The sequence below is a fragment of the Aliihoeflea sp. 40Bstr573 genome (genome assembly GCF_024105655.1).
GTDB lineage: Bacteria > Pseudomonadota > Alphaproteobacteria > Rhizobiales > Rhizobiaceae > Aliihoeflea.
In genome coordinates this window covers 109,726-164,141 of the sequence record NZ_JAAAMH010000004.1, presented here as the reverse complement: position 1 = coordinate 164,141, position 54,416 = coordinate 109,726, and the positions used below count along the sequence as shown (strand labels likewise).

At 64.9% G+C, this 54,416-nt stretch carries 60 protein-coding genes (2 of these 60 only partly in view); 27 read left to right on the top strand and 33 right to left on the bottom strand.

Going from position 1 to position 54,416, the window contains the following annotated elements; genetic code table 11:
- The 5 genes from GTK01_RS07440 to GTK01_RS07420 all read right to left on the bottom strand — a co-directional run.
- Window positions 1-794, bottom strand: the 5' portion of a protein-coding gene (locus GTK01_RS07440) for a TRAP transporter substrate-binding protein (protein ID WP_252925242.1). It extends 196 nt beyond the left edge of the window; 794 of the gene's 990 nt are visible here — the first part of the coding sequence; it begins with the start codon at window positions 792-794; its stop codon lies beyond the left edge, outside the window.
- Window positions 795-949: 155 nt separating this feature from the next.
- A complete protein-coding gene (gene ilvD, locus GTK01_RS07435) occupies window positions 950-2,794 on the bottom strand; it encodes a dihydroxy-acid dehydratase (RefSeq protein ID WP_252925241.1) in 1,845 nt (614 codons plus the stop codon).
- Window positions 2,795-3,162: 368 nt separating this feature from the next.
- Window positions 3,163-4,500, bottom strand: a complete 1,338-nt coding sequence (locus tag GTK01_RS07430) for a TRAP transporter large permease (protein WP_252925240.1) — start codon at window positions 4,498-4,500, stop codon at window positions 3,163-3,165.
- The gene (locus GTK01_RS07425; protein WP_252925239.1) at window positions 4,493-4,978 is read right to left on the bottom strand and encodes a TRAP transporter small permease; all 486 of its coding nucleotides are present in this window, start codon (window positions 4,976-4,978) and stop codon (window positions 4,493-4,495) included. The genes GTK01_RS07430 and GTK01_RS07425 overlap by 8 nt, the downstream gene beginning before the upstream one ends.
- A gap of 111 nt (window positions 4,979-5,089) precedes the next feature.
- A complete protein-coding gene (locus GTK01_RS07420) occupies window positions 5,090-6,091 on the bottom strand; it encodes a DctP family TRAP transporter solute-binding subunit (protein ID WP_252925238.1) in 1,002 nt (333 codons plus the stop codon).
- A 237-nt stretch (window positions 6,092-6,328) separates the two neighbouring features.
- On the opposite strand from GTK01_RS07420, the gene GTK01_RS07415 reads away from it, so the two are divergent.
- The 8 genes from GTK01_RS07415 to GTK01_RS07380 all read left to right on the top strand — a co-directional run bounded on the left by GTK01_RS07415 (window position 6,329) and on the right by GTK01_RS07380 (window position 14,559).
- Window positions 6,329-7,144 carry an IclR family transcriptional regulator gene (locus GTK01_RS07415; RefSeq protein WP_252925237.1) on the top strand — a complete coding sequence of 272 codons (816 nt, stop codon included), beginning with the start codon at window positions 6,329-6,331 and terminating at the stop codon, window positions 7,142-7,144.
- 17 nt (window positions 7,145-7,161) lie between these two features.
- A complete protein-coding gene (locus GTK01_RS07410; protein WP_252925236.1) occupies window positions 7,162-8,760 on the top strand; it encodes an acyl-CoA synthetase in 1,599 nt (532 codons plus the stop codon).
- Window positions 8,760-9,491 carry an SDR family NAD(P)-dependent oxidoreductase gene (locus tag GTK01_RS07405; protein WP_252925235.1) on the top strand — a complete coding sequence of 244 codons (732 nt, stop codon included), beginning with the start codon at window positions 8,760-8,762 and terminating at the stop codon, window positions 9,489-9,491. Before GTK01_RS07410 ends, GTK01_RS07405 begins: the two co-directional genes overlap by 1 nt.
- Window positions 9,492-10,298, top strand: a complete 807-nt coding sequence (locus GTK01_RS07400) for a PCC domain-containing protein (protein WP_252925234.1) — start codon at window positions 9,492-9,494, stop codon at window positions 10,296-10,298.
- Window positions 10,299-10,459: 161 nt separating this feature from the next.
- A complete protein-coding gene (locus tag GTK01_RS07395; protein ID WP_371924290.1) occupies window positions 10,460-11,014 on the top strand; it encodes a 2Fe-2S iron-sulfur cluster-binding protein in 555 nt (184 codons plus the stop codon).
- Entirely contained in the window at window positions 11,011-12,000 is a 990-nt protein-coding gene (locus GTK01_RS07390) for a xanthine dehydrogenase family protein subunit M (RefSeq protein ID WP_252925232.1), read from the top strand. Before GTK01_RS07395 ends, GTK01_RS07390 begins: the two co-directional genes overlap by 4 nt.
- Complete coding sequence (locus GTK01_RS07385) at window positions 11,997-14,222, top strand: xanthine dehydrogenase family protein molybdopterin-binding subunit (protein ID WP_252925231.1); 2,226 nt, start codon at window positions 11,997-11,999, stop codon at window positions 14,220-14,222. The genes GTK01_RS07390 and GTK01_RS07385 overlap by 4 nt, the downstream gene beginning before the upstream one ends.
- Window positions 14,223-14,391: 169 nt before the next feature.
- Window positions 14,392-14,559: a hypothetical protein gene (locus tag GTK01_RS07380; protein WP_252925230.1), complete on the top strand. Its 168-nt coding sequence runs from the start codon at window positions 14,392-14,394 to the stop codon at window positions 14,557-14,559.
- A gap of 3 nt (window positions 14,560-14,562) precedes the next feature.
- On the opposite strand, the gene GTK01_RS07375 is transcribed toward GTK01_RS07380, so the two are convergent.
- The 7 genes from GTK01_RS07375 to GTK01_RS07345 form a co-directional block, all read right to left on the bottom strand.
- Window positions 14,563-14,970: a hypothetical protein gene (locus GTK01_RS07375; protein ID WP_252925229.1), complete on the bottom strand. Its 408-nt coding sequence runs from the start codon at window positions 14,968-14,970 to the stop codon at window positions 14,563-14,565.
- A 74-nt stretch (window positions 14,971-15,044) separates the two neighbouring features.
- Window positions 15,045-15,869 carry a ferredoxin--NADP reductase gene (locus tag GTK01_RS07370; RefSeq protein WP_252925228.1) on the bottom strand — a complete coding sequence of 275 codons (825 nt, stop codon included), beginning with the start codon at window positions 15,867-15,869 and terminating at the stop codon, window positions 15,045-15,047.
- 243 nt (window positions 15,870-16,112) lie between these two features.
- Window positions 16,113-17,219: a 3-isopropylmalate dehydrogenase gene (gene leuB / locus GTK01_RS07365; protein ID WP_252925227.1), complete on the bottom strand. Its 1,107-nt coding sequence runs from the start codon at window positions 17,217-17,219 to the stop codon at window positions 16,113-16,115.
- Window positions 17,220-17,360: 141 nt separating this feature from the next.
- Entirely contained in the window at window positions 17,361-18,410 is a 1,050-nt protein-coding gene (locus GTK01_RS07360) for a class 1 fructose-bisphosphatase (protein ID WP_252925226.1), read from the bottom strand.
- 94 nt (window positions 18,411-18,504) lie between these two features.
- A complete protein-coding gene (locus tag GTK01_RS07355) occupies window positions 18,505-18,744 on the bottom strand; it encodes a DUF2798 domain-containing protein (protein ID WP_252925225.1) in 240 nt (79 codons plus the stop codon).
- Between the two features lie 8 nt (window positions 18,745-18,752).
- Window positions 18,753-19,358 carry a 3-isopropylmalate dehydratase small subunit gene (gene leuD / locus GTK01_RS07350; RefSeq protein WP_252925224.1) on the bottom strand — a complete coding sequence of 202 codons (606 nt, stop codon included), beginning with the start codon at window positions 19,356-19,358 and terminating at the stop codon, window positions 18,753-18,755.
- A 70-nt stretch (window positions 19,359-19,428) separates the two neighbouring features.
- Window positions 19,429-20,595, bottom strand: a complete 1,167-nt coding sequence (locus tag GTK01_RS07345; protein WP_252925223.1) for an FAD-binding oxidoreductase — start codon at window positions 20,593-20,595, stop codon at window positions 19,429-19,431.
- An 89-nt stretch (window positions 20,596-20,684) separates the two neighbouring features.
- Here GTK01_RS07345 and GTK01_RS07340 point away from each other — a divergent pair, with 89 nt between their 5' ends.
- Both GTK01_RS07340 and GTK01_RS07335 read left to right on the top strand, forming a co-directional pair.
- Window positions 20,685-21,554 carry a CoA ester lyase gene (locus tag GTK01_RS07340; protein WP_252925222.1) on the top strand — a complete coding sequence of 290 codons (870 nt, stop codon included), beginning with the start codon at window positions 20,685-20,687 and terminating at the stop codon, window positions 21,552-21,554.
- A gap of 41 nt (window positions 21,555-21,595) precedes the next feature.
- Entirely contained in the window at window positions 21,596-21,802 is a 207-nt protein-coding gene (locus GTK01_RS07335; RefSeq protein ID WP_252925221.1) for a DUF1737 domain-containing protein, read from the top strand.
- 1 nt (window position 21,803) lies between these two features.
- On the opposite strand, the gene GTK01_RS07330 is transcribed toward GTK01_RS07335, so the two are convergent.
- The 6 genes from GTK01_RS07330 to GTK01_RS07305 form a co-directional block, all read right to left on the bottom strand.
- Window positions 21,804-22,487 carry an SDR family NAD(P)-dependent oxidoreductase gene (locus GTK01_RS07330; protein ID WP_252925220.1) on the bottom strand — a complete coding sequence of 228 codons (684 nt, stop codon included), beginning with the start codon at window positions 22,485-22,487 and terminating at the stop codon, window positions 21,804-21,806.
- Window positions 22,484-22,861 carry a DUF393 domain-containing protein gene (locus GTK01_RS07325; protein WP_252925219.1) on the bottom strand — a complete coding sequence of 126 codons (378 nt, stop codon included), beginning with the start codon at window positions 22,859-22,861 and terminating at the stop codon, window positions 22,484-22,486. The genes GTK01_RS07330 and GTK01_RS07325 overlap by 4 nt, the downstream gene beginning before the upstream one ends.
- A 31-nt stretch (window positions 22,862-22,892) precedes the next feature.
- The gene (locus GTK01_RS07320; RefSeq protein ID WP_371924289.1) at window positions 22,893-23,471 is read right to left on the bottom strand and encodes a hypothetical protein; all 579 of its coding nucleotides are present in this window, start codon (window positions 23,469-23,471) and stop codon (window positions 22,893-22,895) included.
- Between the two features lie 415 nt (window positions 23,472-23,886).
- Window positions 23,887-25,101: a YeeE/YedE family protein gene (locus GTK01_RS07315; protein ID WP_252925217.1), complete on the bottom strand. Its 1,215-nt coding sequence runs from the start codon at window positions 25,099-25,101 to the stop codon at window positions 23,887-23,889.
- Between the two features lie 110 nt (window positions 25,102-25,211).
- Window positions 25,212-26,132 (bottom strand): sulfurtransferase, encoded by a 921-nt coding sequence (locus GTK01_RS07310; RefSeq protein ID WP_252925216.1) that lies wholly within the window; start codon window positions 26,130-26,132, stop codon window positions 25,212-25,214.
- A 154-nt stretch (window positions 26,133-26,286) separates the two neighbouring features.
- Window positions 26,287-27,318 (bottom strand): LacI family DNA-binding transcriptional regulator, encoded by a 1,032-nt coding sequence (locus GTK01_RS07305; RefSeq protein WP_256483707.1) that lies wholly within the window; start codon window positions 27,316-27,318, stop codon window positions 26,287-26,289.
- A gap of 208 nt (window positions 27,319-27,526) precedes the next feature.
- Between GTK01_RS07305 and GTK01_RS07300 the strand changes: the two genes are divergently transcribed.
- From GTK01_RS07300 to GTK01_RS07280, 5 genes are all read left to right on the top strand, one after another.
- Window positions 27,527-28,582, top strand: coding sequence for a sugar phosphate isomerase/epimerase (locus GTK01_RS07300; RefSeq protein ID WP_252925214.1), 1,056 nt, complete (start codon window positions 27,527-27,529; stop codon window positions 28,580-28,582).
- Window positions 28,582-29,751: a Gfo/Idh/MocA family protein gene (locus GTK01_RS07295; protein WP_252925213.1), complete on the top strand. Its 1,170-nt coding sequence runs from the start codon at window positions 28,582-28,584 to the stop codon at window positions 29,749-29,751. Before GTK01_RS07300 ends, GTK01_RS07295 begins: the two co-directional genes overlap by 1 nt.
- Window positions 29,748-31,265 (top strand): ATP-binding cassette domain-containing protein, encoded by a 1,518-nt coding sequence (locus GTK01_RS07290; protein ID WP_252925212.1) that lies wholly within the window; start codon window positions 29,748-29,750, stop codon window positions 31,263-31,265. The genes GTK01_RS07295 and GTK01_RS07290 overlap by 4 nt, the downstream gene beginning before the upstream one ends.
- Entirely contained in the window at window positions 31,262-32,266 is a 1,005-nt protein-coding gene (locus GTK01_RS07285; protein ID WP_252925211.1) for an ABC transporter permease, read from the top strand. The genes GTK01_RS07290 and GTK01_RS07285 overlap by 4 nt, the downstream gene beginning before the upstream one ends.
- Before the next feature lie 93 nt (window positions 32,267-32,359).
- The gene (locus tag GTK01_RS07280; RefSeq protein WP_371924288.1) at window positions 32,360-33,313 is read left to right on the top strand and encodes an ABC transporter substrate-binding protein; all 954 of its coding nucleotides are present in this window, start codon (window positions 32,360-32,362) and stop codon (window positions 33,311-33,313) included.
- A 50-nt stretch (window positions 33,314-33,363) separates the two neighbouring features.
- Here the strand turns inward: GTK01_RS07280 and GTK01_RS07275 are convergent, their stop codons facing one another.
- Complete coding sequence (locus GTK01_RS07275) at window positions 33,364-33,849, bottom strand: DUF2306 domain-containing protein (RefSeq protein WP_252925210.1); 486 nt, start codon at window positions 33,847-33,849, stop codon at window positions 33,364-33,366.
- Between the two features lie 98 nt (window positions 33,850-33,947).
- Between GTK01_RS07275 and GTK01_RS07270 the strand changes: the two genes are divergently transcribed.
- Together GTK01_RS07270 and GTK01_RS07265 are read left to right on the top strand one after the other, a co-directional pair.
- Window positions 33,948-34,712: a LytTR family transcriptional regulator DNA-binding domain-containing protein gene (locus tag GTK01_RS07270; protein ID WP_252925209.1), complete on the top strand. Its 765-nt coding sequence runs from the start codon at window positions 33,948-33,950 to the stop codon at window positions 34,710-34,712.
- A 70-nt stretch (window positions 34,713-34,782) separates the two neighbouring features.
- Complete coding sequence (locus GTK01_RS07265; RefSeq protein WP_252925208.1) at window positions 34,783-36,279, top strand: DASS family sodium-coupled anion symporter; 1,497 nt, start codon at window positions 34,783-34,785, stop codon at window positions 36,277-36,279.
- A gap of 57 nt (window positions 36,280-36,336) precedes the next feature.
- On the opposite strand, the gene GTK01_RS07260 is transcribed toward GTK01_RS07265, so the two are convergent.
- On the bottom strand, window positions 36,337-37,542 hold the full coding sequence (locus tag GTK01_RS07260; RefSeq protein WP_252925207.1) for an acyl-CoA dehydrogenase family protein: 1,206 nt from the start codon (window positions 37,540-37,542) through the stop codon (window positions 36,337-36,339).
- A gap of 130 nt (window positions 37,543-37,672) precedes the next feature.
- Here GTK01_RS07260 and GTK01_RS07255 point away from each other — a divergent pair, with 130 nt between their 5' ends.
- Entirely contained in the window at window positions 37,673-38,362 is a 690-nt protein-coding gene (locus GTK01_RS07255) for a TetR family transcriptional regulator (RefSeq protein ID WP_252925206.1), read from the top strand.
- A gap of 38 nt (window positions 38,363-38,400) precedes the next feature.
- On the opposite strand, the gene GTK01_RS07250 is transcribed toward GTK01_RS07255, so the two are convergent.
- Entirely contained in the window at window positions 38,401-39,516 is a 1,116-nt protein-coding gene (locus GTK01_RS07250; protein WP_252925205.1) for an alkene reductase, read from the bottom strand.
- A gap of 27 nt (window positions 39,517-39,543) precedes the next feature.
- Window positions 39,544-39,837 carry a helix-turn-helix transcriptional regulator gene (locus tag GTK01_RS07245; RefSeq protein ID WP_252925204.1) on the bottom strand — a complete coding sequence of 98 codons (294 nt, stop codon included), beginning with the start codon at window positions 39,835-39,837 and terminating at the stop codon, window positions 39,544-39,546.
- A gap of 143 nt (window positions 39,838-39,980) precedes the next feature.
- On the opposite strand from GTK01_RS07245, the gene GTK01_RS07240 reads away from it, so the two are divergent.
- The 3 genes from GTK01_RS07240 to GTK01_RS07230 are packed head-to-tail and all read left to right on the top strand — an operon-like array spanning window position 39,981 to window position 41,493.
- Entirely contained in the window at window positions 39,981-40,727 is a 747-nt protein-coding gene (locus tag GTK01_RS07240; RefSeq protein ID WP_252925203.1) for a sulfite exporter TauE/SafE family protein, read from the top strand.
- A 57-nt stretch (window positions 40,728-40,784) separates the two neighbouring features.
- Window positions 40,785-40,949, top strand: a complete 165-nt coding sequence (locus tag GTK01_RS07235; protein WP_252925202.1) for a hypothetical protein — start codon at window positions 40,785-40,787, stop codon at window positions 40,947-40,949.
- Window positions 40,942-41,493 (top strand): DNA-3-methyladenine glycosylase, encoded by a 552-nt coding sequence (locus tag GTK01_RS07230; protein WP_252925201.1) that lies wholly within the window; start codon window positions 40,942-40,944, stop codon window positions 41,491-41,493. The genes GTK01_RS07235 and GTK01_RS07230 overlap by 8 nt, the downstream gene beginning before the upstream one ends.
- Here GTK01_RS07230 and GTK01_RS07225 read toward each other — a convergent pair.
- The 4 genes from GTK01_RS07225 to GTK01_RS07210 form a co-directional block, all read right to left on the bottom strand.
- Window positions 41,490-41,735 carry a DUF2188 domain-containing protein gene (locus tag GTK01_RS07225; protein ID WP_252925200.1) on the bottom strand — a complete coding sequence of 82 codons (246 nt, stop codon included), beginning with the start codon at window positions 41,733-41,735 and terminating at the stop codon, window positions 41,490-41,492. The genes GTK01_RS07230 and GTK01_RS07225 overlap by 4 nt on opposite strands.
- Window positions 41,732-41,890, bottom strand: a complete 159-nt coding sequence (locus tag GTK01_RS07220; protein ID WP_252925199.1) for a hypothetical protein — start codon at window positions 41,888-41,890, stop codon at window positions 41,732-41,734. Before GTK01_RS07220 ends, GTK01_RS07225 begins: the two co-directional genes overlap by 4 nt.
- Window positions 41,891-41,980: 90 nt before the next feature.
- Window positions 41,981-42,376 (bottom strand): hypothetical protein, encoded by a 396-nt coding sequence (locus GTK01_RS07215; RefSeq protein ID WP_252925198.1) that lies wholly within the window; start codon window positions 42,374-42,376, stop codon window positions 41,981-41,983.
- A gap of 7 nt (window positions 42,377-42,383) precedes the next feature.
- Entirely contained in the window at window positions 42,384-43,220 is an 837-nt protein-coding gene (locus GTK01_RS07210) for a TIGR02587 family membrane protein (RefSeq protein WP_252925197.1), read from the bottom strand.
- Window positions 43,221-43,393: 173 nt separating this feature from the next.
- Between GTK01_RS07210 and GTK01_RS07205 the strand changes: the two genes are divergently transcribed.
- Window positions 43,394-43,792 carry a septal ring lytic transglycosylase RlpA family protein gene (locus GTK01_RS07205; protein ID WP_252925196.1) on the top strand — a complete coding sequence of 133 codons (399 nt, stop codon included), beginning with the start codon at window positions 43,394-43,396 and terminating at the stop codon, window positions 43,790-43,792.
- 3 nt (window positions 43,793-43,795) lie between these two features.
- Here the strand turns inward: GTK01_RS07205 and GTK01_RS07200 are convergent, their stop codons facing one another.
- Together GTK01_RS07200 and GTK01_RS07195 are read right to left on the bottom strand one after the other, a co-directional pair.
- Window positions 43,796-44,155, bottom strand: a complete 360-nt coding sequence (locus GTK01_RS07200; RefSeq protein WP_252925195.1) for a hypothetical protein — start codon at window positions 44,153-44,155, stop codon at window positions 43,796-43,798.
- Between the two features lie 165 nt (window positions 44,156-44,320).
- The gene (locus GTK01_RS07195) at window positions 44,321-46,321 is read right to left on the bottom strand and encodes an acetoacetate--CoA ligase (protein WP_252925194.1); all 2,001 of its coding nucleotides are present in this window, start codon (window positions 46,319-46,321) and stop codon (window positions 44,321-44,323) included.
- A gap of 198 nt (window positions 46,322-46,519) precedes the next feature.
- Here GTK01_RS07195 and GTK01_RS07190 point away from each other — a divergent pair, with 198 nt between their 5' ends.
- On the top strand, window positions 46,520-47,119 hold the full coding sequence (locus GTK01_RS07190; protein ID WP_252925193.1) for a sigma-70 family RNA polymerase sigma factor: 600 nt from the start codon (window positions 46,520-46,522) through the stop codon (window positions 47,117-47,119).
- Here GTK01_RS07190 and GTK01_RS07185 read toward each other — a convergent pair whose 3' ends face one another.
- Entirely contained in the window at window positions 47,120-47,821 is a 702-nt protein-coding gene (locus GTK01_RS07185; RefSeq protein ID WP_252925192.1) for a Crp/Fnr family transcriptional regulator, read from the bottom strand. It lies immediately after the preceding gene.
- Between the two features lie 369 nt (window positions 47,822-48,190).
- Here GTK01_RS07185 and GTK01_RS07180 point away from each other — a divergent pair, with 369 nt between their 5' ends.
- Together GTK01_RS07180 and GTK01_RS07175 are read left to right on the top strand one after the other, a co-directional pair.
- Complete coding sequence (locus tag GTK01_RS07180; protein WP_252925191.1) at window positions 48,191-48,946, top strand: Crp/Fnr family transcriptional regulator; 756 nt, start codon at window positions 48,191-48,193, stop codon at window positions 48,944-48,946.
- Window positions 48,947-49,128: 182 nt separating this feature from the next.
- Window positions 49,129-50,031, top strand: coding sequence for a hypothetical protein (locus GTK01_RS07175; protein WP_252925190.1), 903 nt, complete (start codon window positions 49,129-49,131; stop codon window positions 50,029-50,031).
- A 60-nt stretch (window positions 50,032-50,091) separates the two neighbouring features.
- Here the strand turns inward: GTK01_RS07175 and GTK01_RS07170 are convergent, their stop codons facing one another.
- The 4 genes from GTK01_RS07170 to GTK01_RS07155 all read right to left on the bottom strand — a co-directional run bounded on the left by GTK01_RS07170 (window position 50,092) and on the right by GTK01_RS07155 (window position 52,340).
- Complete coding sequence (locus tag GTK01_RS07170) at window positions 50,092-50,691, bottom strand: permease (RefSeq protein ID WP_252925189.1); 600 nt, start codon at window positions 50,689-50,691, stop codon at window positions 50,092-50,094.
- A 69-nt stretch (window positions 50,692-50,760) separates the two neighbouring features.
- Window positions 50,761-51,447, bottom strand: coding sequence for a hypothetical protein (locus GTK01_RS07165; protein ID WP_252925188.1), 687 nt, complete (start codon window positions 51,445-51,447; stop codon window positions 50,761-50,763).
- Window positions 51,448-51,506: 59 nt separating this feature from the next.
- On the bottom strand, window positions 51,507-51,950 hold the full coding sequence (locus tag GTK01_RS07160) for a hypothetical protein (RefSeq protein WP_252925187.1): 444 nt from the start codon (window positions 51,948-51,950) through the stop codon (window positions 51,507-51,509).
- A 3-nt stretch (window positions 51,951-51,953) separates the two neighbouring features.
- Entirely contained in the window at window positions 51,954-52,340 is a 387-nt protein-coding gene (locus GTK01_RS07155; RefSeq protein WP_252925186.1) for a DUF6152 family protein, read from the bottom strand.
- 320 nt (window positions 52,341-52,660) lie between these two features.
- Between GTK01_RS07155 and ffh the strand changes: the two genes are divergently transcribed.
- Window positions 52,661-54,229, top strand: a complete 1,569-nt coding sequence (gene ffh, locus GTK01_RS07150; protein WP_252925185.1) for a signal recognition particle protein — start codon at window positions 52,661-52,663, stop codon at window positions 54,227-54,229.
- 10 nt (window positions 54,230-54,239) lie between these two features.
- Window positions 54,240-54,416: the 5' portion of a chorismate mutase gene (locus GTK01_RS07145; RefSeq protein WP_252925184.1), read on the top strand. It continues 138 nt past the right edge of the window; the window shows 177 of its 315 coding nt (coding positions 1-177); its start codon is at window positions 54,240-54,242; its stop codon lies beyond the right edge, outside the window.

Genomic DNA, 54,416 nt, shown 5'->3' with positions numbered 1-54,416 from the left:
GCCTCGGTCGCGCCCTTGGTGAACGCGGCCTTGTCCTCGTCCGACATGCTGTTCCACAGGTCGGGCGAGACCAGGAGCATGGCCGGCGAATAGACGTGGCCCGATAGCGTCAGGTGCTTTTGCACTTCGGAGAGCTTGGCTGAAGTGATGACCGAGAGCGGGTTCTCTTGCCCGTCGATCGTGCCCTGCTGCAGCGCGCCGATCACTTCGGGCCAGGCCATTGGCGTCGGGGCGGCGCCCAGCGTTTCGAAGGCGGTGATGTGGACTGGGTTTTCCATGGTGCGCAGCTTCAGGCCGGCCATGTCGTCCGGACCGTCGATGGCGCCGCGATTGTTGGTGATGTGGCGAAAGCCCTGTTCACCCCAGGCGAGTGCGATCATGCCGGCATCCTCGAACTTGGTCAAAAGCGCGTCGCCGACCTCGCCGTCCATCACTGCGCGGGCATGTTCGAGGTTGCGGAACAGGAAGGGGATGTCGAACACGCCGGCTTCCGGGACGAAATTCGACAGCGTGCCGGAGGAGACGATGGTTGCCTCGACCGTGCCGATCTGCAGGCCTTCGAGCACTTCGCGCTCGCCGCCGAGGCCGGAGGACGGGAAATGGGTGAAGGTGTAGCGGCCGTCGGTCTCGGCTTCCACCACCTCCTGCCACTTGTTGGCGGCGACGCCGTAATGCGAATCGACCGCGAGCGCGTAGCCCAGCTTCACTTCGGTCTGCGCCAGCGCCGAGCCGGCGAGAAGTGAGCCGGCGAGTAGCGCGGTCAGGCCCGCAAGGCGGGTTTTCGTCAGGTTCATGCTTTCATTCCTCCCGGTTTGGCGGCGCGGCCGCTGCGGCCACGCCATCGTCTTGAAACTTCTGCCGCGCGAACTCCTCCCGCGCGGGTCGAATGTCCGGTCCAGCCGTTGGCGAACGTCCTCACAAAAGGAAAGTCGCCCGCAGCTTGCCTTGGTCAGTCGATATCCGGCACCTGCCGCACCGCGCCCTTGGCCGCGCTCGTCGCAAAGGCGGCATATGCCTTCAGCGCGGGCGTCACGTTGCGCTTGCGCTTTTCGGCCGGCTTCCAGCCGGCCTCGGCCTGCGCCTTGCGGCGCGCCTCGAGTTCGGCGTCATCAACGGCCAGGTGAATGGTGCGGTTCGGGATGTCGATCTCGATCCGGTCGCCCTCGCGCACCAGCCCGATCGTCCCGCCCTCGGCCGCTTCCGGCGAGACGTGGCCGATCGAAAGGCCGGAGGTTCCGCCCGAAAAACGGCCGTCGGTGACGAGCGCGCAGGCCTTTCCGAGCCCCTTCGACTTCAGATAGCTCGTCGGGTAGAGCATTTCCTGCATCCCCGGCCCGCCGCGCGGCCCCTCATAGCGGATCACAACCACGTCGCCCGGATTGATCTTGTTGGTCAGGATCGCGTTGACCGTGTCGTCCTGGCTTTCGAAGACTCGGGCGGGGCCCGAGAACTTCAGGATCGACTCGTCGACGCCGGCGGTCTTCACGATGCAGCCGTCGAGCGCGACGTTGCCTTTCAGAACGGCCAGCCCGCCATCTTTCGAGAACGGGTGCTGCGCATCGCGGATCACGCCGTTCTCGCGGTCGAGGTCGAGTTCGTTCCAGCGCGCGCTCTGGCTGAAGGCGACCTGCGTCGGCACGCCGCCGGGTGCGGCGGAGAAGAGTTCGAGCGCGGCGGGATTGTCGGTAACGGCGATGTCCCAGCGATCGATCGCGTCGCCCAACGTGCGCTCGTGCACGGTCGGAAGCTCGCGATGGATCAGCCCCGCGCGGTCGAGTTCGCCGAGGATCGCCATGATGCCGCCGGCGCGGTGCACGTCTTCCATGTGCACGTCCGACTTCGCCGGCGCGACCTTCGACAGGCACGGCACCTTGCGCGACAGCCGGTCGATGTCGTCCATCGTGAAGTCGATCTCGCCCTCATGGGCGGCGGCGAGGATGTGCAGCACGGTGTTGGTCGAGCCGCCCATGGCGATGTCGAGCGCCATCGCGTTCTCAAACGCGCCTTTCGACGCGATGTTGCGTGGCAGGGCAGCGGCGTCGTCGTTCTCGTAATAGCGCTTGGCGAGCCCGACGATGCGCTGGCCGGCCTCGAGGAACAGGCGCTTGCGGTCGGCATGGGTGGCGAGCGTCGAGCCGTTGCCGGGCAGCGACAGGCCGAGCGCCTCGGTCAGGCAGTTCATGGAATTGGCCGTGAACATGCCCGAGCACGAGCCGCAGGTCGGGCAGGCGGAGCGTTCGATCACCGCCACGTCTTCGTCCGACATCGTGTCGTCGGCGGCAGCCACCATGGCGTCGACGAGATCGAGCGCGTGGATCTTGCCGTCCGAGAGCTTCACCTTGCCGGCCTCCATCGGCCCGCCCGAAACGAAGATGGTCGGGATGTTGAGGCGCAGCGAGGCCATCAGCATGCCGGGCGTGATCTTGTCGCAGTTGGAGATGCAGACCATCGCGTCGGCGCAATGCGCGTTGACCATGTACTCCACCGAGTCGGCGATGATCTCGCGGCTGGGCAACGAATAGAGCATGCCGTCATGGCCCATCGCGATGCCGTCGTCGACGGCGATCGTGTTGAACTCCTTTGCGACGCCACCGGACGCTTCGATCTCGCGCGCGACGAGCTGGCCGAGATCCTTCAGATGGACGTGACCCGGCACGAACTGCGTGAACGAGTTGACCACCGCGATGATCGGCTTGCCGAAATCGCCATCCTTCATGCCCGTCGCGCGCCACAGGCCGCGCGCACCGGCCATGTTGCGGCCATGGGTGGTGGTTCTGGAACGATAGGGGGGCATCAGCGTCTCCTCATCGCGCGGCCCGGCAACGAAACATCATCGTTGTGGCTGCGCACGGTCACAATCTTGCGTCGGCGCCGTTCATAAAGGCGAACGCGCGCGAGTGCCACCCCGAAGAACGGGCGGCGGCGACTGGAATCTGGGCAAAAAAGAAGGCCCGTCGGGGGAGGAGATCCGACGGGCCTGATTTCGTGCGGTGCGGGAGGAGGTGCACCGCAGTCATTGTCTCGGGCCAGGGAGGAGGTTGGCCGTTGACAATCCGAAGATAGGCAGCACCCCCGGATTGTGCAATGCAACAAATTGCATGGCAGCCATGCATTTGCGCCTGCGTCGTTTTGGCATGGCTTCCAACTCATTGGAAACACTCGCTACCGCAGGGCATCGACCAGGAACTGGGACATCTGCGGAACAGCCGCAATGATCGCCAGGCCGATCGCGCAGGTGATGAGGAACGGCAGTGCACCATAAGCGATCCGCTCCAGCGGCAGCTTGGTGATGTTGGCCGCGACATAAAGATTGATACCCACCGGCGGCGTGAAGAGGCCGATGGCAAGGTTGACCATCACGAGCACGCCGAACCAGACCGGATCCCAGCCGAGTTCGCGCGCCACGGGCAGGAAGATCGGCAATGCGATGAACATGATGGTGATCGCGTCCATGAACATGCCGGCGATCAGGAGGATCAGCATGATGACGGCGAGGATGACCCACGGATTGTCGGAAAGGCCGAGCAGGGCTTCCGAATACTGTCCGACGAGGTCGTCCACGGTCACCACCCAGCCGAAAAGGCTGGCATAGGCGACGACGAGCATGACGACGGCCGACGACGCGCTCGCCGCTACCGTCGCCTCGTAGAGCTTGGAGACGGTCAGCGTCCGGTAGGCGAAGCCGCCGACGAGGATTGCGTAGACGGTGGCGACGATCGCCGCTTCCGTCGGCGTGAAGGCGCCCGAATAGATGCCGCCGAGAATGACGACCGGCGTCACGAGACCCCAGAACGAATCGCGGAAGGAACGCCACAGCCGCTGGCCATAGCCGAGGCCGGCATCAGGCATGGGCATCAGCGCCTCGACGCTCGGGCTGCCGCCCGCCGGCGCCTGCCTTTTCGCGAAGGGCAGCGTGGCAAGCATCAGGAGGCCGAGGAACAGGCCGGGAATGATCGCTGCGATGAAGAGCTGCGAGATCGAGGTCTCGGCGATGACGCCATAGATGACGAGACCGATCGAGGGTGGGATGACGATCGAGAGCGCCGCGCCCGTGCACACGAGGCCGGCGGCAAAGGAGCGCGAGTAGCCGTCCTCGTTCATGCCCTTGATGATCAGGGGGCCGATGGCCGCAACGGAGGCGGGCCCGGAGCCCGAAACCGCACCCCAGAACAGGCACACGACGGTGCCGACGACGCCCATGCCGCCCGGCAGGCCGCCGATCAGCACGCGAAAGAAGCGGATCATGCGCTCGGCGATGCCGAGCGAGCCCATCAGCGTTCCGGCGAGGATGAAGAAGGGGATGGCGAGCAGCGAGAATTTGGCGATGCCGGTCGCGATGAGGTCGCCGACGAGGTCCAGGCCAAAGCCCAGCTCCCACATCGCATAGATCGAGGACAGGCCGAGCGCGAAGGCGACCGGCACCTTGAGGAACAGGAGCAGGAAGAAGACGAGCACCATCTGGGTGCCCGCCCCCATGTCGATGCCGATCATCTCAGCCATTTGCCGCCTCCGGTTCCCCGTGGCCGTACCAGGCGTCGCGCGCATATTGCAGGTAGCGGATCAGGATCAGCGCAAAGCCGAAGGGCAGGCCGACGCTGTAGTACCAGGCCGGGATCTGGAGCGCATAGGAGCGGATGCCGCTCGACATCTGGTTGGTCACGAGTTGCCAGCAGAACCAAGCGGACAGCGCCAGCAAAAGCGCGGCCAACAGCGTCGCCAGAGCGAGGATGGCCTTGCGGACGGGCGCGGGCAACAGGTCGTAGATGAGCGTGACGGCCAGATGGTCGCCGGTGCGCGCCGCGATCGCCGCGCCGAAGATCGTCAGAAGCAGGAAGCCGTTGGTCAGGAGTTCCTCGGACGCGGCCAGCGAATAGCTGGTCAAGTAGCGCACGACCACGTTGACGAAGCCGAGCGCGGTCATCGCTGCGAAAATTGCCACGCAGACGATCTTCTCGAAATCACGCAGGATGAATTTCATGCGCTCGCTCTCGGTTTGCAGGTCTGAAATGGCCGCAAGTTTCCAAGGTGCCCTGTGCCCGGCAGGGTGGAGGGAGCGCCACCAGGCGCCTCCCTCCGGGCGATGCCGGCATCAGTTCGCGGAGATCGCGTCCTGGAAGGTCTGCACCAGTTCCGGACCGACCTTATCGGCCCAGGTGTCGAAGGCGGGCTTGGTCGCTTCGCGGAAAGCCTGCAGTTCGTCGGCCGACGGCTCGTAGATCTCCATGCCCTCGGCGCGCAGCGTCTCGAGGCCCTTCTCGGTGTCCTCGCGGGTGATCTGCTTCTGGTAGGCCATCGCTTCCGTGGCCGCCGCCTGCATCTTCTCCTGCATCTCGGCATCCCAGGAATCCCAAAGCTGCTTGGAGACGCCAAGGAAGACCGGATCGTAGGAGTATTTCCAGGTTGTCAGGTACTTCTGCACTTCGTAGACGCGCTGCGGGATGATCACCGCGCCGATGGGGTTTTCCTGGCCGTCGACCACGCCCTGCTGCAGCGCCGTGAAGGTTTCGGTCCACTGCATCTGCTGCGGGTTTGCGCCGAGTGCGTTCATCACGTCGATATACATCGGGCCGGCGACGCGCATCTTCAGGCCCGCCAGATCGTCCGGCTTGGTGATCGGCCTCTTGCTGTTGGTCACTTCGCGAAAGCCGTTCTCGCCCCATGCCAGCACGACGATGTTGTGCTTGAGCATGATCTCTTCCATCGCATCGCCCGGTGCGCCGTCGACGGTGGCGTCCACTTCCTCATAGGAGGAATAGAGATAGGGAAGTGAGAAGACTGCCATCTGCGGCTCGAGCGGCGTCACGTTGATCGCCGAGGTCATGACGAAGTCGATGGCGCCGCGGCCGACCATCTCTGCCTGGCGCATCTGGTCGCCGCCCGAAAGCTGCGCGTTCGGAAAGGTGCGTATGTCCGTCTCGCCGCCGGTTGCCGCCTGAACCAGCTCGTTGAACTTCTCCGCGCCGCGATGCCAGGTCGTCGTATCGCCGGTGTTGTGCGACAGGCGCAGCGTCTCGGCCGATGCGGCCGACATCATCGCGAGGCCCGCCAGGACCGAGGTGAGCGCGGTCGCGCCCGTCTTCAGGAAGTTCATCTTCAATCCTCCGTTGAATCGACCCCAAATGTCGGCCTGCTCTCTCCCGCCGGCATAAGGGTCCACAATATGGATCACGACATTTTGTCGCAAACGATGTGACGATACGGATGCAGCGGCAGATTGCAAGGCAATTTCGCAAACTCATGCGGCTGGCTTTACAGACAACGGAGACCTGACTAGGCTGCCTATCCATGATGTGGACCGCAAATATGCGCGGGACAGGAGGAGCATCGGTTGGATTTCAGCGGAGCCCAGAGCGTTGACCGTGCGCTCGGCCTTCTGGCACTCGTGGGCCGGCATGCGGGGCGCGGGGTCGGCCTCTCGACGCTGGTCGAGGAGTCGGGCCTCAACAAGCCGACCGCCCGCCGTCTGCTGCTCGCGCTGATGCGCGCCGGCTTCGTCGAGCAGGATGAGGCAACGCGGCGCTACTATCTCGGCGCGGAATCCTATGTACTCGGCTCACTCGCCGCGCCCCGCTACGGGCTCCTTCAGTTCGCCATGGACAGCGTCGTCCGCCTGTCGCGCCAGACGCAGGATTCCGCCTTCGTCTCGGTGCGCCGCGATCTCGTCTCCGTATGCCTGCACCGCGAGGAAGGCACCTACCCGGTGCGCACCCATGCGCTGCAGACCGGCTTCGAGCATCCGCTCGGCTGCGGCGCGGGCTCGCTCGCGATCCTCGCCGCATTGCCCGACGCGGAAATCGAAACTGTGCTGGAAGCGAATGCGCCGGTGCTGGCTGCGAGCTATCCGCTCTATCCGCCCGAACGCATCCGCGCCGACGTCGCCGCGACGCGCGCGCGAGGCTACGCCCTCAATCCGGGCCTGATCGTCGCCAATTCGTGGGGCGTCGGCGTCGCGATCCGTGACCGGTTCGGCCGCGCGATCGGGGCGCTTTCCATCGCCGCGATCGACACGCGCCTCCATCCGCCTCGCCAGGCCGAGATCGGCGCGCTGCTGGCGGCCGAGGCGACGCGCGTGGAACAGAAGCTCGCGCAGCGCCAGTCGGTCTACTTCACGCCCGTTCCCGAGACGCCCCGCAAATCCGCATGAGCCTTCAGGATATCCCCATGAGACCCGTATCCACCCGCGCTATGAACCTTGCGAACTTCCTTGCCCAGTCCGCCCGGCGGCATCCCGACGAGATCGGCTTCGTGTGGCGCGATGAGACGTGGAGCTGGGCCCGGATGCAGGCCCGCGTCGAGTCCTTTGCCCATGCGCTCGCGAGCGAGTTCGGCATTCGAAAGGGCGACCGTGTGCTGGTCCAGTCGGCCAACAACAACCAGATGTTCGAGTCGATGTTCGCCTGCTTCCGCATCGGCGCGGTCTGGGTTCCGACCAACTACCGCCAGTCGCCCGACGAGGTCGCCTATCTGGCAAAGGCGAGCGGCGCCGTGGGAATGATCTGTGCCGCGTCCTTCGCCGGGCATGCGAAGGCGGTGCGCGAGCAGGTAGCAGACATGCGGTTCTTCATCGCCATTGGCGATGCCAAATTCGGCGAAGACTATGACGCCATCGTCGACCGCCATGCGGGCCAAACAGTTCCGATGGCCGTTGTCGACCGCGACGATCCGTGCTGGTTCTTCTTCACCTCCGGCACGACCGGCCGTCCCAAGGCGGCGGTCCTGACCCATGGACAGATGGGGTTCGTGGTCACCAATCATCTGTGCGACCTGATGCCGGGAACGACCGACCAGGACGCCTCGATCGTCGTCGCGCCGCTCTCGCATGGCGCGGGCGTCCACCAGCTCGCGCAGGTTGCGCATGGCGTAAAGACGGTCCTGCTGCCGACCGACAAGCTCGACGTGCCCACCGTCTGGCAGCTCGTCGAAAAATGGAAGGTGTCGAACGCCTTCACCGTGCCGACCATCCTGAAGCTTCTCGTCGAGGACCCGTCGGTCGACCGTTTCGACCATTCCTCGCTGCGCTACGTCATCTATGCCGGAGCCCCGATGTACCGGACCGACCAGATCAGGGCGCTGGAAAAGCTCGGGCCGGTCATCGTCCAGTATTTCGGCCTCGGCGAAGTCACCGGCAATATCACGGTCCTGCCGCCCGCTCACCATTCGGCCAATGACGCGGTCGCACGGATCGGCTCCTGTGGCTTCGAGCGCACCGGCATTCAGGTCGAGATCCAGAACGAAGAGGGGCAGGCGGTCGGCGCCGGAGAGACCGGCGAGATCTGCGTCGTCGGCCCAGCCGTCTTCGCCGGCTACTGGGACAATCCGGAAGCCAACGCCAAGTCGTTCCGCAATGGCTGGTTCCGCACCGGCGATCTCGGCCACATGGATGAGCAGGGCTTCGTCTACCTCACCGGTCGCGCCTCGGACATGTACATTTCCGGCGGTTCCAACATCTATCCGCGCGAGATCGAGGAGAAAATCCTGACTCATCCGGAGATTTCCGAAACCGCCGTCCTCGGCGTTCCCGATCCGATGTGGGGCGAAATCGGCGTTGCGGTCTGTGTCGCCCGCGCCGGCGCGGATCCGAGGACCATCGACATGCGGTCCTTCCTGGAGCCGAAGATCGCGCGATACAAGATGCCGAAGCTCTTCGTCTTCTGGGACGAAATGCCGAAATCGGCCTATGGCAAGATCGCCAAGAAGATGATCCGCGAGGAGCTGGAGAAGCGCGGCGACCTTGCCCCCCTGACGGCGAAGGCAAGCTGATGGCGGGCGCGGTCTTCATCACCGGCGGCGCGTCGGGCATCGGCTTCGACACCGCCGCGATCCTCATCGAGCGCAGCATTCCCGTCTTTCTGTTCGACCTCAGCCAGGACGCCATCGATGCGGCCTGCGCCAAGCTCGGCCCGAGCGCTTCGGGGCTGGCTGGAAGCGTTGTCGAAGAAGCGGATGTCGAAAAGGCCTTTGCCATGGCCGGGCCGCTCGTCGGCGTCGTCAACTGCGCCGGCATCGGCATGGACAGGCCCGCCATCGAAACGGAAGTCGCCGATTTCCGGCGCATCGTCGACGTCAACCTGACCGGCTCCTTCATCGTTGCGCGCGGCGCCGCGCGGCAATGGATCGCGGCCGGCTTTCCGGGTTCGATCGTCAATATCAGCTCGGTTTCGGGCCTCACGGGCAACAAGGGCCGCGTTGCCTACGGCTCGTCCAAGGGTGCGGTCAATCTGATGACCATGATCATGGCGACCGAACTCGGCCGGGATGGCATCCGCGTCAACGCCGTCGCGCCGGGTCCGGTGGACACGCCGCTCGCCCGGTCCATTCACACCGACGACGTGCGCCGCCAGTGGAGCGAGCGCGTGCCGCAGGGGCGCTACGGCCAACCGCGCGAGATCGCGCAGGCGGTGGCCTTCCTGCTGTCGGACGAGGCGAGCTACATCAACGGCCAGGTGCTGGCCGTCGATGGCGGCTTCGTCAATGCCGGGCTGGCGGTCTGAATGCGCACGATACGCCAGCCCGGACCCGTGGCAGCGGCGCGCGCTCTTGCCGTGCCGTGCAGCGTCGAGCCGGTCGAGTTGCATCTGAAGGCCGGGCTGACGATCAACGACGCGATCGCGCAAGCGCATGGAATGGAAGGCTTTTCCGGCTATCTCGACCTGTCCGGCGTGCCGCTTGCACCGCTCGACTACGTCATCCCCGGTGAGGCGCCGGATGCCGATCATGTCGCTTGGTATTCGCAAACACATTCGCTTGATAAGGCGACCATTGAACGGGCCGGCGCCATCGTGGGAACGCGCGACGGCGCGCCGTTCCTGCACTGTCACGGAGAGTGGGCGGGGCGGATGGGCCACCTCCTTCCGCTCGACAGCATCGTTGCCTCGGACTGCGTCGTCACCGGGCTGAAAATGGAGGGCGCACGGTTCGCGGTGGAGGAGAACTCCGAGACCAATTTCCGATTATTCGCTCCGAAACGGACTGAAACTACCGCGAAACCGGATGGTTTTGCGCTCGTTCTGCGCCCGAATGAGCCCGTTCTAGATGCCATCGAGGCGGTTTGCGCCCGAAATTCGGTCGAACGAGCCCGGATTTTCGGGGTCGGAAGCACGATCGGCGCGCGGTTTGCGGACGGGTCCGAAGTCGCCTCCTTCGCTACCGAGGTCCTCGTCACCGATGGTCGGTATGAGAACGGACGCTGCGATCTCGACATCGCCATCGTCGGGCTCGACGGCGCGGTGCGCCATGGCCGGCTTGCGCGCGATGTCGCCGTTCTGATCACGTTCGAACTCGTCGTCCACGCGGTCTGAAAACTTCCTCAGGAACATTGTCCCGCGCTTCGCTGTTTAGTCCCTCGAAGCAGGCATGGCGCGTGTCAATCGGGCGCGACGGTACCGGGGAACAAGGCGATTTTCCCAATTTCCCGCCTTGGCCAACGAAACGGCAGACGAGCCTCTATCCCGTCCGCGCCATGCCTGTGCCACCCATCGCCGCGCCTCTTGCGCGGACTCACGAAAGGCAGCGGATGCACCCGTTAAGACTGACCGTCAACGGCAAGCCCCACGATCTGGAAATTGATCCTCGGGTGAGCCTTCTCGACCTCCTGCGCGAAAACCTGTCCATGACCGGCTCGAAGAAGGGCTGCGACCATGGCCAGTGCGGAGCCTGCACGGTCATCGTCAATGGCCGCCGGATCAATTCGTGTTTGTCCCTCGCGGTCACGCATGAGGGCGACGATGTCACGACGATCGAAGGAACGGCCGATGGAGAGGCGCTGTCGCCGCTTCAGGCGGCGTTCGTCAAGCATGACGCGTTCCAGTGCGGCTATTGCACGCCGGGGCAGATCTGCTCCGCGACCGCGCTTCTCGACGAATTGAAGCGCGGCGAGCCGTCGGTCGTGACGAAGGAGAAGGTCGAGCTGGTCGACGAGGAAATCCGCGAGCGCATGTCCGGCAATCTGTGCCGTTGCGGCGCGTACAACAACATCGTCGATGCCATTCTCGAAGTCGCGGAGGCGCGGACATGAGGCCGTTCAGCTATTCCCGCGTTGCCGACGACAAGGCGGCCGTCGCTGCCGCCGGTGCGCAGAACGCGAAGTTCCTGGGCGGCGGGACCAATCTCGTCGACCTGATGAAACACGAGATCGAACGGCCGGAGACTTTGGTCGACGTCTCGCGCCTGCCGCATGAGGAAATCGAGCAGACCGAGAGCGGTCTGCGCATCGGTGCGGCGGTGACCAACAGCGCGCTCGCAGCCGATGCGGTGGTGCGCGAGAAATACCCCCTGCTCTCGACGGCGCTTTTGTCGGGCGCGACGCAGCAGTTGCGCAACCGCGCGACGACGGGCGGGAATTTCCTCCAGCGCACGCGCTGCCAGTATTTCTACGATACCCAGCGCGCCTGCAACAAACGCGAGCCCGGCTCCGGCTGCGACGCGATCGGCGGATTGAACCGCTTCCACGCCATTTTGGGAGCAAGCGAGAACTGCATCGCCGTCCATCCATCCGACATGGCGGTCGCGATGGTCGCACTCGGCGCGGATGCCGAGACCGTGCTGCCGCAAGGAGGCGTGCGGACCATCCCGGCGGATGCGCTGCACCGACTCCCCGGCGACACCCCGCATATCGACCACCAACTCGCGCAGGGCGAGCTCATCACCCATGTCGTGCTGCACAAGGCGCCGCAGTATCAGATGTACCGAAAGGTGCGGGACCGTTCTTCCTATGCCTTCGCCGTCGTCTCGATTGGCATCGCGTTCGATCTGCTCGAAGGCCATTTCATGAAGATTCGCATCGCGTTTGGCGGCGTCGCCCACAAGCCGTGGCGGGCCGCTCGCGCCGAAGAAGTCCTCGAAGGCAAGGCGCCCTCGCGCGCCCTTTTCGAGGAAGCCGCCGACGCCGAACTCGCGGAGGCAAAGGGACAGGGCGACAACGACTTCAAGATTCCGCTGATGCGCCGGCTGATCGTCGCAAGCCTCACTGAAATGACATCCGCGCAGGAGAAGGCGGCATGAGCGAACACGAATTCAAGGGCATCATCGGCCAGCCGCTGGACCGGGTCGACGGACCGCTGAAAGTGTCCGGGCAGGCGACCTACGCCGCCGACTGGCGCGGAACGACGCCCCATCTCATCGGCTATATCGTTGAATCGCCCGTCGCGAAGGGGCGGATCACCTCGATCGACACAAAGGCGGCCGAATCCTGCGAGGGCGTAAGAGCCGTGGTCACGCATGAGAATGCGCCGAGCCAAATTCCATTTGGCGAGCGCGACAAGGGCGGGCGCTTTGCCCAGTCGCACGCGGTCATGCGCTCGAACGAGGTGCGCCATCTCGGCTATCCCGTGGCGCTGGTCGTTGCCGACACCCTGGAGCAGGCACGGCACGCAGCATTGCTGGTCAAGGTCGAGATCGATGCGCAGGACGGGATATTCAACCCCGAGACGCATGAAGACCAGGCCAAAGCGCCGGACGGCCTCGACGGCTCCGACGAGGTCGACACCGAGGACGGTGACTTCGAGGCCGAGTACGCGAGTGCCGGGCACAGGGTCGAGGGCGAGTTTCACACACCCAGCCAGCACGCGGCGGCGATGGAGCCCCACGCGACGGTGGCGGAGTGGGACGGCGACAAGCTGACCGTCCACATGTCGATCCAGATTCTCAGCGACGGGCGCAAGGCCTTCGCCAACACGTTCGACATCAAGCCGGAGGACGTGCACATCGTGGCGCCTTTCATTGGCGGTGGCTTCGGCTCGAAGCTCGGCGTGCACAACGAAGCAATCCTCGCCGCTCATGGCGCCAAGCTGACAGGCCAGCCCGTGCGAATCGCGCAGCACCGGCGCAACGTCTTCTCGAACGGCCCGCACAGGCCTCGTCATCGCCAGCGGCTGAAGCTCGGTGCGGACGAGAATGGCAAGATCCTCGCGATCCATCACGACGCCCTGTCGATCATGGCACGGGATTATCCCTTCGCCGAAGCAGCGGCTTCTCCGACGCGCGCCAGCTACGCAACGAAGGCGATGCGCACGCAACACCGCGTCGTGGAGGGCGACATTCCCAAGGCGGATTCGATGCGCGCGCCGGGCGAAGCGGTCGGTACACTCACCTTCGAGAGCATGATCGACGAGCTTGCGCATTCGTGCGGCGTCGATCCGGTCGAGTTCCGGGTACGCAACGAGCCGGAAATGGATCCGCATTCCGGCAAGCCCTTCTCGACGCGCAAGATGCGCCGCTGCCTGCAGGAAGGCGCGGAAAAGTTCGGCTGGCAGGGGCCGGTCTCGCGCCGTGAGGGCAACTGGCTGATCGGCCACGGCATGGCGGCTGCCATTCGCCCCAATCTGATGCAGCCCGCCGAGGCCGAGATCGAGCTTTCAACCGACGGTCATCTGACCGTGCGGCTCGACATGACCGATATCGGCACCGGCACCTACACCATCCTGACGCAGATCGCAGCCGAGACCATGGGCGTTGCGCCGGAGCATGTGACAGTGAAGCTTGGCGATACCGACTTTCCCGAGACCTGCGGCTCCGGGGGTTCATTCGGGGCAGGGTCGACGGGGACGGCCGTCGCAGATGCGGCAAAGTCGCTGAAGGACGACTTGCTGCAGCGCGCGGCCAAGGCCGATGGCGAGTGGAAGGGCGCGAACTCGAAGGACCTGCGCATCGAAGGAGCGAACATTGTCCTGGGGTCCCGCTCGCTGCCGATCTCAGAGCTGGGCGAGCGTTCCGGTGGCCTATCGGCAAAGGGCGCGGCGAAGCCTGGTAAGGAACACGACACGATGGCGCAGTACTCCTACGGCGCGCAGTTCGCCGAAGTTGCCGTCGATGCAGTGACTGGCGAAATCCGTCTGCGGCGGCTGACAGGCGTCTTCGATGCGGGCCGCATCCTCAACGAGAAGACCGCACGCTCGCAGCTCATGGGCGGAATGATCTTCGGTATCGGGGCGGCGCTGATGGAAGAAAGCCTGATGGACGAACGCTACGGCGCGTTCATGAACCGCGACCTTGCCGAGTACCACATTGCGGTCAACCGCGACGTGCCCCAGCTCGACATACACATGGTCGAGGGCTTCGACGAGAACTCCAACCCCCTCGGCTCGAAGGGGATCGGAGAGCTCGGAATCTGCGGCGCAGGGCCGGCGATCGCCAACGCCGTCTTTGCCGCAACCGGCCACCGCGTGCGCAAGTTTCCAATTCACATGGAACACCTGCTCGAGAGCCTGCCGCCGCTGGACGGGTGATGGCTCAGCCAGCCGAGACTGTTGCAAAGGCGCTCCATTCGGGGCGCCTTTCGCGCATGAACTTCTGACATTTGCGTGAAAAACCAGCAATCCGGCTTGATGGACGGATCATTCCGCCTATAGCTGAGTTTGAAGGCGACTAACATATGTTAAAAAGAGAGTGCCCGGCATGCTGGACACCCCGAAGAAGAATCAGCAGCAGGAAGCGATCGGTGAGTTTCGCTTCCTGATGAGCGACGTCGAGAAGGAGGCAGTTCCCGCTTCCCTCACCCTGCTTGCCGAGGAACTCGGCGACGCCGCCGCTTCCCGCACGAGAGGCGCGGTCGAAACAGCCTAGATATCAGGCCGGGTCGCCGAAGCGGCCGCGCGCCAGCCCGGCGGCGAGCGCCTGCTCTTCTCGCTCGTCGGGCAGGGCCTCGTCCGGCTCCTGATAGGAATTGTCATCGTCCTCCTCGAGCGATTCCAACGGCCGGCCTCCGTCAGCCATGTCGAGTGCATCAAGCGGGACTTCGTCGTTGCCATTCGCCGGCGTCAGCCCGTCCGGCAAACCCGTCGAGGCGCCGATCGCCTCGATGGCGGAGTTGAGGAGGCTGCGTGCTTCATCCAGGAGGCTGGCGCGACCGCCGTCGCCAGACGCTGGAAGCGAAAAGGAAATGCGGACTTCCGCCTCATCGTCGTCGCGCAACAGAACTTCAGCCGAACCGCCTTCATTGGCGGCGCGCGAGAGGCGGATATCGTCGATCTTCATGGTCGTTCTCCTTGGGATGCAAGGAAAACGTGCGGCCCGATCCGCGGTTCCGGCTGTTTCACGCCGGCTTCAGACTAGCCGACAAAGGCGCGCTCGACGACGAAATCGGCCGGCTTGTTGTTGGAGCCTTCCTCCAGCCCGTGCGCCTCGACCAGCGCCTTGACGTCTTTCAGCATCGCCATCGATCCGCAGATCATGACCCGATCGGTGGCGCGGTCGAAGGGCGCGCAGCCGACGATGCGGAAAATTTCGCCGTTCTCGATCAGCGTGGTGATGCGGCCCATCTGGGGCGAGGTCTCGCGCGTGGTGGTGGCCACATATTTGACCCGGCCGGCCGTCAGCTCACCGATCAGCGGGTCGCCTTCCAGCGAGGCGACCAGTTGGTCGCCATAGGCGAGGTCCGCCACGTCGCGGCAGGTGTTGGTGACGACGATCTCGTCGAACTTCTCATAGGTCTCGGGATCGCGCAGGAGGCTCGCCCAAGGCGCGAAGCCGGTTCCGGTCGCGACCATCCACAGGCGCTTTGCGGGCGTCAGCGCGTCGAGCACGAGCGTGCCGGTGGACTTCTGCTTCATCAGCACCGTGTCGCCCGGCTGGATTTTCTGCAGATGCTGGGTCAGCGGGCCGTCGGCGACCTTGATCGAATAGAACTCGACCTCCTCGTCCCAGGCGGGGCTGGCGATCGAATAGGCGCGGAAGACCGGGCGTTCGGCATTCGGCAGTCCGATCATGACGAATTCGCCCGAGCGGAAGCGGAACGAGGCCGGCCGCGTGATGCGAAACGAGAACAGGCTGTCGGTATGGTGCGTCACCGAGACGACGCGCTCGGCATAGGTGTTTGCGGGGATGGGGTATTGCGCCGCGTCGTCGCTCGTCACGGCAATGGCTGCAGGCTGCATGATGATCCTTGAAACTGGTTCGGTTTGCGCATGTCGTCACCCGAAGCCGGTTACAGCTCTCCTGCTGCATGAACTCGCGCTTCAGCAGTTCCGCGGGCGGACGCGCTCGGTTGCCGCTGAAATAGCATTCCGGCCAATCAGGGGTCAATCGGCCGGAAGGGATCGCTTTGGCGCGGATTGCGCCATGCGCGAGGCATTTGTTGCGCCGAACGGGCGTGGCTTGGAATCCGGCCCAAGCCGGGCTCAGGCGGCCCGGAACCTGGCCACGATGGCGTCGCCCATCTGCGCGGTCGAGACGGTCTTCATCCCTTCCGATGCGATGTCCTTCGTGCGGATGCCTTCGTCGAGGACGGCCGAGATGGCGGCCTCGAGCCGGTCGGCCTCGGCGATCATCTCGAAGGAATAGCGCAGGCACATCGCGAAGGACGCGATCATGGCGATCGGATTGGCGATGCCCTGGCCCGCGATGTCGGGCGCCGAGCCGTGGACGGGCTCGTAGAGCGCCTTGCGCTTGCCGGTCTTGGCATCGGGCGCGCCGAGCGAGGCGGAGGGCAGCATGCCGAGCGAGCCGGTCAGCATGGCGGCGACGTCCGACAGCATGTCGCCGAAAAGGTTGTCGGTGACGATGACGTCGAACTGCTTGGGCCAGCGCACGAGCTGCATCCCGCCTGCGTCGGCCAGCATGTGGGTGAGCTTGACGTCGGAATACTTCGCCTTGTGGGTGGCGGTGACGACCTCGTTCCACAACACGCCCGACTTCATGACGTTGCGCTTTTCCATCGAGCAGACTTCGTTGCGGCGCGTGCGCGCCAGCTCGAAGGCGACGCCCGAGATGCGCTCGATCTCGAACGTGTCGTAGACCTGCGTGTCGATGGCGCGCTTCTGGCCGTTGCCGAGATCCGTGATCGTCTTCGGTTCGCCAAAATAGACGCCACCGGTCAATTCGCGGATGATGAGGATGTCGAGGCCTTCGACGACTTCCGGCTTCAGCGAGGAGGACTGCGCCAGCGCGGGGTAGCAGATGGCCGGGCGCAGGTTTGCGAAGAGCTGCATGTCCTTGCGCAGGCGCAGGAGGCCCGCTTCGGGGCGCACCTCATAGGGAACGCCGTCCCACTTCGGCCCGCCGACGGCGCCGAACAGCACGGCGTCCGCCGCCATCGCCTTTGCCATGTCGGCCTCGGAGATGGACTGGCCGTGCGTGTCGTAGGCGCCGCCGCCGACAAGGCCCTCCTCGATCTCGAAGCCGGCATTCATCTCCTCGTTCATGACTGCGATCAGCTTGCGGACCTCGGCCATGGCCTCGGGGCCGATGCCGTCGCCGGGGAGAAGAAGAAGCTTGCGCGATGCCATGAAGGGTCTCCGAACTTTGCGGGTCGCACGGATGACCATGCGACAGGTTTTCGTCGATGACGCTGATATTGCGCCAGAGCTGGCCCGTCCAGCCTTTCCGTCAGCTACGCGCTGGTCCAGGGCCTGTTTACGGTCCTGGGATCAGGCCCGCGGCGCGGCCGGAGCGGGCGTGGGAACCTCGTCCGCCTCGCGGTGGTAGGCAACGACACGCTCGACCTCGTCGGGATCGCCGAGCACGACGCCGACGCGCTGGTGGAGGGACGTCGCCTCGACGTCCATGATCCGGGTGCGGCCGTTGGATGCGGCGCCGCCCGCCTGCTCGATCAGGAAGGACATCGGGTTCGCCTCGTACATCAGGCGCAGCTTGCCCGGCGTCTCGGGCTTGCGGGCGTCCCAGGGATACATGAAGATGCCGCCGCGCTTCAAAATGCGGTGGACGTCGGCCACCATGGAGGCGGTCCAGCGCATGTTGAAGTTCTTGGCCCGCGGGCCCTCCTTGCCGGCAAGGCACTCGTCGACATAGCGCCGGACGGGCGGAGCCCAGTGGCGGTAGTTCGACATGTTGATCGCGAATTCGGCATAGCCCTTCGGAAGCTTGATGTCGGCCTGCGTCATGCGCCAGGAGCCCATGTCGCGGTCGAGGGCGAATTCGTAGACGCCGGTGCCGACAGTCAGGACCAGAAGCGTCTGCGGGCCGTAGATGGCGTAGCCGGCTGCGACCTGCGTCGCGCCCTTCTGCAGGAAGTCGTTCTCGTCGATCTCGCGCCCTTCCGCTCCGGCAGGGGCCTTGAGAACGGAAAAGATGGTCCCGACCGAGATGTCGACGTCGATGTTGGACGAGCCGTCGATCGGATCGAAGAGCAGGAGATACTCGCCGCGCGGAAAGCGGTTCGGAATCGCATAGATCGATTCCATCTCCTCCGAGGCCATGGCGGCCAGATGTCCGCCCCACTCGTTCGCCTCCAGCAGGATTTCGTTGGCGATGACGTCGAGCTTCTTCTGGACCTCGCCCTGCACGTTCTCGCTGCCGAGATCGCCAAGCATGCCGCCGAGCGCGCCCTTGTTTACCGAATGGCTGATCGCCTTGCAGGCGCGTGCGACGATTTCGATCAAAAGACGAAGCTGCGCGGGGAGCGCCTGCTGCTGGCGCTGCTGTTCCACGAGAAAGCGGGTCAGTGTCTGGTTCGTCACGCGTGCGATCCTCGAATTAGAGAGCTTTCGCGATGGTTTAGCCGTTTTTCGTGACGGAACAAGGAAATCCGCCTCGGCGACGACTTTTCGCGGTTCAGGCGGGACGGACGATGACCCGCAGGATGCGGCGCACGAATGGCGCGACGACGAGGACGGCGGGGAAGGCGACGGCCCAGGAGGACATCCAGGCCCGGAACCAGAGGCCCGCAAGTCCCGGCGCATCGGCGCCAACGGCGAGAACCGTCGAAATGCCGGTGATGATGAAGGTCATGAAGAAGGTGAGGAACAGGCCGAACGCGATCTGTTCCAGCCGCTTGGGAACGAAAGGGGTCATGCGCGCGATCAGGCCCAGGGACGACTCTCGGCGTAGCTCTTCTCGAAGCCTTCGATCGAAGGCGCCTTTTCCATGGTCAGGCCGATGTCGTCGAGGCCGTTCAGGAGGCAGTGGCGCTTGAAAGCGTCGAGGTCGAACTTGATCATGCCGCCGTCGGGACCGCGAATCTCGCACGCTTCGAGGTCGATCGTCAGCGTGGCGTTGGCGCCGCGCGAGGCGTCGTCCATCAGCTTGTCGAGGTCTTCCGGGCTGACCGTGATCGGCAGGATGCCGTTCTTGAAGCAGTTGTTGTAGAAGATGTCGGCGAATGAGGTGGAGATCACGCAGCGAATGCCAAAGTCCAGCAGCGCCCACGGGGCATGCTCACGAGACGAGCCGCAACCGAAATTGTCACCCGCAACGAGAATTTGCGCGTTGCGATAGGCCGGCTTGTTGAGGACGAAATCCGGGTTCTCCGAGCCGTCCTCGTTGAAGCGCATTTCGGCGAAAAGGCCCTTGGACAGGCCGGTGCGCTTGATCGTCTTCAGATAGTCCTTCGGAATGATCATGTCGGTGTCGACATTGACGATGGGCAGGGGCGCGGCGACGCCCGTCAGTTTGGTGAACTTTTCCATCTTCCGAAGTCCGTATTCGTTGCGATTGTTGCGCTTCCTTACACAATGGAAACAGGCAACGCAAAGATTCTCAGATCACGTTCAACTCGCGGAAGGGACGATTTTCCGCGATCCGTCCATAGCCGAAGGCGGTGCAGTCGACCGTGCGGTATTCACCGTGGACGATCCATTCGGCGAGCGCCTTGCCGACCGCTGGCGCCTGCTGCAGGCCATGGCCGGAAAAGCCGTTGGCGAAAAGGAAATTCTCGACCCCGGGACGCGGGCCGATGACGGCGTTCTGGTCGAGGGTGTTGTAGTCGTAGTGACCCGCCCAGGCGCGGCCGGGCTTCAACGCCTCGAAGGCTGGGATTCGGGCGGCGAGAACCGGCCAGATCACGTCCTCGAAAAGCGGCCAGTCGGGCTCGAAATCGGCGGGATCGGCCGCGCCGTCCGTCGCGGCGTCTTCGGCCCCGCCAGTGATGTAGACCGAGCCTTCCGGCCGGACATAGACGCCGGAGGGGTCGACCAGAAGCGGCATGTCATCGAAGCGATCCGCAGCCTCGAAGACGAAGACCGAGCGCTTGCGCGGCTCGACCGGGAGCGCGAGGCCGGCAAGCGCCGCGACATGCCCGGCATTCGGGCCGGCGGCATTGATGACCAGGCCCGCCTGAAGGGTCGTGCCATCGGCTAGCGTGACGCCATCGATCCGCTCCCCGGCTCGGTCTATGGCAGTGACTTCGCCGCGGACGAGGTCGATGTCGCGGGATTTCAGTGCGGTGCGTAGCAGGGAGAGCAGCGCGTGGGCGTCGAACCAGCCCTCGCCGCTGCGGCCATAAGCGCCGGCCGTGATGCCGTCCGCCGAAAGCCATGCGAAGCGGGCCTTGAGATCGGAAGCTGAAAGGAGCGCGATGTCGGCGCCCTCCGCCATCTGCACCTGATGATTGGCGGCAAGGATGTCGCCGCCTTCCGCGCTGGCGAGAATGAGATAGCCCTTCTCGCGAAATCCGATATCGGCCGACGCGCCGAACCGGGCCTGAAGCTCGCGGAAGAACTGAAGGGTGAAACGCGACAGTCGGATGTTTTCAGGGATCGAGAATTGCTGGCGGATCGAAGCGCAGGAGAGTGTCGTCGCGGCCCTGGCAAAACTCGGGTCGCGCTCGATCACCGCGATCGTCCCGCGATATCCTTCCTCGCGCAGGAACCAGGCGATGGAGGCGCCGACGATCGCGCCTCCGATGATGACGATGTCGCGGTGCATGAATGGATTCCCGTTTGGGGGAAAGGAATCAGGTTCGGGCGGTGTGGGCAAGCCCTTGCAGCCGCCGCCCTGCCGGGCCACAAAGCGACATGACCATGCGACCCCTCCGCCCGCGCCGCTCGGTGCTTTACGTGCCTGCCACCAATGCCAAGGCGCTCGCCAAGATCGCGACGCTTTCCTGCGATGCGGTGGTGATCGACCTCGAGGACGCGGTCGCACCTTCGCAGAAGGTCGAGGCGCGGGAGGCGGCCTGCCGGTTCATCGCCGCGCGCGGTGCCGGGATGAAGGAGACGGTGCTGCGCATCAATGCGCTTTCGACCGAGTGGGGCCGGGACGATCTGCGCGCCGCGCGTGAGGCTTCGCCCGACGCGGTGCTGCTGCCCAAGGTGGACGGGCCGCGCGACGTGCTCGATGCCGACCGGCTGCTCGACCGGGGCGATACGGAATGCTGGCTGTGGGCGATGATCGAAACGCCGCGCGCCATGCTCAACCTCGGCGCCATCGCCGAACTCGGGCGGGACAATGCGGCGCGGCTCGCCTGCCTCGTCGCCGGCACCAACGACCTCGTCAAGGATACCGGCGTCCTGGCAACGCCGGACCGGCGCTACCTCGTGCCGTGGCTGATGCAGATGGTGCTCGCCGCGCGTGCCGGCGGGCTCGACGTTCTGGACGGCGTTTCAAACGATTTCCGCAATCTGGATGCCTTCGCCGCGGAATGCCGCGAGGGCGCGAATATGGGCTTCGACGGCAAGACGCTGATCCACCCCGCCCAGATCGACCCGGCGAATGCGGCGTTCTCGCCGGGCGAGGACGCGGTTTTCGAAGCCGAAGCCATCCGCGCGGCCTTCGCCTTGCCGGAAAACCGCGACGCGGGCGTCATTTCGCTCGGCGGGAAGATGGTCGAGCGGCTTCATCTTGAACAGGCCGAGCGACTGCTCGCCAAGGCTGAAGCGAAATGAGCCCGGTTCGGCGCATTTCGCTCCAAAAATAGGAAAGTACGATGCGGCTTTATCGATTGTTGACCGGGCCCGACGATTCGAGCTTCTGCCACAAGGTGTCCAACGCGCTCGCCAAGGGCTGGCACCTCTACGGTTCGCCGACCTATGCCTATGATGCGCAAGCCAAGGCGATGCGCTGCGGTCAGGCGGTGGTCAAGGACGTGCCGGGCGTCGAATACGACCCTTCCATGAAGCTTGGCGAGCAGTAGCTCAAAACGGAAGTGGCGTGCCGTGGCGGTCGAAAAAGCCGCCGCTGTCGCCCGGCGTGATCCTGTCGAGACCTTCGATCAACTCGGCGGCGGCGCGCGCAGGCGTCAGCACTTCAAGGCCGGATTTCTGGAACGGCTGCGACAGCCGGGTCGCGACCGTGCCTGGATGAATGGCGACGCAGATCGCCTGCGGATGCGTGCGCCGAAGCTCGATGGACGCGGTGCGGACGAGCTGGTTGAGAGCGGCTTTCGACGCACGGTAGCTGTACCAGCCGCCAAGACGATTGTCCGCGGCGCTTCCGACCTTCGCCGAAAGCGTGGCGAAGGCGGATCGCCGGTCACGGGGGAAAAGCGGCAGGAAATGCTTCATCAAGAGCGCGGGTCCGATGGCGTTGATCGCGAAGGACCGCGTCATGACGGCCGGGTCGAGGGCGCGCAGCGCCTTCTCAGGCTGCATCCGGACATCGGACAGGATGCCGGTCGCATCGATCACGAGACCGGGCGTTCCCGCCGCCGCGACAGACTTTGCCGCTGTGGCGATGGTCGATTCGTCGAGCAGGTCGAGGGCAGGATCGGAGGAACGCGACAGGCCGATCACATGGCGATAGCGGCCGGATGCCTCCAGGTGGCTGACGATCGCCGCTCCGATGCCGCCGCTTGCCCCGATGACGAGCGCCAAGCTCATCGCCTGCCGCGATCTGCGTGGCGCGCGAGCGACTGCAGGCGGGGCCTGATTTTCAGGAAACCGAGGTAAGCCCACTCCAGCGCCGACAGCACGATGCGGTTGCGGGCAGCGAGCCCCAAGGGTCGCAGGATCGGAATCTGCCGCCACAGCGCGGCCAATGCGGCGGCGCCCGAGAGAATCGGTCCGTTCTCGCGCACGTGAAAGCGGGCGAGCAATTCCTGGCGATCGAGCGGGCAGGAACCCGCATTCATCAGATCGACGAACGCAATGTTTCCGGCCTTGTCGAGCTTACGCAAAGCTGCAATTTCGCGCCGGCACAGCGGGCAGCCGGAATCGTACCAGGCGGTGATCGAGGGAGTTTGCTTGTGCGTCATTTCCCAGTTACGCGCGCAGGGCGCGATCCGATCACCGCAGGTCCAGTTCCGACGTCACTTCGAGCGCGCGGTCCTCTCGCGCGGCGATGCCGGACGGGGGCGTGTGGGCAGCCAGCATGCGGTCGCGTTCGGCGATCAGCTTGGCGATCTCGTCTTCATAAGCGGCGAAGACGGCAGTCAGCCACCGGTTTACCAGATAGGAAGGGCGCGGCATCTGCATGTCGAAGCGGCGGGCGAGCGGGATCGTCCGGTCCGCGTCGAGCCAGTCGTCGCCGACGACCCACTGGTTGACGGTGAAGATGCGCAGGAGTTTTCCGAAGGGGTCGACGCCTATGGCCGCCAGGTGATGGATGGGACCATCGACACCATCCGGGCGCAGGAAGCAGTGGAAATGACCGTGCTCGGACGCGCCCTCTTCCGCGGGGTGGCAGTGATAGAACCACTGCGCTCCCGACACTGGATCGAAGACGTCACCCGGGGGGTAGTGATCCCAGACCGTTACGCCGGATGTTTCGCGGAAGGTCTCCGTCAGGACATTCTGCCCGCCCTTGGCGAGAAGCGCCTCGCAGAAGGCGATTTCTTCCAGCGCTCGGGCCTTGGCGTCGGTCACGATCATTCCACCACGAGGTCGGGCGCTTCCGCGTTCGGGTCCGGCAGCGGTGCCGGCGGAGGCGGCGGGGGCGCGAGCTGCGGGACTTCTGCCGGTGGTGCGGCAGGGGGTGGGGGCGGCGCGCGCAGGGCTTGTGGCGCGGCCGCTGCGCAAGGGGTGGCGGCGGCGCCCGGCGCTTGCGCAGGCGGCGGCGGAGGCGCGGCGAGGGGCGCACCGGCAGCGCATGGGGCTGCCGCGGCACAGGGCGCTGCAGCCGCGCATGGTGCGGCGGCGGCGCAAGGGGCCGCGCCCGATTGCGTCTGGCCCACGACGGGTGCCGCCGCCCGCTGCACCGGATGATTGACATGGTCGACGGCGATTGCCGCCGTGGCGACCGCGAGGGCTGCGCCGAAAAGGGCGGTGTTGCGTGCTGCGGTCATTTTTTTGCGAACCCGTCGAGGCCGAAGAAGGGGCGGGCCCAGATGCCGACCCACGAGCCGGCGAAAGCGGCGGCGAACCAGAGCCAACCATGGAGGCTGCCTGAGGCGATGCCAGAGAACAGTGCGCCGATGTTGCAGCCAAAGGAGAGCCGCGCGCCATAGCCCATCAGGATGCCGCCAATGGCGGCCGCCAGCAGGGACAGGAAGGGCACGGCGGCCTTCGGCGCGAACTTGCCGGCAAGACTGGCGGCAAGGCCGGCACCGAGGATGATGCCGAAATTCATCACCGACACGGTGTCGGCGAGGACGGAAGACGACAGGGCTCGCTGCGGTCCCGGCCAGTTCCAGAACGCCCATGTTTCGACCGGAATGCCAGCGACCTGGGCGGCCTTTGCGCCCCAAAGGCCGAAGCCGAACGTGACGGACCAGGGATGGCCGGCCAGAAGCAGCGTGGCGACGTTCAGCAGCGCGAGCAGCACGCCGGCGCCGACGAGCGGCCAGGGGCCGGACAAGATCCATGTCCAGCCGGGACGGGCAGGCGCGGGCTCGGCTTCCAGGTCGCCATGGACGCGGCGCTCGATCAGCGCGGTGACGAGCGCGACGAGGCCGAGCGCGGCGAGGGTTGCCAGGATTGCCGAGCCGATGCCGATCTCGTTGCCGAGGCTGACGGCTGGCATGGAAGGCAAAGCAAGCCACCAGGGCAGATGCGCGGTGCCGACGACCGCGCCGACGATGAAGAAGGCAAGTGTGACGAGCATGCGCGAGGAGCCGCCGCCGACGGTGAAGAGGGTGCCGGAGCCGCAGCCCCCGCCAAGCTGCATGCCGAGGCCGAAGATCGCGGCGCCGACGAGGACGGAGACGCCGACCGGCGCTGCCGCCGGTGCGAGCGCCTGTCCGCCGAGGCTGCCGGCGGCCAGGAGCGGGATCATCGCCACCGCCGCCACGGCGATCATCAGCATCTGCGCGCGCATTCCGCGGCCGCGCTTTTCGACGACCATGCGCCGCCAGCCGCCCGTAAATCCAAACGAGGCGTGGTAAAGCGTGGCGCCGAGAAGGCCGCCGAGGACGAAGAGCGAGCCCTGACGCAGGTCGACCAGCCAGGCGATCAGCACAAAGCCGGCGACGAGCGCTGTTGCCGCGACGAGCATCGGCGCGCGGTCGGGGATGGCGGGCGGCAAGTAGTTCGGACGGGGAAATGCAGCGTCGGTCATGATGTCCGGTTCGTCTCGGTCAAAAAGCGAATGCCCGGCGGGGCCGGACATTCGCGCTGGCTTGGGAGGTTAGCTTCGTTTTCCGGCGGCGTCGCCGGGAAATGCTCGGCTCAGGTGCCCGACTTGTTCTCGACCGGACGGCTTTCATCGACCGTCCATTCGGCCATCGAGCCGTCATACATGGCGGTCTGCTTGTTGCCGAGCACTTCGGACAGGCCGAACCAGGCGATCGACGCCCAGTGGCCGGTGTTGCAGAACGCGATATTCTCTTCGTTCTTGGCCAGGCCAACGGCGGTGGACAGCGCCTCGACCGTCTCCGGCTTGGCGAAAGTCGCGTATTCGGCACTGTAGAGCTTGGAATGCTCGATGTTCACCGCGCCGGGGATCGTGCCTTCGGTACGCACGACCGGGCTCTTCGACTTGCCTTCGTACTGTTCGGCCGGACGGCCATCGACGAGGGTGACGCCGGCGTCGAGCGCGGCCTGGACTTCCTCGGTCGTGGCGAGGATGTCGTCATTGATCTGGGCGGTGAACTCTGCCGCTTCCGGCGTCGCGGCTTCGGCGACGCGCGGCAGGCCGGCGGCATCATACTGGCGCCAGCCGCCATCGAGAATCGAGACGGCATCGTGGCCGAGATGCTTGAAGGTCCAGTAGACGCGGGTCGCGCCGCCGAATTCGGACGAATCCGTGCCCCAAGGCACGATCACGACGTGGTCGTCATTGTCGATGCCGAGCGATCCGATGAGCGCGGTGATCTGCTCGAGCGGCGGAAGCTGGCCGGGAACGCCGTTCTGCTCGGTGCGCCAGCCGGCGGACGCATAGGGTGCGACGACGGCGTTCTCGATATAGGGGGTCTCGCCGAGGTCGGTGCCTTCGATCTCGTCGCGGATGTCGAGCACGACGACGTTTTCGTCACCGGCGTTCGTCTTCAGCCATTCGGCGGTGACGAGCGGCGTCACCTCGGTGGCTTGTGCGAAAGCAGGCGCAGCGGCGCCGAGTGCAAGGGTCATGGCCAAAGCTGCGATGCGCATTGCCGTCTCTCCTCAGAAGGTGGGAATTCTCCCGGTTAATATAAGTGGGATGCTGGTCCGCAGAGCGGTATTCGGCGTTCAATTTGCGGGCAGGAAGAAGAATTTCAATCCGGTTGTGCGGTCGAAACAGAAAAATCTTTCTCGCCAATCGGAATCAGCGTGGTGGAGCCGAGCTTTCGCGGGCGACGAGCTGGACGGGGAGCACCTCCGACGCGTCCGTCGCGCTCTCGCGCTCGCGGCCCTGCGCAATGAGCGCCAGCAGCTTGCGCGCCGCCGTCTCACCGATCAGCACGCGGGGCTGGGCGACCGTGGTCAAGGAGGGCACGAAATGGGCGGCAATCTCGATATCGTCGAAGCCGACCACCGAGACCTCGTCGGGAACGCGCACGCCCTTGTGGTGCAGTTCGCCGATGAAGCCGCAGGCCATCGCGTCCGAGGCGCAGAAGACAGCCGTCGGGCGGTCGTCCAGCGCCAGCCAGGCACGGGCGGCAGCGGCGCCCGAGGCGAGCGAGAAATCGCCGTCCAGGAACCAGTCATCGCGGATGGGAAGGCCGAGTTCGGCAAGTGCCGCACGCGCGCCTCTTGCCCGCGTGATGGTGAGAATGTTGTCGGACGGGCCCATCAGGTGGCCGATGCGGACGTGGCCGAGATCGGCGAGGTGGCGGATCGCGAGCCTTGCGCCCGCCTCGTTGTCGATCGTCACGGTCGGTCGCGGGTCGGCGTCGAGCCACTCGCAGGCAAAGACGATCGGCGGGTGATAGTTGGGCGTGTCGCCGGCCGACAGGACGTCTTCGGGCAGGTTGGCGTCGAGCACGATCAGCCCGTCGGCGCGGTTGTTGTGGAGATAGTCGAGAATGCGGTGTTCGGCATTCGGCCCCTTGCGCGTGTCGGCGATCAGGACATTGTGGCCCGAGGTCGCCATGGCGAAGGTGATGCCGGACAGAATCTGGGAAAAGAAGGGGTTGGCAAGGTTCGGCACGAGAACGACGATGCCGCCCGCCTGCCGGCGGCGCAGGTTGCGCGCGGCGTGGTTGACCCGGTATCCGGTCTCCTCGATCGCTTTCAGCACGAGGACGCGCGTGTTGGCCGAAACGCGGTCGGGCGCGGATAGCACACGGCTGACGGTTGCAGTCGAAACCCCCGCAGCCAACGCCACGTCACCGATTCTTGGAAATCTTGTCGTCATCTTCGTCCCTGCCTGCCGGGCTCCTAGCGCGTGGCGGAGCGTCGTCACCACGCGATCATTATTTCGAAGCCCGCAAAAATTCGGCTTGTCAGCCATTAGGTTCTGTGTTTGCATCACTTGCAATCGATTACATCGCTGCAATGCAACAGTTTTGCGCTGCAAATGCGAAAATCGGCAGACGGGCGTGGAGGCGTCCGGGAGGAGAGGCATGAAGACGATCAAGGGCCCCGCGCTCTTTCTGGCGCAATTCGCGAGCGACGAGGCGCCATTCAATTCCTGGGATTCCATCACCAAATGGGCGGCCGATATCGGCTATGCCGGCGTACAGGTTCCAAGCTGGGACGGGCGTCTGATCGATCTCGACAAGGCCGCATCCTCCGAGGATTATTGCGACGAATTTGCCGGCACGGCGCGCCAGAATGGCGTCGAGGTGACCGAACTTTCAACCCATCTCCAGGGTCAACTCGTCGCTGTCCATCCGGCCTATGACGAAGGATTCGACGGCTTCACGGTTCCTGCCATGCGGGGGAACCCCAAGGCCCGGCAGGAATGGGCCGTCGACCAGGTCAAGAAGGCGCTGACCGCGTCGAAGCATCTGGGCATCGGCGCGATGGCGTCCTTTTCGGGCGCGCTCGCCTGGCCTTATCTTTATCCTTGGCCGCAGCGGCCCGCCGGGCTGATCGAGACCGCCTTCGACGAACTCGCGCGACGCTGGAAGCCGATCCTCGACCATGCCGACGAATGCGGCGTGGATATCTGCTACGAGATCCATCCGGGCGAGGATCTGTTCGATGGGGTGACGTTCGAGATGTTCCTGGAGCGCGTCGGTAATCATGCCCGCGCGAACATGCTCTACGATCCGTCGCACTACGTTTTGCAATGCCTCGATTATCTCGACAATATCGACATCTATGCCGACCGCATCCGCATGTTCCACGTCAAGGATGCGGAGTTCAATCCGACCGGGCGGCAGGGCGTCTATTCGGGTTACCAGCCCTGGGTTCAGCGGGCGGGCCGCTTCCGCTCGCTCGGCGACGGGCAGGTCGATTTCGGCGCGGTGTTCTCGAAGCTGACGGCCAACGATTTCGACGGCTGGGCGGTCGTCGAATGGGAATGCTGCCTGAAGCATCCCGAGGACGGCGCGCGCGAAGGCGCGGAATTCGTGAAAAGCCACATCATCCGGGTGACGGAAAAGGCGTTCGATGATTTCGCCGACGGCGGCACCGACGAGGCCGCGAACCGCCGCATGCTGGGGCTGGGCTGATGGCGATCACGGGAAGCTCCGAGGCGCGCCAAGGTCCGATCCGTCTCGGCATGGTGGGCGGCGGCAAGGACGCCTTCATCGGCGCGGTCCATCGGATCGCCGCGCGCATCGACGGCGAGTTCCAGCTTGTCGCCGGCGCGCTCTCATCGACGCCGCAGCGGGCGCTGGAATCCGGCCGTGCGCTGGGTCTCGACGACAAGCGCATCTATGGCTCGTTTCGCGACATGGCTTCACGCGAAGCGCGGCGCAAGGACGGCATCGAGGCCGTCGCCATCGTCACGCCCAACCACATGCATTTCCCCATCGCGCGCGAGTTCTTGAAGCGCGGCATCCATGTGATCTGCGACAAGCCGCTGACCTCGACGCTGGCCGATGCGAAGAAGCTCGCCAAACTTGCCGGCGAGAGCGATGCGGTCTTCGTGCTGACGCACAATTATACCGGCTATCCGATGGTGCGGCAGGCACGCGAGATGATCGCCAATGGCGATCTGGGCGCGATCCGCATCGTGCAAGCCGAATATGCGCAGGACTGGCTGACGGAAGCGGCCGAAGCAGCAGGCTCCAAGCAGGCGGCCTGGCGCACCGACCCCGCCCAGTCGGGGGCAGGCGGTTCGATCGGCGACATCGGCACCCATGCCTATAATCTCCTGTCCTTCGTGACGGGACTGAAGACGGAAGAACTCGCAGCCGAGTTGCACCGTTTCGTGCCGGGGCGGCGCGTCGACGACAATGCGCATATCATGCTGCGCTTTGCCGGCGGCGCGCGCGGCATGCTGTGGTCGAGCCAGGTTGCGCCGGGTTGCGAGAATGGGCTGAAGCTTCGCGTCTTCGGCGAGAAGGGCGGCATCGAGTGGTGCCAGGAGGAGCCGAACAAGCTCTGGTACACGCCGTTCGGCGAGCCGAAGCGCCTCATTACCCGCAACGGTGCGGGCGCAGGAGCTGCCGCGGCGCGCGTCAGCCGCATTCCGCCCGGCCATCCGGAAGGCTATCTTGAGGGCTTCGCCAACATCTATGCCGAGGCCGCCCGCGCGATCCGCGCCAGGCAGGTCGGCAAGGCGCTGCCGGCGGAGGTCGTCTATCCGACCGTCGAGGATGGCGTCGAGGGACTGAAATTCATCGACGCCTGTGTTCGTTCGTCGGCAAAGAACGGGGGCTTCGTCAAGCTGTGAGCGCGCCCGGCCTCCATCGTCCGGCCGTCCTTGAAGCGCGTGACGTTTCACGGTCGTTCGGGCCGATCGAGGTGCTGTACGAGGTGGGGCTCGCGCTCCATGCCGGCGAGGTCCATGCACTGATCGGCGAGAACGGCGCCGGCAAGTCGACGATGATGAAGATCCTGTCCGGCTATCTGGCGCCGACCAAGGGCGAACTGCTGCTCGACGGCAAGCCGGTCGCCTTCTCGTCGAGCGAAGACGCGGAAGACCAGGGAATCATCCTCATCCACCAGGAGTTCAACCTCGCCGAGCAATTGAGCGTCGAGGAGAACATCTTTCTCGGTCGGGAACTGAAGCGCGGCTTCTTTCTCGACAAGAAGGCGATGCGGGCAGAGGCGTCAAGGCTTCTGTCGGAGCTGGAGACGCGGGTGACTCCCAACGCCCGCGTCTCCGTCATCTCCGTCTCCGACAAGCAGATGGTGGAGATCGCCAAGGCGCTGTCGCGCAAGGCGCGCGTCCTGATCATGGACGAGCCGACGGCGGTGCTCACCAATCGGGAGGCGGCGGTGCTGTTCCGCCAGATTGACCGCCTGAAGGCGGCAGGAACGGCCATTCTATACACCTCGCACAAGCTGGACGAAGTGGCGAAGATCGCCGACCGGATCACGGTCTTTCGCGACGGGGCGCGCGTCGCGGTCGCGGGTGCGGGCGAGATGAGCGAGGACCAGATGGCGCAGGCCATGGTCGGCCGCGAACTTTCAAACCTTTTCCCGCCGAAGGCGATTTCGCCAAGTGGCGATGTCGTGCTTTCGGTGACGAACTTCTCGGTCGAGAACATCGTCAGCGGTGTCTCGTTCGACCTGAAACGCGGCGAAATACTCGGCTTTGCCGGGCTCGTCGGCGCGGGGCGGACGGAGCTGATGGAGGGGCTGATCGGCGTGCGCGCGGCCAGAGGCGACGTCGCGGTCGGTGGCAAGCCGGTCGTCATCGGTTCGGTCAAGGACGCGCGGGGGGCAGGCATCGCCTACCTCACGGAGGACCGCAAAGGCCGCGGCCTCGTTCTGACGCAGGGCATGCGCGAGAACCTGACGCTGCTCGCGCTCGACCGGTTCGGCCATTACACGATCGACGCAAAAGCCGAGGATGCGGCACTGACAAAGGCGATAGCCGAGTTCGACGTGCGCGCGCCCTCGCGCGATATCCGCGTCGGCAACCTGTCGGGCGGCAACCAGCAGAAGCTTCTCCTGGCGAAGACCATGCTCGCCGAACCGGACATCGTCATCATCGACGAGCCGACGCGCGGCATCGACATCGGCACCAAGCAGCAGATCTACGACTTCATCCAGAAGCTCGCCGCCTCGGGCAAGAGCGTGATCGTCGTCTCCTCGGAGATGGCCGAGATCATCGGTCTCGCCCACCGGGTTGTGGTGATGCGCTCGGGCCGGATCACCGGCGTACTTTCCGGCGAGGACATCAACGAGGACCAGATCGTGCGCCACGCGATTGGTCTTGAAGGCAGGGCCGCAGCATGACCAGCGAAACCGCAGCCGCCACACCCGCCCGTTCGGGCTTGCGCATCGACTTCCACGTCTGGGGGCCGGTGATCGCACTTCTCGCGCTGATCGCGCTGGGCGCTTTCCTAAATCCGAATTTCCTCTCCTACGGCAACGTCACCAACGTCCTGGCGCGGTCCGCCTTCATCGGCATCATCGCGGTCGGCATGACCTTCGTCATCACCTCGGGCGGCCTCGATCTCTCGGTCGGGTCGATGGCGGCGTTCATCGCAGGCGTCATGATCCTGGTCATGAATGCGTTGGTGCCATCTCTGGGCGTCGGCTGGGGCGTGATCCTGATCGGCATGGCGGCGGCGCTCGTCGTGGGGCTGATCGCCGGGCTCGTCAACGGCCTTCTCATCACGCAGGCGCGGATCGAAGCCTTCATCGTCACGCTCGGCACGATGGGCATCTTCCGCTCGCTGATCACATGGCTTGCCGATGGCGGCACGCTGTCGCTCGACTATGGCGTGCGCGAGGTCTACCGGCCGGTCTATTACGACGGCATTCTCGGCGTCGCCTGGCCGATCATCGTCTTTGCCGCCGTGGCGGTCGTCGGCGAGATCATCATGCGCAAGACGCCGTTCGGCCGGCACTGTGCGGCGATCGGCTCCAACGAGCAGGTGGCGCGCTATTCGGCCGTTCATGTCGACCGCGTCCGGCTGATGGCCTATGTGCTGCTCGGCATTCTCGTCGGCATCGCGACCATCATGTATGTGCCGCGCCTCGGCTCGGCGTCCAGCTCGACGGGCGTCCTTTGGGAACTGGAAGCCATCGCCGCCGTCATCATCGGCGGCACGGTGCTCAAGGGCGGGTTCGGCCGCGTCTGGGGCACGGTCGTCGGCGTGCTCATCCTCAGCCTGATCGGCAACATCCTCAATCTCGCGAACTTGGTCAGCCCCTATCTCAACGGGGCGATCCAGGGCGTCATCATCATTTTGGCCGTCGTCCTGCAGCGCCAGCGCAAGCCGGAACGGTGACGGCCAAATCCGCTCCAACTGCAGCGCCAGCGCAAGCCGGAACGGTGACGGCCAAATCCGCTCCAACGAGAGCTTAACCAAGGGAGAGAGACCATGAAACTGAAAGCATTGGCCGGCGCGCTGACGCTCGGCGTCGCATTCGCCACACCGCTCTACGCGCAGGATGCCGAGACGGCCGTGATCGGCGTCTCCATCCCCGCGGCGACCCATGGCTGGGCCGGCGGCATGAACTTCCACGCGCAGGCGACCATCGATTCGCTCGAAGAGCGGTACGAAAATCTCGACTTCGTCCTGTCGACCGCGTCCGATCCGGGCCAGCAGGTCTCGGACATCGAGGACATGATGGCGACGCGCAATATCGACGCGCTCGTCGTCCTGCCGTTTGAATCCGAGCCGCTGACGGGCCCCGTCGCGCGGGTCAAGGAAGCGGGCAAGTGGGTGACGGTCGTCGACCGCGGGCTCAGCCAGGAGAACATCGAGGACCTCTACGTCGCCGGCGACAATCCGGGCTTCGGCCGCGTGGCGGGCGAGTTCTTCAAGGAAAGGCTCCCCGAGGGTGGCAACATCATCGTGCTGCGCGGCATCCCGACTACGATCGACAATGAGCGCGTCGAGGCCTTCGAGGCCGCCATCGAGGGCTCGGGGATCGAGATCGTCGGCATGGAACACGGCAACTGGAACCGCGACGACGCGTTCGAGGTCACGCAGGATCTTCTGTCGCGCAATTCGGACGTGGTGGCCGTCTGGGCTTCCGACGACGACATGGCCGTCGGCGCCATCGAGGCGATCAACCAGGCCGGCCGCGAAGGCGAGATGTGGGTGCTCGGCGGCGCCGGCATGAAGGAGATGATCGAACGTGTGCGCGATGGCGACGAGATGGTCCCGGCCGACGTCACCTATCCGCCGGCGATGATCGGCACGGCAATCGAACTCACCGCGCTGAACTTCGTCAGCAAGGCGCCGGTTTCGGGCACCTTCATCATCGGCTCGGTCCTGATCACGCAGGACAATGCCGAGCAGTACTACTATCCCGACTCGCCCTTCTGATCCCTTGCGGCGGATCTGATGGAGGGGCGGTCCTTGCGGGCCGCCCTTCTTCACGTTTGCGGCCGGCGCAAAGGCCAAAGGGTCCAAAGTGCGTAGAGGCCGATCAGGCCCGCAAGCGCTGCCGGCAGGGAGCCGGGCATATCGGCCAGCATGACGTCATGCATCAGCCGGCCGGGCAGGAAGGTAAAGCCGCCAGCGACGATCAGACCACCAAAGAACGTTCCCTGCATCGTGCGGCGGTGGGCGGTGATGCGCCCGCGGCGGGCAAGCCGCACGCCGTCGAACAGAAACCAGAGCGTCGCGACCGAGACGAGGTGGATCGGGCTCCATGGTCCGACAAGGCGCAGTTCGTGAATGAAGAAGGACGACAGCGCGACGATGACCATCAGCGCGACCCAGATGCGCCCGCCCAGTCTGTGAAGCCGGTCGCCCTTGCGGCGGAAGAGCACGACGGAGCCCAGTACGAGCGCGCCGATCGCTGCCGCGACATGCATCTGGATGGCGAAATCCGCCTGGGCGAGCGGTGCGAAATTCACGGCGGCGTCTCCTGTCGTCACGGGTATCGAACGGCTTGACCTTTGGGGCGGCGACGGCTTTTGCTCAATGCCGACTTCGTCAACGACCGGATTGCTTCGTGTCCAGCAACGACCTGCATTTCACGATGCGCGAATTGCAGCGCCATCTGCGCTCGCCGCTTCTGTGGGCGGCGCTGGCCGGCGTCTCGGTCGTGCTTGGGCTGGCGGGACCGTTCGGCACGTATCCGGCGCTGCCCGTATTGCCGCGTCTGGCCTATTGGGGCGCGGTCGTGGTCGCGACCTATGTGATCTGCATTGCCGTCGTTGCCGGGCTCGAACAGGTCCGCCATCCGCGCGGGTCGATCGTCATCTACGCGCTTTACGGCGCTGCCGGGGGGCTGCCCATCGCGCTCTTTGTCCGTTTGTTCAACGAACTGGTATTCGACGGACCGGCAATCGGCTTCCTGTCGCTTTTCGTCTATGCGGCGGCCATTGCGGCAGTCGCTTCGGCGCTGATCGCGACCTTCACGCGCTCGTACGCATCACGATCGCCATCTCCTGACACGGCGCGAAGGCCGACCCTTCTGGATCGGCTGCCGCTGGAGATACGCGGCAGGATTACGCGCCTTTCGGTGCAGGACCACTATGTCGAGGTCAGCACCGACAAGGGACGGCATATGCTCCTGATGCGTCTTTCCGACGCCATCGCAGAGACGGAGGGAATGGAGGGCATGCAGGTGCATCGCTCTCATTGGGTGGCCAATGGTGCGGTCGTGCGCAGCGCGCGGCGCGACGGGCGCGTCTATCTCCAGCTGGCGGATGGAAGCGAAGTTCCCGTCAGTCGCAGCTACCTGAAACCGGTTCGCGAAGCGGGTCTGGCATGACACCTGGGGTTGATCGCGCGTCCAACGTGTTGAATAGGGACGCAACGCAACCTTACGGAGACATCGGAGCGTGAGCGAAGCTGCGACCGAAAACGAACGCTTTCCCCTGAAGCCCGTCCCGATCATTGCGGGGCTTCTCCTCTTCTTGCTCCTCCTGTTCCTTCCCGCGCCCGAAGGCCTTTCGGTCGAGGGGTGGCGCGTGGTCGCGGTAGCGAGCCTGATGATCGTGTGGTGGATCACCGAGGCGATCCCCGTGCCGGCGACCGCGCTTGCGCCGATCGCGCTCTTCCCCATCACCGGGGCGGCATCCGGCTCGGAGGCGACGTCGCCCTATGGCGACCCGATCATCTTCCTGTTCATGGGCGGCTTCATCCTGGCGCTTGCCATGGAGCGCTGGAACCTGCACCGGCGCATCGCGCTCAACATCGTGGCGCGAACTGGCACGCAGCAAGGCCGCATCGTCGCCGGCTTCATGCTCGCCACCGCTTTCGTTTCGATGTGGGTGTCGAATACGGCAACCGTCGTGATGATGCTGCCGGTCGCGCTATCGGTCGTCGGGCTGCTGGCGGACGACGCCGATGGCGCGAAGTCGAAATTTCCGCTCGCGCTTTTGCTCGGCGTCGCCTACGCGGCCTCGATCGGCGGCGTCGCCACGCTGATCGGAACGCCCCCCAACGCGCTTCTGGCCGGCGCGCTCAACCAGACCTATGGCTACGATATCGGCTTCGGCCGCTGGATGATCATCGGCGTGCCCGTGGCGATCGTGATGCTGTTCGCGGCCTGGCTGTTCCTGACCAAGCTGACGATCCGGCTGGACAAGGGCGAGGTCGAGGGCGCGGCGGGCCTGTTCCGGGCGGAGATCGGCAAGCTCGGCGTCTGGTCGGCACCGGAAATCCGCGTCGCGATCGTTTTCGTCGTCACGGCTTTCGCCTGGGTGTTCCGCACGCTCCTCGACGACTACATCCCCGGTCTCAACGACACGTCGATCGCGATCCTGGCGGCGCTGGTGCTGTTCGTGCTTCCGGCGGGCGACGGCAAGGGCGGCGCGCTGATCGCATGGAAACAGGCGCTGCGCCTGCCCTGGGGCGTGCTGGTGCTTTTCGGCGGGGGCCTCAGCCTTGCGGCCGCGGTCGTCTCGACGGGGCTTGATCAATGGATCGGCGATCAGGTCGGCACGATCGCCGGCGTCCTGCCGCTTCTCGGGATCGTGGTCCTGGTCTCGGTCGTCATCCTGCTCCTTACCGAATTCACCTCGAACACGGCCACGGCGGCCACATTCCTGCCGCTGGTGGCCGCGCTGGCGATTTCGCTCGGCGAAAACCCGCTGATGCTGGCGGTTCCAGCCGCGCTCGCCGCGTCGATGGCGTTCATGCTGCCGGTGGCGACGCCGCCGAACGCGCTCGTCTTCGGCTCGGGCCACGTCACGATCCCGCAGATGGCGACGCAGGGCATTTGGCTGAACCTCGCCGCCGTCGTCGTCATCTCGACGCTCGGCTATGCGGTGCTGACGAGCTTCTTCGGCGTCGAAGTCGGATCGATCCCGGACTGGGCCGCGCGAACGCAATAGGCAAGAGAAAGGCCCGGCAGCAATGCCGGGCCTTCTTGTCGACTTGAGGCTTGTGGATCAGGCCTCGACCGGCCAGCGCCAGAAGTCGGCGCCTTCCTCGTTCAGATGCCGGTTCAGGACCATCTTGTGGACCTCGTCGGCGCCGTCGACCAGGCGGGCCTGGCGCGCATAGCGGTAGATCCACTCGATCACGGTGTCCTTGGAATATCCGCGCGCGCCGTTGATCTGCAGCGCGGTGTCGGCCGCCTGATGGAGAACGTTGGCGACCTGGATCTTCGCCATCGATACCTCCTTGCGGGCGAACGAGCCCTGGTCGAGCGCCCATGCGGCCTTCATGACCAGAAGCCGCGCGATCTCGATCTTCATCGCCAGATCGCCCAGCATCAACTGCACGCTCTCGCGATCGGCAAGGCGCTGGCCGAAGCCTTCACGGCGGCCTGCATATTCGGTCGCGATCTCGACGCAGCGCTTGGACAGGCCAAGCCAGCGCATGCAGTGCGTCAGCCGCGCCGGCCCGAGCCGGATCTGGGTGACTTTCAGCCCGTCGCCCTCGTTCATCATCACGTCGCGGGCCGGTATTTCGAGGCCGTCGAAAGACAGTTCGCAATGGCCGCCATGCTCTTCGGGACCCATGATGTCGATGCGGCGCTCGATCTTCCAGCCCGGCTGGTCACGGGCGAACAGGAAGGCCGTCAGCCCCTTTCGCGGATCGTTCGACGTGCGCGCCATCAAGATGAAATGCTGCGCCTCCTCCGCGCCGGTGATGAACCATTTGCGCCCGGAGATGACGTATGTGTCGCCGCGCTTTTCGGCCCGAGTCTGCATCATCGAGGGATCGGAGCCGGAGCCGGGCGCCGGCTCGGTCATGGCGAAGGCGGAGCGCACCTTGCCCTCGACGATCGGCTGCAGCCAGCGCTCCTTCTGGTAGGGCGTGCCAACGGCTTCCAGCACCATCATGTTGCCGTCGTCCGGCGCGGCGGAATTGAAGACGGCAGGGCCGAAGATCGAGCGGTTCATCGCTTCGTAGCAGACCGCCATGCCCATGCGGCCGAGTTCCTGCCCGCCGGTTTCCTTCTTCAACTGCAGGCACCACAGGCCTTCGGCCCGCGCCTTCTCGCGAACCTTGTCGAGTACGTCGATGCGGATGTTCTCATGGGCGTCGTAATTGGCGCGGTCAGCCTCGAGCGGCAGGACGTGCGCTTCGACGAAAGCCGCGATGCGGCGGCGATAGTCCTCGGTGCGGGCCGGGATGTGGAAATCCATCGAAAAATCCTCAATAATCGAGCGAGCGCTCGATTTATTATCGGATCCATGGCAGATTGGCAATGCAGGGTCGCCGCCTTCGTCCTGCTGCGCAAAGACTTCGTTCCAACAGCGCTGGAAGGGTTCACTCGTGTCGCCGGAAAAACGCCTGGCGCCTTATGGCGACTATTCGCTCCAAGCCGCAGCTGCGCGTATCCTCGAGCGCAATCGCGACCATATCCGCACGCAAAAGCCGCACATCGCCGTCGCGAAACTGTCGAAGATCATCGAGGCGACCTTGAAACTGTCGAACCGGCAGGGGTTCCAGGCAATGTCGCTGCGCGACCTCGCCGCGGCCGCGGGCCTGTCGATGGGCGGGCTCTATTCATATTTCGACGGCAAGGACACTCTGCTCGTCATGATCCTCGGCGAGGTGTCGTCGGCGGCCGAAGCGCTGCTCGAAGGCGCTCCGAGTGATATCCGCGCCGATCCGGTCGCCCATCTTGAATGGCTGATCGACATGCATGTGTGTCTCAGCGAGGTGATGCAGCCCTTCTTCGTCTTCGCCTATATGGAGGCGAAGTCGTTTCCCGCGCCCGCGCGCAAACGGGCGATCGCCAGCGAGGCGGCGACGGAGGCGATCTTTGCAAAAGTGCTGGCCGAGGGTGTGGCGAAGGGGAAGTTCACGGTCGCCGATCCCGACTTCGCCGCCGCGCTGATCAAGCCGCTCCTGCAGGACTGGTATGTGAAGCGGCCAAAATATGCCCGGCGCGGCGTCAATGCCGACGTCTATGCCGCCGGCGTCGCGGATTTCGTGTTGAAGGCGCTGGGCGCGCGCTGATGCGAAAAGGGCGGCGTTGCCGCCGCCCTTTCACAAGGTCAGTTCATCGACGGATAGTCGACATAGCCCTTCGCGCCGCCGCCATAGAAGGTCTCGCGGTCGGGCTCGTTGAGCGGCGCGTCCTGTTCGAAGCGCTCGACGAGATCGGGATTGGCGATGAAGAGACGGCCGAAGGCGACAAGGTCGACTCGGTCATCCGCCACGGCCTTCTCGGCCAGGTCGCGGTCGTAGCCGTTGTTGCCGACCCATGCGCCGGTGCCGCCGGCATTGCGATAGGTGGACTTGAACTGCGCCCAGTCGAACGGCTTGTCGCCCTGGTTGTGATCACGCGCGCCGCCGGTCGCCCCTTCGATGACGTGCACATAGGCAAGCCCGTATCTGCCGAGGCCCTCGGCGACATGGTCGAAGAGTGGCTGCGGATCGGAATCGGACGCGTCGTTCGCCGGCGTAACCGGCGAGAGGCGGATGCCCGTGCGGCCACCGCCGATCGCGGCGGTAACGGCATCGACGACCTCGAACAGCAGGCGTGCGCGGTTCTCGATCGAGCCGCCATAGGCGTCGGTTCGCTTGTTGGAGCCGGAACGCAGGAACTGGTCGATCAGGTATCCGTTCGCGGCATGGATCTCGACGCCGTCGAAGCCGGCTTCCTCTACCGCTGCCTTCGCAGCCTTGGCATAGGCGGCAACGATGCCCGGCAGCTCCGCCGTATCGAGCGCGCGGGGTTCGGACGTGTCGGCAAAGGCGCCGGAGCCGTCTTCGTTGACCAGATAGGTCTTGGCATTGGCGCGAATCGCCGACGGGGCAACAGGCTTTTCGCCGCCGGGCTGCAACGTCGAATGGCTGATGCGGCCGACATGCCAGAGCTGGACGACGATCTTGCCGCCATCGGCATGTACGGCGTCGGTGACCTTCTTCCAGGCGGCGAGCTGGTCGGCACCGTAAAGGCCCGGCACGTCTGCGTAGCCCTGGCCCTGATGGGTGATGGCGGTGGCCTCTGTAACGAGGAGGCCGGCCGAGGCGCGCTGGCGATAATACTCGACCGCCATGTCGGTCGGCACGGCGTTGGGCGAGCGGTTGCGCGTCAACGGCGCCATGACGATGCGATTGGCGACGTCGATGTCGCCGACGCGAACGGGTTCGAAGAGTTTCGACATAAAGTCCTTCTTTCTTCTTGGGAGGTTCTAGAGAGTGTCGAGAGAGGCGCGGAAGGCGGCGATCGCGGCCTCGTCGCGTTTGTAGAATATCCACTGACCGACCCGGCGCTGCGTCACCAGCCCCGCTTCGGACAGGGCGGCCAGATGCGCCGAGACGGAAGATTGCGACAGTCCGCAGCGCGCGAACTGGCCGGCGCACACGCCCATCTCCAGCGGATGCTCCTGATCGGGGAAGTGCTTTGCAGGCGTCTTCAGCCAGTCGAGCATGTCACGCCGGACGGGATGCGAGAGTGCCTTCAGGATCAGGTCGGCATTCGTCATGGGAGGCAGGGGCTCGTTTATATCGGGTTGATCCGATATATGGATTGGCTATCACCGATTTAAAGGGCTGGCCCAAACCTTTTTGTTCACATGGAAAGAATTTGCGTTGCAGCGGGCGACCATGAAGCGTAGCCAACGCGGACATGAGCCTGACGATCGAACTCGCCATCGCATTCCTCTGCCTTGCCGCCGGCGGCGTCCTCAAGGGGGCGACGGGCGCCGGCGCGCCGGTGCTGGCGGTGCCCGCGCTTGCCATGATGTTCGACGTGCGCGTTGCCGTCGTGACGATGCTCGTGCCCAACCTCCTCACCAATGTCTGGCAGGCCTGGCAGTTTCGCGGCGACCGCCTGCCAAACAGCTTCGTCGTGGCCTTCTCGCTGGCGGGAGCTGCGGGCGTCATAGGCGGGACCGTGATGCTGGCGGCGTTCTCGCCGCGGGTACTCCTGCTGATCGTCGCGCTTGCGGTGCTGCTCTATATCGGCGCTCGGCTCGCTCGGCCCGACCTCCTGCTCGGCCGGGAACTTGCGACGCGGCTTGCGGTTCCCGCCGGCGCGGTCGCGGGGCTGCTGCAGGGCTCGGGCGGACTGTCTGCGCCGGTATCGCTTACCTTCCTCAACGCGATGGGGCTGACGCGCACGCATTTCATCTCGACCGTGTCGATCTTTTTCGCCGTGATGACCGCCACGCAGGTTCCGATGATGGGCGTCCTGGGGCTCCTGACCTGGCAGGGGCTCGCGCTTTCCTTCCTGGCAATGTTCCCGATCCTCGCCTTCATGCCAGTGGGCGCCGCGCTGGCGAAGCGCTTTTCGAAACAGGCCTTCGACCGGGCGATCCTTGCGCTCCTGACCGTCCTCGCCGTCAAGCTGATCTACGATTTCGCCGTCGGTTGACGCTGCGGGCGGGAACGGTTGGCGCGGCGCATGGTTGGAGGGGCAAGGAGACTTGCCATGCCCTTGACCAGCCCTGATCCGCGCCAGCCGAACGAGCCCGGCCGCGACCTGCCGCCGACGCCGTCCCCGCCACCGATCGAGGAGCCCGAACCCGACCGGTTGCCCGACGAAACGCCCGATCCGAACCCGGACGAACAGAACGATCCGCCGCTGAATGTGTGACGGGATCGCGGGGTCGTTCTTCGACAGACATCCGGTCGAGGTCGCGCGCGACCTGATTGGCATGGAACTCCACGCAGAAGGCACGAGCGGGCTGATCGTGGAGACGGAAGCCTATGCCCATGACGACCCGGCCTCGCACAGCTTTCGCGGGCCGACGCCGCGCAACGCACCGATGTTCGGCTTTCCGGGCACGGCCTATGTCTACCGCTCCTACGGGCTGCACTGGTGCCTCAACGTTGTGTGCACGCCAGGAAACGCGGTGCTTTTGCGCGCGCTTGAACCGATGTCGGGCATCGACCTGATGCGCGCAAGGCGCGGGCTGGAGGCCGAGCGGCTCTTGTGCGCCGGGCCGGGACGGCTTGCGCAGGCGCTCGGCGTCGACATTGACTGGAACGGCAGACCGCTGCACGGCGCGCTCGCGCGAAAAAGCCGGCCCGCACTCGTAGCAGGCCGGCGCATTGGGATTTCAAAGGCGGTCGATCTGGAATGGCGCTTCGGTGCGGCGGAGTCAGCCTATCTCAGCCGGTCGTTTCCCAGGAGCTAGTTGCCGTCCTTGACCTCGACCTGCGGCCGGTCGCCGCCGCGCGCCTGCTCCTCGTGCCAGACGCCGTCGCGGTCCTGATATTCGATGGCCTGGTCGTCGCCGCCGAGTTGCTGCTCGGCGGCTGCCCTATCGGCCGCGGAGCGCGCGGCGTCGTGGGTCGGGAAGGTCTCGGAGAAGACGTCGCCGAGCTTGTAGGCCCAGCCGCCGTCATGCTCCACCACCTCGTAGACGAGTTTCGTCACGACTGGTCTCCGGCAGCACGGACGCGGCGTGTGGCACGATCCTGACCAGCGCGCATGTCTGGCAAAAGTTCGCGCGAGCCGCCCTCGCCCTCGAGCGGTACATACATGCGGTAAAGCGTATAGGCGCCTAGCGCCATGAGCATCAATCGGATCATCGGGACTGTCTCTCCTTCGGGGACGGCGCGCATCGCGCGATCTGCCAGACAACAGCCAAACCCGGCCACTTGTTCCGCCGCCGCAGCAGATCAGGGATCGGTATAGGAGCGGACCGACAGTTCCAGCCCGGACGGCTCGGCGTCGAACAAAAGGGCGCTTTGGCGCGTCGAACCGGCCGGCACGTAATCGAACGTGACCTCGCTCGCCTCGCCGCCGCCAGCCGTGCCCTGGAGAACGACATCGGCGGCGGTCCTGTCGCCGGAGTTTCGAAGGGTGATGCGCGCATGCCAGACGCCTTCGGCAGCGAACACTTCGTCGACCGTCGGCTCGAAAACAGGCGGGCCGTCGGTTTCGGCAAGCGCCGTGACGGCCAGGTAACCGATCAGCGCGAGGAGGCCGATCGCGGAGGCCGCGCCGATGATCCATTCGGCAGGGTGCTGGGCCCGGTTGACGGGATAGCGCCCGGATTCCTCGTCGTCGCTCATGCGTTCCTCACAGGATCAGCCGCGCGGCAGCGGCGCCGATCGCGGCAGGGAAGGCCAGCACGACCATCGCCATGACCACCATTTCCGGAGCCAGGCCGTCGGTGCGGCCGAACACCCACAGCATGAACAGCGCGATCAGCGCCGCGATCGCGTATCCGGGCAGCGTGAAGCGGAAGAGGGCACTCCACCAGGGCGTGTCTTCCGACAGTTCGCTGCCGCCCTTGAACTCGACCGCGAAGACGAACCCGTGCATCGCTGCGATCGAGATCGCAACCAGCACGATCGCGTGCCACTTGCTCATCTGGTAGGAAATCAGGATCATCTCCTCGGTCGGCGCCAGGTTGAAGCCGAGAAAGAGCGCCCCGACCGCCATCAAGAACAGCTCGCCCGCGTAGGTTTCCTTGCGATCCCCGAGTGCGTCGTCGTCATCGCTGCTTTTCAGCTGGCTGCGCGCGAGCAGCGCGCCGATCGCGGCCGGTACAGACTGAATGGCGATCTTGCCGGCGATCTCGTCGCCCGACATGCCGGGCGCAAGCACCCCGAGGATCGTCAGAACGACCAGGCTGGTAAAGGCGGCGATACCGAAGGCGAAGGACGCGTCCATCGCCGATTCCCTTAGCGTTCGGCGCTCTTCGAAACCGATGACATGCGAAAGACCGACGAGGAGCGGCACGGCGACGGCCAGCAGCAATGCGAGCCGCCAGCCCTCTATCGTATAGGCGAGCTGCCACATTTCCATCGTCATCAGCATGGGCAGCGAAAAGATGAGCGCGCCACCGACGGCGCGGCCCGCATCCCGCAGAATACCGCGGTGGGCGCCGGTTTCGCGAGCGCGGACAGTCATGGAGAAACCCGGAACATATGCCGCAACGGAAGCGGCGCGATCAATCGTCGGGCTGCCCGGAAATGGTCTTGGAATCGCCCAATATGCTCCAAGGTGTCGTCAAACCCGGCCGTCAGTTCACACCCCCGTGAAACCGCAACAGTAAAAAAACGATTAACCGGGATCTTCAAGAAATGTTCCATTCCAAGGCGGCACGGGCCGTGATGACTGCATCCATCCTCGCATTGGCGTCAGGATTTTCCGCCCAGAGCCCTGCTCTGGCCAACGACAAGATCGAGGCTCTGCAGACGATCACGGGTTCGGCTTCCTGGTATGGCGGACAGTTCCACGGCCGCACGACCGCCAATGGCGAACGCTACGACATGAACGAGCTGACCGCTGCGCACAAGACGTTGCCGTTCGGCACCAAGGTCCGCGTGACAAACGAGCGGAATGGCAAGGCCGTGGTCGTCCGGATCAACGACCGCGGGCCATTCGTCGGCAAGCGCGTCATCGATCTTTCGCGCGGTGCGGCGCAGGCGGTCGGAATGATCGACCAGGGCGTTGCCCGGGTGAAGATCGAAGTCCTCTAGGCGCTATTGCACTTCGTTGGACGCGACCTGTAGCGTACGGTCCTCGTCCGCGGTCTCGAACATGCGCTGGACCGTGGTCATGACCAGCCATTCGGCATAGCCCACTGCGGCGGAATCCTTCTGGGTTGCTGCGAAATCGATCTCTTCACTCGCATCGGGCAGGAACTTGCCGCCCACGACGCGCACGTTACGGCGAGCGTCGGGCAGTTCCTGGGCGGTGGCGGAAATCTGGATGACTTCGCGGACGACCGGCATTGGGGCGGCGACCGTGGCAACCGATGCCGGGCGCGCCATCGGGATGGGCCCGAGATCGGGCAGAACCACCGCACCGGCAATGGCAGGCACCGCGATTGCGGAAGCCATGGCAAGAGCTGCGATTTTCGCGAGGCGGGCGTTCGAGGTCATAATATCGGCCTTCCGGTCAGGACGCTGCCAGATGGCAGTTGGATGCTCTGGCCGGAAGAACGTGTGATCCCCTGCCCGGTTCCGTGGGCGTTCACAAAGAATTTTGCTTTGTCGCGTCGCCGCTCAGCTGGCCCTGCGTGCGTCCTCCAGGTGAGCGCCGGCTTCGCGCACATAGAAATCCAGGCATTCGGGGTTCGCCATCGTTTCGCGCGAAATGATCTTTTCGATCGGATGGCCGAGGAAGAGCCGGCGGATCGGGACCTCCTGCTTCTTGCCCGACAGCGTGCGCGGAATGGCTGGCGCCTCGAGGATGCGATCAGGCACGAAACGCGGCGAGACCGCCTGGCGGATGGCCGCCTTGATCCGTGTCGGATCGACCGCTTCGCCCGGGCGCGGGACGACGAACAGCAGCATCTCGCTCGGCCGGCCGAGATATTCGAGGTCGATCAGCATGGAATCGAGGATTTCCGGCAGGTCCTCCACAGCGGAATAGATTTCGCTGGTGCCGATGCGTAGTCCATGCCGGTTGATGGTCGCGTCGGAGCGGCCATAGATGACACAACTGCCATCCTCACCGATCGACAGCCAGTCGCCATGGCGCCAGATGCCGGGGAACATGTCGAAATAGGAATCGAGATAGCGCTTGCCGTCCGGGTCGCCCCAGAGGAACACGGGCATGGACGGGAAGGGGCGCGCGCAGACGAGATCGCCGACCTCTCCGATCAGGCTCTCGCCGTTCTCGTTCCAGGCTTCTACCCGTGCGCCGAGCTGGCGGCACTGCATCCGGCCCGGGACCAGCGGCAGCTCGCGGTTGCCCGCGATCCAGAGGCCGCAAATGTCGGTGCCGCCGGAAATGTTGGACCACCAGATGCCCGGACGGCCCATGCGCGCGAAGGCCTCCGTGCCCCAGTTCTGGACGGCTTCCGGCAGCGGCGAGCCGGTGGAACCGAGCGCGCGCACAGCGGAAAGATCGCCTTGCGCGGCAGGGTCAACGCCCGCTTTCATGCAATTGCCGAAATAGGCCGCGCCGGCGCCGAATATGGTCACGCGGTTGCCGGAGACGAAGCGCCAGAGCGTCCCCCAGTCGGGCGCGTCCTTGGCTCCGCTCGGCGAACCGTCAAAGAGGCAGATCGTGGTGCCGCCGAGAAGGCCGTTGACCTGGCAGTTCCACATGATCCAGCCGGTGCTGGAATACCAGTGGAAGCGCTCGCCAAGCGAATTCGGCGCATAGCTCGGGCCGATGTCGAGATGCTTGAGGGCTGCATAGACGGCCATCACGATTCCGCCGTGGCTGTGAACCAGCGCCTTCGGCTTGCCCGTGGTGCCGGACGAATAGACGATCCACAGCGGATGGTCGAAAGGGAGGAACTGGGGCTCGAAAGCCTCCGTTTCGCCATCGCTGCGCGCCAGTGCATCTTCAAGAGACAGGTCGTGCGGCAGTTTCGAGGAAGCGTGGCCGCTTTCCTTCAGGATCAGTTTCGGCCGGCTCGGCAACGCGGCGCGGATTTCCTCGATCTCGCCCGAGCGGTCGAGCGCGCGGCCGGCATAGAAGACGCCGTCGGCGGCGATCAGCACTTTCGGCTCGATCTGAAGGAACCGGTCGATCACCGCGCGGGTGCCCATGTCTGGGGCGCACACGCTCCAGATTGCGCCGATGGACGCTGTCGCCAGAAAGGCGACGACGGTCTCGGGCACGTTGGGCAGGTAGGCGGCGACCCGGTCCCCCTTGCCGACGCCCATTTCGCGCAAGGTCGCGGCGAGCGATGCCGTGCGCCGCTTCAACTCGGCCCAGGAGATTTCGGCGCGATTGCCGCGCTCGTCCTCGGCGACGATTGCCGGCTGCCCGGCGGCATCGGCCGCTTGGGCGTGGCGAAAAACCTGATGGGCGTAGTTCAAGGTCGCGCCGGGAAACCAGACGGCGCCGGGCATCCGATCTTCTGCCAGCACCGCCGAATGAGGCGTCGGGGACTGAACGCCATCATGCTCCCAGATCGACTGCCAGAACGCATCGAGGTCGCTCGTCGACCATTCCCACATCGCCTGGTAGTCGGCAAAGGTCAGTCCGCGCGTTTCCTCAAGCCAGTCGCGGTAGATGGCCATCAGCGGTCGAAATGGTGAAGTCACGATCGTCCTCCCTGAACGCGGCGGAGCTTACGTAGGCGCCCCGCATTTTGCCAGAGCCGAAGGTTGCGCAGGCGACCGAAAATTCCCTCGCCGGCGGGAACGATTGCCCCGCTGAATCATTCCTGATTGTGGGTCCCGCGCGCGCGGCGCTCTGCCACGAAAAGCTTCTGCAAGCATTTGATCATACGGAGCCAGCGAATGCCGACAACGGTTGGTGAACTTGACCGATCGTCGGATGCGTCAATTTCGGATCTGCCACGCAGCGAGGTCGTGAGCCTTATTCCGGCGCTGCGTGCCTTCGCGCGGACATTCCATCGCGACGTCAACGATGCGGACGATCTCGTTCAGGAAACGCTGACCAAGGCGATCGGCAACATCCATCAGTTCCAGCCGGGAACGGCGATGAAATCGTGGCTGTTCACGATCATGCGCAACAGCTTCTACACCAAGATTCGCAAGAGCAGCCGCGAGGCGCCGGCGCTCGCCGACGACGCCGCCAGCCGACCGGCCGTCCTTGCCACGCAGGAATGGTCGGCGCGGGGGCATGAGATCCGCGAAGCGCTGGCAAGGCTGCCGGAACAGCAGCGCGAGGTGATCATGCTGATCGGCGTGCTCGGCGTCTCGTATGAGGAGGCGGCCGAGATCTGCGGCTGCGCCATGGGAACGATCAAGAGCCGGCTCAATCGGGCGCGCGCGCGCCTGCTTGACGAGATGGGCGAGACGGATGCCCGCGCCTCGGTCGAGGCCGATTCCCATCTGCCTTCGACCAGCGCCACCAAGGCGCCAAGCTATGGCTGATTACTTGACGGTCTGAGCCGGCGCCGCAGTGGCGTCCTGCGCGTGCGCGGCAACCGGCTTGCTGACGGGGACGACCGATTGCAGGCCCAGATAGGCGGGGTTGAACTCCGCGACATCCGCCAGGCCCTGCCAATCCAGGATTTCGATCCGATAGTTCAGCCAGGCAATGACGCCGTCGCGCCGCAATTCCTTGAGAATGCGATTGACGTGGACCGGCGACATGCCCAGCACGTCGGCAAGTTCGTTCTGCGTCAGCGGCAGGTGAAACGCTGATGCCTCGCTTCGCCCGACCGCAGCCAGGCGCACCATCAATTCGCAGAAAAGATGCGCCATCTGGCCCTTGGCCGAGCGCCGGCCCATGGAGACGAGCCATTCGCGCTGGATGGCCGCTTCGATGCAGGTCTCCGTCCACAAGAGGTAGCTCGCGGCACGATCGGCCTCGCAGATGCGGCGCAGCTGCTCGTTGTCAATGGTGACGGCGCGGCAGGCGGTGACCGCGACGACGCCGAAATCGCGGCGTGGCACGAGGAAGCTCGACAGGTCGAGGAAATCGCCGGGGACGAGGAGCGTGGTGATCTGGCGACGACCGGACGACAGGAGCTTGTAGCGGGCGGCAAGTCCGTCCGTCAGAAGCGTCACGTTGGGGGAGCGGTCGCCTTCCCGCGTCAGATCCTGGTCCTGGCCGAACTGGCGATCACGCAAACCCAGCTGCGAAAGCCGAGCGATCGGCTCTCCATCATGGCCCCGACGGCCCAATTTCAAAAGAAAAGCATCGAGCAAAATGAGATCCGGCCGCAACGAATTAAGGCCCTGCAGCGTAGGTGCACAGGAAACCTTTCCGCCTTAGCGAAGTCGGAAATGCTCGGCTTTCACATTTGTTAGTCAATATTCAACTATTCGGCGGTTTGCCAAACATAGGCCGAAGTCCCAACGGTGAGTGGCTTGACGGTCACAGTCCCAACCACAATCCCCGCATCATCCGTGCCTGCACCGCCCTGTCGGCAAACGAACCTTTTCAGCGCACGCACGTTTTAGCGACTTGCGATACACGAGCCATTTCGGAGACCGACCATGGACGCGCTTATCCGCAAGCTCGAACATTTCACGCAATTCACCGACGAGGAGCGCAAGGCGCTCGCGAGCCTTTCCGATCTGCCGGTAATGGTCAGCCCACGTCAGGACATCATTCGCGAGGGCGACAACCCGACAGGGGTCAACCTGATCGTCGAGGGATACGCGATCCGCTACAAGGCGCTGTCCGACGGGCGGCGGCAGATCCTCGGCTATTTTCTGGCGGGCGACATCTGCGACCTTCGCGTCTTCGTCCTCAAGCGCATGGATCATTCGATCGCGGCGCTAACGCCGGTCGCGGTGCGCGTCATCTCGGAATCCCGCATCATGGCCATCACCGACCGCTATCCGCGCATCATGCGGGCGCTCTGGTGGGCGACGCTGGTGGAGGAATCCATCAGCCGCGAATGGCTCTTGAGTATGGGACAGCGTACAGCGGCAGAGCGCATGGCGCATCTCTTCTGCGAGATCTATCACCGGGCACGCTTCGTCGATCTGGTGGAGGGACACAAGGTTGCGCTGCCGCTGCGCCAGACGGACCTTGCCGAGACGACGGGGCTTTCGGTCGTGCACGTCAACCGGGTGCTGCAGGATCTGCGCAAGCGCGGACTGATCGCCTTTGATGGTCAGGTCCTGACGCTTCTCGATCCGGACGGGCTGGAGGAGTTCGCGCTCTTCGATCCGCTCTACCTTCACATGGACGAGGACAAGGCGATGATCACCACGACGCAGCCGATCACCGCGCGCGCCGGATGAGTGATGGCGATTATGTGGCGCGAAGGGGAACGAAGATCACATCCGCGTGTTGTTTCCGTAGAAACTGAAATGCCTGGGAGCCCAAAATGCACGGCATCATCTATCTCGTCGGCCTCGTCGTGGTCGTTCTCTTCCTTCTGTCCCTTCTTGGCCTGCGCTAAGCGCCCACCCGGAGACGTCCCATGAATCCAAACTATGGCGCGGCGCCGACGCCGCCTGTCGGCGCGACCGCAATCGCGACCGGCGACGAGAGGTCCTATGTCGACTGGGCGGCCATCATCGGCGGAACAGTGCTCGCCTCGGCGATCTCCTTCGTCCTGCTCGCCTTCGGCTCCGCGCTCGGGCTGACTTTCAGTTCGGCCTATGAAGGTTCTGGCATGTCTCTCGTCGGCTTTGCCATCGCCGCGGCGCTCTGGCTGCTTTGGGTACAAGTCTCGTCCTTCATGGCGGGCGGCTACCTGACCGGTCGCCTGCGCCGCCGCAACTATGACGCGACCGAGGATGAATCTGATATTCGCGATGGCTCGCATGGCCTTCTGGTGTGGGGCCTGGGCGTGCTGGTCGGGGCCATCATGGCCTTTTCGAGTGCCTCCGCCGTGCTCGGAACCGCAACCAACGCCGTCGGAAACGCTGTTGGCGGCGCGGCGTCGGGCGCCGCCACGCTGGTCGAGGAAATCGACCCGAACACACTGTTGACCGACCGCCTGCTGCGTCCGGGTACTGCGACCGATACGGCAAACGGCGAATTGCGCGATGAAGTCGGCCGCATCCTCGTGACGGCCGTCGCCGAGGGCGAGCTTGCCGAGAGCGACCGTGCCTATCTTGCCAACGTCGTTGCCGCGCGCACCGGTGTCGAAGAGGCCGAAGCGCAGGCCCGCGTCGACGAGATTTGGGCACAGGCGCAGGAGTTGGAGGCCACCGCTCGCGAGACCGCCGACCAGGCCCGCCGCATCGGCATGATCGCCGCCTTCATCACCGCCGCTTCGCTGCTCATCTCCGCCTCCGCCGCCTATTTCGGCGCCGTCATGGGTGGCAATCATCGAGACAAGCAAACCGTGATTGAAGGCTGGGTCCGTCCCTGGTAAAAAGCGAATCTGCTTTGTGACACGACGCCGTCCCGGCTTGCCGGGGTGGCGTTTTTCGTTTCAGGACGTGATGGAATCGATTGCCAGGGCAACGCATATGATGAGCACCGTGGCGACAGCGAAGGCGAAGGCAACGCTGGCCGATGCCCGAAGATAGGACAGACGCAATTTGCGGTGGAACCACAGGATTTCGACCGTGAAGAGCCAAAGGCAGGCCGCAATTGCAACGATGAGGCCAATCACGATGCCGGTTTTGTCACCGAGCCGCACGATGATCACGCCGATATCGAGGCCGAGTACGAACGGTGCGGCCACGTAACACTGGCTGTAGAACGGCCTGCGCAGCGTCTCCCGATCCAGCCGCGCCGCCCTTACCCGTACAATCGTCACCGCGATGGTGAGCGGATAGAGGCTGAACATCAGCGCGCGGAACATGAGAAGATTGCGTTCGTCGGCGAGGAAGACGGGAAGCGCCGGTTGCGCTGGAACCAGCGCCAGTTCGATGGCATGGGCGATAAGCAAAGTCAGCAGCAGGAAGATCGGCGGACTGAGCTTGTCGCTGTATTGATCTTCAGGCGCGTCCCCGAGTTCCGCTTCCGAATAGCGCATGGCCTCGAGCGGATGGCGCAGCGCGTGCCACATCGTCAGCGGATAGAACACGATCCAGGAAACAAGCTCGTAAAGCAGTTCCTCGAGCGATTTGAGCAGGCGCATGAAGTCCATGTGCGGTCAGTCGCCGGTCACGAATGCCTGCGGAATCCGATACTCCGCATCGCCGAGTGTCACATGCAACGTGTCGCCTTCTTGCCTCGTGCGGGCGGCCGGCCCATCGATCGTTCCCTGATCGAGGTCGATCCAGTGGCGAATGCCGGTATCTGGATTCGTTACGAAGATCGCTGTCTTTCCGGCGGCACCCCGCACCACGCCGGCCGGGCATCTGCGCTCGCCGGTCGCGCCGCAGTCGATTTGCGCCGTCGCATGAAACGGAGAGCCGGCGACCAGCGCGTCCATCCCATCGACGCCCCCAGTTCCAGGCCTTCCGATCGCCAGAGCAAAGCGGCTTGTCTCGCCACGCCGTGCTGCGTTGCGCATCATATAGACGCGGATCGTCTGCAGGCCGGCCGTGTCCACCGTTCCGGCGAAACTGTCGCCCTCGATGGAGCCGTTGAAGATGGCTTCGTCGACGTTCGGCGACATGACGTTGAAATAGGTGGAAAGATCGGTTGCCGCCAATATGACGGCCAAGACGTCACCGGCCGCAGTGTCGACCGTGAAGTCCAGATAATCATACCCCGAGATCGCATCCTCGACGACGACGGACCGGCCGGCATCGACCTCGATTGACGACGTTTCTTGCGCCCCGACCGAGGCGGTCGCGGCGACAAAAATGTGCAGCGCAATCAAGACCCGACCCATCGTCCATCACTCCGCCGTCCAGCAGTTGAGCCTACAATCAACCAGAGCGAGCGCAATGCCTATTCGACGAAGCCGATGAACCGGCCTGCAAAGAGGACGCCGAGCCACAAAGCGAGGGAGGGCGTGGCGAGCCCGCGCCGTGCCGTCTGCGCAGGCCAGATGGCGAAGAGCGCTGCGTTGAACCCGGCCAGGAGCAGCAGCGCCATCTTGATGCGGAAGGCAGGGTTCGCGACATAGGTGGTTGCCTGGATCGCGAACATCGGCACGCCGGTGGCGACCGCGCCGCCAAAGCCGATGAAGGCGAGGCGACGGAAAACCCGTGCTGCCGCCGCTTCCGGCAGGCTGGCAAAGGCGCCGAGAATGCGCAGGTCGAGGAGCAGCACCGAGACGACGAGCGTGCCGATCGACAGGATATGCAGGCCGTTGACGACGGGATAGACGTAGAACGATACCTTGAGCGCCTCGATCGGCGCCAGGGTCTCCAGTGCGGCGAAAAACTCCACCCGTCAGGCCGGCGGCAGCCTGCGCGGATAGACATCGTAGCTCTCGTCTCCAACGATGACGCGCACGGCCTTGAAGGTCCGTTCGTTGGCATCGCGCGAGCGGTGTCCGACCACCGTCGCCTCATCACCGCTCGCCACGGCCTCTTCCGTGAAGCCCGCGCGCTCAGTGGCGGCGGGAGGCGCCAGTTCGACGGTCCAGACTTCGCCATCGACTTCGAGCTCGATGCGCGCATGCGGGTTGCCGACGAAGACGGAGCGCACCGTTCCCGTCAGCTCCGAAAACTCTTCCTCGGCCCACGACCAGCCATGGTGGGCGAGCGCCGGAACGGCGACCGTCACGGCGAAAAGCATGCCGGTTATCGCGGCCTTGATTGCGGCGGAACGTTGCATGGCTGTCCTCCTTCGTCGATGGACGTCCTGGCCATGCTAGCCCAGATGGAGCGCCCGTCCATGGGGTGTGCATCACGATGGAGAGAGCGCTTGCCTTGACTCCGCTGCATTTTTGCGGTCAAAGGCCGCCAGTTTCCGCGACGAGTGACAACTCCGAGCAGCCGACCAGGGCGCTTTTCAACCTTTGAAGAGGCCGATCCTGGAGGTCAACACCCGGCAGCGCTGAGCGCCCCCGGGTGTCGTTCTGCTTTGGGCTGTTGGGTTTCGGCGCGGCACGCATTACCTCTCGGGCGACAGGGCACGAGACAAAAGGACGGCGGATGTTTGAATCACTTCAGGAGCGGCTTGGCTCCATCCTGAACGGCCTGACGGGCCGCGGCGCGCTCTCCGAGGCAGATGTCTCGGCGGCGCTGCGCGAGGTTCGCCGCGCGCTGATCGAGGCCGACGTCGCACTCGAGGTCGTCCGCTCCTTCACCGACAAGGTCAAGGCAAAGGCCGTCGGCGCTGAAGTGCTGAAGTCGATCAAGCCCGGCCAGATGGTCGTCAAGATCGTTCATGACGAGCTGGTCGAGATGCTGGGCGCGGAAGGCGCGACCATCGATCTCAACGCGCCTGCGCCGGTCGTCGTGATGATGGTCGGCCTGCAGGGCTCGGGCAAGACCACGACCTCGGCCAAGATCGCCAAGCGGCTGACCGCCCGCCAGGGCAAGAAGATCCTGATGGCGTCGCTCGACACGCGCCGCCCGGCCGCGCAGGAGCAGCTTCGCCAGCTCGGCGAGCAGACGCAGGTCGCCACGCTGCCGATCATCGCCGGCCAGTCGCCGGTCGACATCGCCAGGCGCGCGGTGCAGGCAGCGCGTCTCGGCGGCCATGACGTCGTCATCCTCGACACCGCCGGCCGTACGCATATCGACGAGCCGCTGATGGCGGAGATGGCCGAGATCAAGGCCGTCGCCAAGCCCCACGAAATCCTGCTGGTCGCGGATTCGCTGACTGGCCAGGACGCGGTCAACCTGGCGCAGAACTTCGATTCCCGCGTGGGCATCACCGGCCTCGTCCTGACCCGCATGGACGGCGACGGACGCGGCGGCGCCGCCCTTTCGATGCGCGCCGTCACCGGCAAGCCGATCAAGCTGATCGGCACCGGCGAGAAGATGGACGCGCTGGAGGAGTTCTATCCCAAGCGCATCGCCGACCGCATTTTGGGCATGGGCGACATCGTCTCCCTCGTCGAGCGCGCATCCGAGACCATCGACGCCGAAAAGGCGCAGGCGATGGCCAAGAAGATGCAGGCCGGCAAGTTCGACCTCGACGACCTCGCCGACCAGCTCCGCCAGATGCAGAAGATGGGCGGCATGGGCGGGATCATGGGCATGATGCCGGGCATGGGGAAGATGAAGGACCAGATCGCGACCGCCGGCTTCGACGACAAGACCTTTGCGCGCCAGATCGCCATCATCCAGTCGATGACCAGGGCCGAGCGCTCCAACCCCGACCTCTTGAAGCATTCGCGCAAGAAGCGCATCGCCGCCGGCTCGGGCACCGATGCCGCCGCGATCAACAAGCTTCTCAAGATGCATCGCCAGATGGCCGACATGATGAAAGCCATGGGCGGCAAGGGCAAGGGCGGCGGCATGATGCGCGGCCTCATGGGCGGCATGGCATCCAAGATGGGGCTTGGAGGCATGGGCGGGATGGGCGGTCTCGGCGGCGGCATGCCGGACCTTTCCAAGATGGACCCCAAACAGCTCGAAGCGCTGCAGAAACAGGTTCAGGCCTCTGGCCTCGGCAAGGGGTTGCCGGGTGGATTGCCCGGCCTCGGCGGTGGCGGCCAAGGGGGCGGATTGCCTGGTTTCGGCAGCCTTCCGGGCCTGCCGAAGAAGAAGTGAGGAGACGATGATGCAAGACGACACCCAGCGCGCACGCGATCTCCTCGCCGGCTACCGCGCCTCGATCGACAATATCGATGCAGCGCTGATTCACATGCTCGCGGAGCGCTTTCGCTGCACGCAGGCCGTCGGCAAGCTGAAGGCCGAGCACGGCCTGCCGCCGGCCGACCCGGCCCGCGAGAAGACC

What these genes read in the sequence shown, in the direction of transcription:
- GTK01_RS07430 (WP_252925240.1), bottom strand. Translation starts at nt 4,500, where the DNA reads ATGGCTGAGATGATCGGCATCGACATGGGGGCGGGCACCCAGATGGTG.
- GTK01_RS07345 (WP_252925223.1), bottom strand. Translation starts at nt 20,595, where the DNA reads ATGCACCGCGACATCGTCATCATCGGAGGCGCGATCGTCGGCGCCTCC.
- GTK01_RS07425 (WP_252925239.1), bottom strand. Translation starts at nt 4,978, where the DNA reads ATGAAATTCATCCTGCGTGATTTCGAGAAGATCGTCTGCGTGGCAATT.
- GTK01_RS07280 (WP_371924288.1), top strand. Translation starts at nt 32,360, where the DNA reads ATGAAACTGAAAGCATTGGCCGGCGCGCTGACGCTCGGCGTCGCATTC.
- GTK01_RS07315 (WP_252925217.1), bottom strand. Translation starts at nt 25,101, where the DNA reads ATGACCGACGCTGCATTTCCCCGTCCGAACTACTTGCCGCCCGCCATC.
- GTK01_RS07295 (WP_252925213.1), top strand. Translation starts at nt 28,582, where the DNA reads ATGGCGATCACGGGAAGCTCCGAGGCGCGCCAAGGTCCGATCCGTCTC.
- GTK01_RS07165 (WP_252925188.1), bottom strand. Translation starts at nt 51,447, where the DNA reads ATGGGTCGGGTCTTGATTGCGCTGCACATTTTTGTCGCCGCGACCGCC.
- GTK01_RS07180 (WP_252925191.1), top strand. Translation starts at nt 48,191, where the DNA reads ATGGACGCGCTTATCCGCAAGCTCGAACATTTCACGCAATTCACCGAC.
- GTK01_RS07245 (WP_252925204.1), bottom strand. Translation starts at nt 39,837, where the DNA reads ATGACGAATGCCGACCTGATCCTGAAGGCACTCTCGCATCCCGTCCGG.
- GTK01_RS07190 (WP_252925193.1), top strand. Translation starts at nt 46,520, where the DNA reads ATGCCGACAACGGTTGGTGAACTTGACCGATCGTCGGATGCGTCAATT.
- GTK01_RS07310 (WP_252925216.1), bottom strand. Translation starts at nt 26,132, where the DNA reads ATGCGCATCGCAGCTTTGGCCATGACCCTTGCACTCGGCGCCGCTGCG.
- GTK01_RS07330 (WP_252925220.1), bottom strand. Translation starts at nt 22,487, where the DNA reads ATGAGCTTGGCGCTCGTCATCGGGGCAAGCGGCGGCATCGGAGCGGCG.
- GTK01_RS07250 (WP_252925205.1), bottom strand. Translation starts at nt 39,516, where the DNA reads ATGTCGAAACTCTTCGAACCCGTTCGCGTCGGCGACATCGACGTCGCC.
- GTK01_RS07385 (WP_252925231.1), top strand. Translation starts at nt 11,997, where the DNA reads ATGAGCGAACACGAATTCAAGGGCATCATCGGCCAGCCGCTGGACCGG.
- GTK01_RS07375 (WP_252925229.1), bottom strand. Translation starts at nt 14,970, where the DNA reads ATGAAGATCGACGATATCCGCCTCTCGCGCGCCGCCAATGAAGGCGGT.
- GTK01_RS07205 (WP_252925196.1), top strand. Translation starts at nt 43,394, where the DNA reads ATGTTCCATTCCAAGGCGGCACGGGCCGTGATGACTGCATCCATCCTC.
- GTK01_RS07300 (WP_252925214.1), top strand. Translation starts at nt 27,527, where the DNA reads ATGAAGACGATCAAGGGCCCCGCGCTCTTTCTGGCGCAATTCGCGAGC.
- GTK01_RS07390 (WP_252925232.1), top strand. Translation starts at nt 11,011, where the DNA reads ATGAGGCCGTTCAGCTATTCCCGCGTTGCCGACGACAAGGCGGCCGTC.
- GTK01_RS07175 (WP_252925190.1), top strand. Translation starts at nt 49,129, where the DNA reads ATGAATCCAAACTATGGCGCGGCGCCGACGCCGCCTGTCGGCGCGACC.
- GTK01_RS07380 (WP_252925230.1), top strand. Translation starts at nt 14,392, where the DNA reads ATGCTGGACACCCCGAAGAAGAATCAGCAGCAGGAAGCGATCGGTGAG.
- GTK01_RS07355 (WP_252925225.1), bottom strand. Translation starts at nt 18,744, where the DNA reads ATGACCCCTTTCGTTCCCAAGCGGCTGGAACAGATCGCGTTCGGCCTG.
- ilvD (WP_252925241.1), bottom strand. Translation starts at nt 2,794, where the DNA reads ATGCCCCCCTATCGTTCCAGAACCACCACCCATGGCCGCAACATGGCC.
- GTK01_RS07395 (WP_371924290.1), top strand. Translation starts at nt 10,460, where the DNA reads ATGCCTGTGCCACCCATCGCCGCGCCTCTTGCGCGGACTCACGAAAGG.
- GTK01_RS07240 (WP_252925203.1), top strand. Translation starts at nt 39,981, where the DNA reads ATGAGCCTGACGATCGAACTCGCCATCGCATTCCTCTGCCTTGCCGCC.
- GTK01_RS07210 (WP_252925197.1), bottom strand. Translation starts at nt 43,220, where the DNA reads ATGACTGTCCGCGCTCGCGAAACCGGCGCCCACCGCGGTATTCTGCGG.
- GTK01_RS07325 (WP_252925219.1), bottom strand. Translation starts at nt 22,861, where the DNA reads ATGACGCACAAGCAAACTCCCTCGATCACCGCCTGGTACGATTCCGGC.
- GTK01_RS07155 (WP_252925186.1), bottom strand. Translation starts at nt 52,340, where the DNA reads ATGCAACGTTCCGCCGCAATCAAGGCCGCGATAACCGGCATGCTTTTC.
- GTK01_RS07340 (WP_252925222.1), top strand. Translation starts at nt 20,685, where the DNA reads ATGACCATGCGACCCCTCCGCCCGCGCCGCTCGGTGCTTTACGTGCCT.
- leuB (WP_252925227.1), bottom strand. Translation starts at nt 17,219, where the DNA reads ATGGCATCGCGCAAGCTTCTTCTTCTCCCCGGCGACGGCATCGGCCCC.
- GTK01_RS07420 (WP_252925238.1), bottom strand. Translation starts at nt 6,091, where the DNA reads ATGAACTTCCTGAAGACGGGCGCGACCGCGCTCACCTCGGTCCTGGCG.
- GTK01_RS07305 (WP_256483707.1), bottom strand. Translation starts at nt 27,318, where the DNA reads ATGACGACAAGATTTCCAAGAATCGGTGACGTGGCGTTGGCTGCGGGG.
- GTK01_RS07215 (WP_252925198.1), bottom strand. Translation starts at nt 42,376, where the DNA reads ATGAGCGACGACGAGGAATCCGGGCGCTATCCCGTCAACCGGGCCCAG.
- leuD (WP_252925224.1), bottom strand. Translation starts at nt 19,358, where the DNA reads ATGGAAAAGTTCACCAAACTGACGGGCGTCGCCGCGCCCCTGCCCATC.
- GTK01_RS07220 (WP_252925199.1), bottom strand. Translation starts at nt 41,890, where the DNA reads ATGATCCGATTGATGCTCATGGCGCTAGGCGCCTATACGCTTTACCGC.
- GTK01_RS07200 (WP_252925195.1), bottom strand. Translation starts at nt 44,155, where the DNA reads ATGGCTTCCGCAATCGCGGTGCCTGCCATTGCCGGTGCGGTGGTTCTG.
- GTK01_RS07400 (WP_252925234.1), top strand. Translation starts at nt 9,492, where the DNA reads ATGCGCACGATACGCCAGCCCGGACCCGTGGCAGCGGCGCGCGCTCTT.
- GTK01_RS07230 (WP_252925201.1), top strand. Translation starts at nt 40,942, where the DNA reads ATGTGTGACGGGATCGCGGGGTCGTTCTTCGACAGACATCCGGTCGAG.
- GTK01_RS07260 (WP_252925207.1), bottom strand. Translation starts at nt 37,542, where the DNA reads ATGGATTTCCACATCCCGGCCCGCACCGAGGACTATCGCCGCCGCATC.
- GTK01_RS07335 (WP_252925221.1), top strand. Translation starts at nt 21,596, where the DNA reads ATGCGGCTTTATCGATTGTTGACCGGGCCCGACGATTCGAGCTTCTGC.
- ffh (WP_252925185.1), top strand. Translation starts at nt 52,661, where the DNA reads ATGTTTGAATCACTTCAGGAGCGGCTTGGCTCCATCCTGAACGGCCTG.
- GTK01_RS07410 (WP_252925236.1), top strand. Translation starts at nt 7,162, where the DNA reads ATGAGACCCGTATCCACCCGCGCTATGAACCTTGCGAACTTCCTTGCC.
- GTK01_RS07235 (WP_252925202.1), top strand. Translation starts at nt 40,785, where the DNA reads ATGCCCTTGACCAGCCCTGATCCGCGCCAGCCGAACGAGCCCGGCCGC.
- GTK01_RS07285 (WP_252925211.1), top strand. Translation starts at nt 31,262, where the DNA reads ATGACCAGCGAAACCGCAGCCGCCACACCCGCCCGTTCGGGCTTGCGC.
- GTK01_RS07405 (WP_252925235.1), top strand. Translation starts at nt 8,760, where the DNA reads ATGGCGGGCGCGGTCTTCATCACCGGCGGCGCGTCGGGCATCGGCTTC.
- GTK01_RS07370 (WP_252925228.1), bottom strand. Translation starts at nt 15,869, where the DNA reads ATGCAGCCTGCAGCCATTGCCGTGACGAGCGACGACGCGGCGCAATAC.